We start from the raw sequence: 57671 nt of genomic DNA, 5'->3' as shown, positions 1-57671 counted from the left end.
AAGAAAAGGACGTTTGTCATGAAGATTTTGTGGATCACAAGCGTATATCCGAGCAGTATGAAACCCGGTGAGGGTGTGTTTCATGAGACACAAGTGCAAGAGCTGCAAAAACTCGGGCTTGATATCACTGTGATATGCCCACGGCCTTTTCATTCAGCGCCTGTCCGCATGCTGAAAAAGACATATCGAAAAAAGGATGCCAGACCGGAGTATGAGATTAGAAAGGGAATACCGGTTTACCGGCCTTTCTATCGGGCAGTTCCCGGACAGCTGAAGTGGGCGCAGCCTCATCGGAGAATCGCATCAGCCGTTTTAAAAACCATGAAACAATGTGACCTATATCCGGATCTGATCCATGCGCATTTTGCCATGCCATCGGGCGGGGCTGCGGCAGTCGTGTCAGAGTCCGCGCAAATTCCTTATGTCCTGACCTTGCATGGCAGTGATGTGAATGTCTATCCGCATTATAGCAAAGGAGCGTTTAAAGCCTTCAAGCGTGCCGTAGGTTCTGCATCAGTTGTTTTAGCAGTCAGCCACAAGCTTCAGGAAGAAGCCAAAAAGCTTTCGGGCTTTGACAGCTCGGTTTTGCCAATCGGCATACAGCTCAGCCGTTTTCAGGAGAATGAGGAGACGAAAGAGGAAATCAGAAAAAGACTCGGACTCCCGCTCGATCAGCGTCTGGCTGTCTATGTCGGCCGGCTGGTCAGAGAGAAAGGCATTTTTGAACTGTCTGAAGCGATCGAATCGCTGCAGGACTCTCCTAAGGCAGTCTTTGTCGGGGATGGTCCCGCAAAATCGATGCTGACACAGAAGGGGCATATTGTCACAGGCCAAGTCCCGAATCATCAGGTAAGAGACTATTTACTTGCGGCAGATCTATTCGTACTTCCTTCTTACAGTGAGGGGATGCCGACTGTTGTGATTGAGGCCCTGGCGCTAAGGGTTCCTGTTATTTGTACGGATGTTGGCGGAGTGTCGTCTTTATTCGGAAAGCACCAACATCTGCTGATTAAACCGAAATCCGCTCAAGCCTTGGCAGAAGCGATCACTCGGTACGAACATGAGCAAATATGGAAGCCGGAAGTAGCAGATGACTTGTATGAAACCGTGCAGGCTCAATTTGACGCAGGAAAAAACGCCAAGGCCTTGCATTATCAGTATCAGACGGTCACGAAAACGTCCGTTTAATCGTAAGAAACTGCGACCAATATAAATAGGAAGATCATTTTACAGGAGAGGGATGAGCGCTGTGAAAAAAATAGCTGTAATTGGAACAGGTTATGTAGGACTCGTATCAGGCACTTGCTTTGCGGAGATCGGCAATAAAGTTGTTTGCTGTGATATCGATGAATCAAAAATCAGAAGTCTGAAAAATGGGGTAATCCCAATCTATGAACCAGGGCTTGCAGACTTAGTTGAAAAAAATGTGCTAGATCAGCGCCTGACCTTTACGAACGATATCCCGTCCGCCATTCGGGCCTCAGATATTATTTATATTGCAGTCGGAACGCCTATGTCCAAAACAGGTGAAGCTGATTTAACGTACGTCAAAGCGGCGGCGAAAACAATCGGTGAGCATCTTAACGGCTACAAAGTGATCGTAAATAAAAGCACAGTCCCGGTTGGAACAGGGAAACTGGTGCAATCTATCGTTCAAAAAGCCTCAAAGGGGAGATACTCATTTGATGTTGTATCTAACCCTGAATTCCTTCGGGAAGGGTCAGCGATTCATGACACGATGAATATGGAGCGTGCCGTGATTGGTTCAACAAGTCATAAAGCCGCTGCCATCATTGAGGAACTTCATCAGCCATTCCATGCTCCTGTCATTAAAACAAACCTAGAAAGTGCAGAAATGATTAAGTACGCCGCGAATGCATTTCTGGCGACAAAGATTTCCTTTATCAACGATATTGCAAACATTTGTGAGCGAGTCGGCGCAGACGTCTCAAAAGTTGCTGATGGTGTTGGTCTTGACAGCCGTATCGGCAGAAAGTTCCTTAAAGCGGGTATTGGATTCGGCGGTTCATGTTTTCCAAAGGATACAACCGCGTTGCTTCAAATCGCAAAATCCGCAGGCTATCCATTCAAGCTCATCGAAGCTGTCATTGAAACAAACGAAAAGCAGCGTGTTCATATTGTAGATAAACTTTTGACTGTTATGGGAAGCGTCAAAGGGAGAACCATTTCAGTTCTGGGATTAGCCTTCAAACCGAATACGAACGATGTGAGATCCGCTCCAGCGCTTGATATTATCCCAATGCTGCAGCAGCTGGGCGCCCATGTAAAAGCATACGATCCGATTGCTATTCCTGAAGCTTCAGCGATCCTTGGCGAACAGGTCGAGTATTACACAGATGTGTATGCTGCGATTGAAGACACTGATGCATGCCTGATTTTAACGGATTGGCCGGAAGTGAAAGAAATGGAGCTTGTAAAAGTGAAAAGTCTCTTAAAACAGTCAGTCATCATCGACGGCAGAAATTTATTTTCACTTGAAGAGATGCAGGCAGCCGGATACATTTATCACTCTATCGGCCGTCCCGCTGTTCGGGGAACGGAACCCTCTGACAAGTATTTTCCGGGCTTGCCGCTTGAAGAATTGGCTAAAGACTTTGGAAGCGTCAATTTATAAAAAGAAAAAGTGTTACTTGGTTGAAGCTGCCGGCTGCTAGGCTCGGCCGCCGGCTCCTGAAACATCAGGAAAGGGGTTAAACATGTGAGTATCAAACGATCAGCGGTCCATACGCTAGCGTTACTGGCCGCTGCTATATTTGGAGTCGTCCTATTGCTGGGAGCCATCCATAAAGATATAGGTTTCATGCAGATGGCTGCTGTGCTTGCGGTGTTGGCAATTGGCCTGTTTTTACTGACGCTTGCAACCGCATTTACAACAAAAGAACGGCTCTTTATGGCTGTAATCTATATTTTGATCGCCTGCACTTTTTTAAATAATGCATTTTTCGCTATTCATCTTGGATTTTTCAGTTTGTTCCTTTACCGGCTTCTGCTCATTGCAGCGGGTTGCCTTCATATTTTCGGCATGGTTCGGAATCGAACCCATATTGAAAGATGGCATGGGCTGCAAGTAAAAGGGATATTGCTCTTTTTCGCCTTTTGGTTTATATATGGCCTTGTTTCTCTGCTGTGGGCCAAGTCGGTAACAGTTGGCCTCAAGTATTTAGCCTTATTGGCAATGGGAATCTTCTTCATTTATCTTATTGTCATGTACGTGCAAAAAATGGAGCGGCTGATGATTATTTATGCCATTTGGCTGGTGATGACGGTATTTCTGATGATCATTGGTTTTTACAATCATATCACCCACCATCATCTTGCGAGTTCCACATTGTACAGCGGACCGGAGTATAAGCAGCATTATCCGACATCGGTCTTTTTTAATCAAAATGACTTTGCGACCTTTTTATCCATCAGCTTCTTTTTTTACATCACGATGATGAAAAACATTAAGAATGGATACATCAAGGCAATTGGCCTTGTGCTCTCGCTCTGTGCGTTGTATTTAATTTTTGCCACTGGTTCAAGAGCCAGCCTTCTGGGGATTTTTGCAGGTATTGCTGTCTACATCTTCATTGTATTGCCGCCTGTTTTAAAGAAAATGGCTATATGGCTGTCGGCGGCGGGAATTGCTCTTTTCGCAGTTCTTTTCGCCAGCAAAATCTATTCAAAGTTTTGGGAGCTGTTTCTGGCCCCGCAGACGCTGCATTCATTTCATGACAGGCTTCCATCAAATGTGGCTCGGGCAAATCTGCTGAAAAACGCTTGGCATTTTTTCCTTGATTCATACGGATTCGGAGTCGGAGCAGGAAATGTATCCTATTATCTTGAGCATTATGCTGTATATGATACTGACAATGTGGCAGAGGTGCATAACTGGCTTGTTGAAATTCTTGCTAATTTTGGCTTGTTCATCATGCTGGGATATTTGTCCGTTTATGCCTACCTCATATGGGTGCTTTACAAGTTTTATGAAAGAAAATTAGAAAATCAGTCAAAACTGATCACAGAAGGACTTATTACCGCTATGGTCAGTTTCCTGGTATCAAGTATCAGCCCAAGCTCTGTTTCAAATTTATTTTTCCATTGGGTGTTTATGGCGCTCGTCATCGCCGCCGTGAATGTGTTAAGGCGATCCAGACAAATGCCTGAGCCGATGTACAGATAAACAGACTACAAAAAGCAGGGAGACTTATATGAACGATATATTGATAAGAATAGCCCGTCGCATAAAAAAAAATATCATTTGGATCATAGCGGTGCCAATTATATTAGGTGCGGCGGGGTATATCCTGCCGTCACAGATCGCTGATCAAAAGAGCTATACAGCAGAAGATACTTTGGCTGTGGGGAGCTATGATCATCCAGTTTATAACAGCACAGAAGAGATTCCGCTTCTGCTTAAGAGCGACTCTTTTTTGAAGGAGGCGCTTCCTGATGAAAAGGATGAAGATGTAGCAGAGATCAAAGAGAAGCTTACAATCAAAACGGAATCCAAATCGTTACTGACTTTAAGCTATAGTGACGAGGATAAGGATAGAACGGAATCTGTCTTAAACGCCATATCCTCCACCTTCCTCAAAAACGATCAAAAGCTGTATGCAGAAAGAGAAGCCGTCATCCGCAGCAGCATAGACGCGCTTGAAGGCGAGTCGGTGAGCGAGGATTCCAAAGTGGATAAAGAGAGATTTTTGTATGAGCTTAAAAACACACAGCTTAACCTGAAAGCGGCAAGTGTTACTGATTCCGAAACCGTAAGTGAGACAGCAGGCGGCGGAATGTCTCCGAAAAAGAAAGCAGTTCTCGGCGTTATGATTGGCCTTACGATTGCCTTTATGTTCGTTGTCATTCCTGAATTTTTCAGGGAATCCTTTTAAAATCATACGATGGAGATGTGATCATGACCAATTGGAAACCTCTCGTATCTGTCATTACACCTTCCTATAATGCGCGTGACTATATTGAAGACACGGTTCATTCGGTATTAGATCAGAGCCATCCTCATTGGGAAATGATTATCGTGGATGATTGCTCAACGGATGGGACCCGCGACATTTTACAGCAGTATGAAAAAATAGACGAAAGAATTCATGTGGTGTATCTGGAAGAGAACTCCGGAGCTGCGGTTGCTCGCAACAAAGCGTTGGAACGCGCTCAAGGGCGCTACGTAGCATTTTTGGACAGTGATGACAAATGGAAAAAAGACAAACTGGAAAAGCAGCTTGAGTTTATGATGGAGCGCTCCTGTGCGTTTTCTTTCACGGGCTACAGCTTAATGGCGCAGGACGGGACCCCACTCGATAAATTTATTCATGCGCCGGAAAGCCTGACGTACGATGACGCCCTGAAAAATACAATTATCGGCTGCTTGACGGTGATGATTGACAGGGAGCAAACGGGACAGATCCAAATGCCGAATATCAGAACGAGACAGGACTTAGCCACATGGCTGTCTCTTTTAAAAAAAGGATTTACAGCCTATGGAATGAATGAATGCCTGGCTGAATATCGGCTTGTCAATAACTCAATTTCCAGCAACAAATGGAAGGCTGCGAAAAAAACGTGGTTTGTCTACAGGGAGATCGAACGGCTTCATTTTATGAAAGCAACATGGTGTTTTGTTCAATATGCAAAAAACGCGGTGAAAAAAAGATTATAGCCGCAAACAGAGAGAAAAGGTGATGAAGGTGGAAACAAAAGAAGCAATCATTCATGTCATCGTTGCCACTGCTGAATGGGGAAAAGACCAATTGAGATACAGAAGGCACCGGCTGGCAGAATTTTTAGCTGCTCAGGAGGAAACGAAGGAAGTTATTTGGGTATGTCCGGCTCCGCGTGCCCAAGGGAAAGAGTTTCAGGAAGTCCATTCTGGCATCAGGCAATTCGCTGTCAAAGACCTGCTGCAGAAAAAAATGTTTCGTTTCGGACGATATACAGATGTTTTTTACAGACATAAGCTCTCCCCATTACTCGATGAGCTTACACCTGCTTCTGCAAACGGTGAACGCTGCTGTTTATGGTACACGTTTCCCGGATTCCCGCTGCTGTCTTCGCTGTATCCTTGGGATCAGGTCATTTATGACTGCAGTGACTTATGGGCGGCGCCGATCAGCGGCCGATCAAATCTGCTGTCTGAATTCCGGCGAAAAGTCATTAAATCGGCAGAGCTGAGAATTATACAACGAGCAGATTCAATAACCTGTTCATCAGATTATCTTCACAAGGAAGTAGACAAAAAACTGACTGCAGGACGAGAAAAGGTTCATACTGTGGAAAACGGTGTGGAGTATGAGCTGTTTTCTGCAAATAAACAAGCTCCCGATCGCAGTATACTGCAGGGGAGAGAAGGAACAGTGTTAGGTTTTATCGGCGGAATTAAACCGAAGCTCGATTTTAAAATGATTGAAGAAGCCGCCCTGCAAAAGCCTGATTGGACATTTTTATGGGTTGGCCCGGATGCCACCAATGGTGACGTTTCGTTTCAAGAGCTGCTGAGGCTTCCAAATGTCATATGGACCGGCCCGGCAGATCCGAAAGAAGTTCCGCATTTTATGGAGCTTATCGACATTGGCATCATGCCATATAAACAATCACCGTATAATCAAGCTGTGTTTCCGCTGAAACTATTTGAATTTTTAGCGGCAGGGAAACCTGTCGTAGGCACTAATCTTCCGTCAACCTCAAAAATGCAAAAGCCGTATGTATACGAATATGTAGAAGGTGATCATCCAATCGATTTTATAGCAGCTTGTGAAAAAGTTCTCGGACAAAACGGAGACGAAACCTATAAAGAAATGCGCCGAAACATCGCTCGCACACAAGATTGGAATTGCTTATTTAGACAAATTATGAAATATACAGGGATTCAAAAACATGCGTAGTCCTATAAATTGGGATGCGCGTTTTTTGATTATACGTGTTTCTTTTTGATGAAGCTTGTTATAATAACTAAGGAGAAGGTATAATGGAAGGAACGGTTCTCTATATAAATAAAGACTTCATTTAATTCCAAAGGAGACTTCTTTATGCTTGACGAACGCATGATTCGCATTGTTGTTGCGTTTATTGTCTCGCTGCTGACAGTTTTAATCATAACCCCAATCGTAAAAAGGATTGCGATTAAAATAGGTGCAGTTGACCAGCCCAGCAATCGAAAAGTACATGACAAAATCATGCCCCGCATGGGCGGGCTGGCCATATTTATCGGGGTGGTTGCAGGCGTGCTTGCATCCGGTATTTACACAGAAACAAGGATGACGGCAATTACAGTCGGAGCATTCATCATTATTGTGTTAGGTATTCTTGACGATAAATATCAATTAAGTGCAAAGGTTAAGTTTTTGATTCAATTAGGTGTAGCCATTATGATTGTAAGCACTGGCTTAAAAATGGACTTTTTCTCAGTACCTTTTTTAACAGAACGGTTTGAGTTAGGATGGATGGCTTATCCGCTGACGGTATTATGGATTGTCGGCATCACGAACGCAATTAACCTGATTGATGGATTGGATGGCCTTGCTGCCGGTCTTTCTGTTATCGGCCTGTCAACGATCGCTGTCATGGCGCTATCCGGCGGAAAAGTGCTCATTCTGTCACTCTCATTAGTCGTTATTGCCAGCACGCTGGGGTTTTTGTTTTACAACTTCCATCCGGCAAAAATCTTTATGGGAGATACGGGATCACTTTTTTTAGGGTATAGTATCTCGATTCTTTCATTATTAGGCCTGTATAAAAGTGTCACATTGTTCAGTATCGTTATCCCGATTATCATATTAGGCGTCCCGATTTTTGATACAACTTTTGCTATCATCAGGAGAATATTAAACAAACAGCCGATTTCAGCGCCTGATAAGTCGCATATTCACCATAGACTGATGGCCTTTGGCCTTTCACATCGGATGTCGGTCTTAGTTATTTATTTAATTGGATTTATTTTCAGTATCAGTGCGATTGTACTTAAAAGTGCCACAATTTGGCTTTCTTTGTTTATTATCTTCATTTTAATTATTTTTATGCAAATCATAGCAGAAGTGACAGGACTCGTGAATGAAAAATTTAAGCCGTTTACAAAGTTTTATAAACGGCTGGTGAAAAGGAATTAAAAATTCCGGCTTATGTGCCGGAGTTTTTTTCTGCGCAAAAATGCCCGATCCTCTAAAAGGACCGGGCATTTTTTAATAGGATGAATCAGTTGTTGAATTCGTTGTACTGTTGTTTGAGCTTGTGCTGCTGTCATTCGAATAGCTGTTTCCGCTCGTCGTCCCGTCAGTTGTTGTGCCAGTGCTGCCAGAACTGCTTGAGCTGTCAGTCCCGTCTGTTGCATTTCCGGTACCGGAAATGCCAGTGCTTGTATCAGGAGTATAATCTAAATGCTCTTGAAGCGTTTTTCTGACTTTCTCGAGATTTGTAGCATCAGGTTCAAAGTAATATGTGTTGTTAGGCCCTAAATACAAATCAGAACCTGTAATGCTCAATGTGTCGATTTTTTTGCTGGTAAAGCCGCTGTAAATCTGCTGAAGCGCTAAACCTTCAGTAATGCGAATATTGGTTTCAACATTTTCGCTGGCTTTTTCTGCGATTTTATCAATTTTAGCAATGTTGCTTGCACTTGACATGCGGTCAATCAGCGCGTTTAAGATTTGTTTTTGTCTGTCATTACGGCCAAAGTCTCCGCGTTTATCCTGTTTTCTCATCCGGGCATATGCTAATGCTTCTTCGCCGTTCAAATGCATCTCGCCTTTTTTGAAGTAAATCCGTTTGCTTTCGTCTACATCACTTTTTTCATCGAAATCGAAAGGCACGTCAACATCAATACCGCCGACTTCATTAATCACATCTTTAAATCCGTCAAAATCAACTGTGACATATTTATCAATCGGGATTTGCAAGAAGTTTTCAACAGTTTCAACTGTCTCATCTTTACCGCCTTTGCTGTAAGCGGCATTGATCTTCGTCTTGCTTCCCGTTGTGTCACCAGCTAATTGCACACGTGTGTCACGCGGAATGCTCAGCATTTTCATGGTTTTATTTTTGGGATCCAGGGTAACAACAATAAGAGAGTCTGATCTCCCTTTTTGTCCTTTAGTCGCGTAATCCTCTATTCCCATAAATAAAATAGAAAATGGTTTTTTCTTCATGTCTACAACTTCGTTGCGAAGATTTGATTTATTCCCGCGGGATAGGGCATCGTACGATTCATCCGCAGCGTTAATGGTTTTATAAAGTTTATACCCGCCAAGCCCTACAACTACCAATAGTGCAAGGGCGAACAATAACATTATTCTTTTTAAAATTTTCCTGCGTTTGCTCTTTTTCTTTTTTCGCACACGCACTCTAACGCGTTCAGCCATTATTCAGTCTCCTTTATGTGATTGACGGCTTTTTCAAGATACGTCAACTCTCCCTCTTTAATATCACTCTTTCCATTTGTCAGTTCTGTCATCCATTCAGAAAAAGCATTTGTTTCCTTTTCTTCCACGTATGTTTCGAATTCAACATTTTCTGAATAATGGATTTCCTTTAACAGAAATTGTGACTCCCTTAATTCATTTTCAATCTTGCCAAGCCATGTGTAATCTGCAGAAGTATGCATGATTCGCATAAGCTTCCGTTCTACAACACCTATATGATTTAATCCTTCAGACACTGATTTCCCATAAGCGCGAATTAATCCGCCAGCACCAAGCTTAATGCCTCCGAAGTAGCGTGTAACGACGGCGCAAGTATCCTTCAGCCTGCGTTTTTTTAAAACCTCGAGCATCGGCACTCCCGCTGTACCGCTTGGTTCCCCGTCATCATTGGCTTTTTGGATATGATCATTCTCGCCAATAACATAAGCCGAGCAATTATGAGTCGCATTCCAGTGCTGTTTCTTTATTTTCTGTATAAATTCCTGTGCCTCTTGTTCGGTAGAAACACGGCTTAAATGACAGATAAAACGCGATTTTTCTATAACAATCTCGTGTTCTCCTGCTTCTTTCACAGTAAAATAGCTGTGCAGCATGCTAGCTGACCCTCCTGCTAAGCATAAAAGACTGCCTATACAATTTCGTACAGTCTTTAGAATTTTTGTGCGTATTTTGGTATCATAAAGAGTAGAGAGTATATAAAAATGTTTTTTTCTAGAATATACGCATTCTTTCATTATAATTCGACATAATTTGCAGATCAATTACATTTATAATAAAAATATATGACAACGCCGTGACGGAGGGAAATTATGAATAAAACAAAGATGGATTCCAAAGTGCTGGATTCTATTTTGATGAAGATGCTGAAAACCGTTGACGGGAGCAAGGACGAAGTTTTTCAAATCGGGGAGCAGTCACGCCAGCAGTATGAACAGCTGGTCGAAGAACTGAAACAAATTAAACAGCAGGTGTATGAAGTGATTGAGCTTGGCGATAAACTTGAAGTGCAAACTCGCCATGCGAGAAACCGTTTATCCGAGGTCAGCCGTAATTTTCATAGATTCAGTGAAGAGGAAATCCGCAATGCTTATGAAAAAGCCCATAAGCTGCAGGTAGAATTGACGATGATCCAGCAGCGTGAGAAGCAATTGCGCGAACGGCGGGACGATTTGGAGCGCAGATTGCTAGGGCTTCAGGAAATCATTGAGCGGTCAGAATCATTAGTAAGCCAAATTACAGTTGTGCTCAACTACTTGAATCAGGATTTGCGCGAAGTTGGACTGCTTCTTGCTGATGCTCAGGCAAAACAGGATTTCGGCTTAAGAATCATTGAGGCGCAGGAAGAAGAGCGAAAAAGAGTCTCAAGAGAAATCCATGACGGACCCGCTCAAATGCTGGCGAATGTTATGATGAGATCGGAATTAATCGAGCGGATTTTCCGTGACCGGGGCGCAGAGGACGGATTCCAAGAAATTAAAAATCTACGCCAAAATGTTCGGAATGCCCTTTACGAAGTGAGAAGGATTATATATGATTTAAGACCGATGGCCCTTGATGACCTAGGCCTGATTCCAACTTTAAGAAAATATCTATATACAACCGAGGAATATAACGGGAAGGTCAAAATACATTTTCAGTGCATTGGAGAAACAGAGGATCAGAGGCTAGCGCCTCAGTTTGAGGTTGCGCTCTTCAGGCTCGCACAGGAAGCTGTGTCTAATGCGCTAAAGCATTCTGAATCTGAAGAAATTACAGTCAAAGTTGAGATCACAAAGGATTTTGTGATTTTAATGATAAAAGATAACGGTAAAGGGTTCGACCTGAAGGAAGCGAAAGAGAAGAAAAACAAATCATTCGGCTTGCTGGGCATGAAAGAAAGAGTAGATTTATTGGAAGGAACGATGACAATAGATTCGAAAATAGGTCTTGGGACATTTATTATGATTAAGGTTCCGTTATCTCTTTGACTATGATTTGTAAAATAGAGCCAAAAGGCATATTGACCGAATGCTAGAGTATATAGAACAATAATACAAGGAGGCGTGGCTTGTGACTAAAGTAAACATTGTTATTATCGACGACCATCAGTTATTTCGTGAAGGTGTTAAACGGATATTGGATTTTGAACCTACCTTTGAAGTGGTAGCCGAAGGTGATGACGGGGACGAAGCGGCTCGTATTGTTGAGCACTATCATCCTGATGTTGTGATCATGGATATCAATATGCCAAACGTAAATGGTGTGGAAGCTACAAAACAGCTTGTAGAGCTGTATCCTGAATCTAAAGTAATTATTCTATCAATTCACGATGACGAAAATTATGTAACACATGCCCTGAAAACAGGTGCAAGAGGTTATCTGCTGAAAGAGATGGATGCTGATACATTAATTGAAGCGGTTAAAGTAGTGGCTGAGGGCGGATCTTACCTCCATCCGAAGGTTACTCACAACCTCGTTAACGAATTCCGCCGCCTTGCAACAAGCGGAGTTTCTGCACACCCTCAACATGAGGTTTACCCTGAAATCCGCAGACCATTACATATTTTAACTAGGCGGGAATGTGAAGTGCTGCAGATGCTTGCAGACGGAAAAAGCAACCGCGGTATTGGTGAATCATTGTTTATCAGTGAGAAAACCGTTAAAAACCATGTCAGCAATATTTTACAAAAAATGAATGTAAACGACCGGACGCAAGCCGTTGTGGTCGCCATTAAAAATGGCTGGGTAGAAATGAGATAGTATAATAGGAGACTTGCCTTTTACTAGGCAGGTCTTTTTTTAGGCTGCCGTTTCCCTTACAATAGAGTTATAAAGCAATAAGGCAGGTATCGAAGCTATGAATATTGCAGTCGTAACAGACAGCACGGCATATATTCCGAAAGAAATGCGTGAACAACATCAGATACATATGATCCCTCTCCAGGTTGTTTTTAGGGAGGAGACTTACCGTGAAGAAATTGAGTTGGACTGGAAAAGCTTTTATGAAGAAGTGAAAAAACATAATGAGCTCCCGACGACTTCTCAGCCGCCAATCGGCGAGCTGGTTGCGTTGTATGAAGAGCTTGGCAAGTCTTATGATGCGGTTATCAGTATCCATCTTTCCAGCGGGATCAGCGGAACATTCAGCAGTGCAGCAGCGGCTGATTCGATGGTCGACAATATTGATGTGTATCCATTTGACTCAGAGATCAGCTGCTTGGCTCAAGGCTTTTATGCCCTTAAAGCTGCTGAATTAATCAAAAACGGAGCATCATCGCCGGAAGATATTATAAAAGAACTGGAAGAAATGAAAAAAACAGTTCGAGCTTATTTTATGGTAGATGACTTAGCCCATCTTCAGCGCGGCGGGCGATTAAGCAGCGCCCAAGCCTTCATTGGTAGTCTTCTAAAGGTAAAGCCTATCCTTCATTTTGACAATAAGGTAATTGTGCCTTTTGAGAAGATTCGCACACGTAAAAAAGCAATTTCGCGAATTTATGAGCTTTTAGACGAAGATGCGAGTAAAGGGTTGCCTATGCGAGCTGCTGTTATCCACGCTAATCGAGAGGAAGAAGCAGCGAAAATCATTGAAGAGCTTTCTGCAAAATATCCTCATGTTGAATTTTATAACAGCTATTTTGGCGCGGTAATCGGCACTCATTTGGGTGAAGGTGCGTTAGGAATTTGCTGGTGTTTTAAATAAGGCCAAATCTCCGTTTTTAGAGCGGAGATTTTTTTATATTCTTATTTTAATAGTTGGACAGAAAATATTCATTCAGGCATACTGTTTCGAAAGGAGGCGTGCTATGTGAATGTGCCAGTTGAAAAAAACAGTTCCTTTTCAAAAGAATTGCAGCAGACGCTTCGAAGCCGTCATTTGCTCAGGACTGAGCTCTCATTTTCCGATGAGATGATTGAATGGCATATCAAGAATGGATATATCACTGCTGAAAATTCTATATCCATAAATAAACGGAGATATAGATGTAATAGGTGCGGACAAACTGATCAGCGGTATTTTTCTTTTTATCACTCATCTGGAAAGAATAAGCTGTATTGCCGTTCCTGTGTCATGATGGGCAGAGTGAGTGAGGAGGTTCCTTTATATTCATGGAAAGAGGAAAATGAATCAAACTGGAAGTCTATTAAGCTGACATGGGATGGCAAGCTTTCAAGCGGACAGCAAAAAGCCGCCAATGTTTTAATTGAAGCAATATCAAAAAAAGAAGAGCTCCTCATCTGGGCGGTTTGCGGCGCTGGCAAAACAGAAATGCTGTTTCCTGGTATAGAATCAGCGTTAAATCAAGGACTGCGTGTATGTATTGCAACACCTCGCACCGATGTTGTATTAGAGCTTGCTCCAAGACTCAAGGCTGCCTTTCAGGGTGCTGACATTTCAGCGCTTTACGGAGGAAGCGATGACAAAGGGCGGCTATCTCCGCTTATGATTTCCACTACGCATCAGCTTTTGCGATATAAAGATGCAATCGATGTTATGATCATTGATGAAGTTGACGCTTTTCCATATTCTGCTGATCAAACCCTTCAATTCGCTGTTCAAAAAGCAAGAAAGAAAAACAGCACCCTCGTTTATTTAAGTGCAACACCTCCTAAAGAATTAAAAAGAAAAGCACTGAACGGACAGTTACATTCAGTTCGCATCCCCGCAAGACACCACCGGAAACCTTTACCCGAACCGCGCTTTGTATGGTGTGGAAACTGGAAGAAGAAATTAAACCGAAATAAAATTCCGCCAGCGGTGAAAAGATGGATAGAGTTTCATGTAAAAGAAGGGAGGCCTGTTTTTTTATTCGTTCCTTCCGTTTCTATTCTGGAAAAGGCTGCTGCGTGCTTTAAAGGTGTTCATTGCCGAACCGCATCTGTGCACGCGGAAGACAAGCATAGAAAGGAGAAAGTGCAGCAATTCAGAGATGGTCAGCTCGATCTATTAATCACAACAACAATACTGGAAAGAGGCGTCACAGTCCCCAAGGTGCAAACGGGTGTACTAGGAGCGGAATCGTCTATCTTTACGGAAAGCGCACTTGTTCAAATTGCAGGAAGAACCGGCCGGCATAAAGAATATGCGGACGGCGATGTCATTTTCTTTCACTTCGGCAAAACAAAGAGTATGCTCGATGCAAGAAAGCATATAAAAGAAATGAATGAATTGGCAGCAAAAGTTGAATGTACAGACTAGCCATTATTTGAAAACGTGGTACAGTATACTCATATAACCGATGATGAGGAGCTGTAAAAATGCTTGTCAATTCAAAAGAAATCGTAATGAAAGAACTGCTCGACCGATATATGGACCAGCTTCATATGGCCTGTACTTGCCAAGTATGCCAAAACGATGTATTGGCACTTTCTTTAAACAAAGTGAGTCCATCCTACGTTACTGATCTTAAAAAGATCGCATATACGAAAGCTGAGCTGGTAGATAAACAAAAAAACACAGCAATGCTTGTCATTTTGGCTGAATCTGCTGCAGTAGTTTCAGAGAGTCCAAGCGATTTATGTCAAACGAAGCAGGAGGAGGCATTCATAAACTGATCTGTTTATTATGTGATTCGCAATTTTCTCAAGATGTTACATGGAGAGCCCTTTTTTTACTAAAGCCTGATGAAAAGGTTTGTTATTCTTGCAGAAGCAAATTAAAGAAAATCACAGGACATATCTGCCCCCTGTGCGGCAGACCTCAATCTGTTCATGCCGTATGCAGGGATTGCGAGGTGTGGAGAACAAGGAGCAGAGACAGTTTGCTATTGCGTCAAAACCGTTCAGTTTACACATATAATGATATGATGAAAGAAACGCTCTCCCGTTTTAAATTTAGAGGAGATGCAGAAATCATAAATGTATTTAAAAGTGATTTTTCTTCAACCTTTTCTAAGGTTTACCCCGATAAGCATTTTGTTCTTGTACCTATTCCGCTGAGCAAGGAACGGGAAGAAGAGCGCGGATTTAACCAGGCACAGCTCTTGGCAGAATGTTTAGACCGGCCTTCCCACCATCCCCTCATTCGCCTGAATAATGAGAAACAGTCAAAGAAAAAGAAAACAGAACGCCTGCTGTCAGAGCGCATTTTTGATACAAAAAATAATTCAGCAGAAGGTATGAATATCATTTTAATAGACGATCTTTATACAACAGGCGCCACCTTGCACTTCGCAGCCCGCTGCTTATTAGAAAAAGGAAAAGCCGCTTCAGTGTCATCTTTTACCTTGATCAGAAGCTAAATGATTCTGTTTTTATGCCGATATAATCACTAGAAATTGACACAGGCATATTATCTAATAAGGAGAAAAAAGATGGGAGAACTGGCTAATTGTCCGAAATGCAATGCTTTATTTTTAAAAACAAAGCTGCAAACTGTATGTCAGGCGTGTATTAAGGAAGAAGAAAAATCATTTGAGACTGTCTATAAATTTTTAAGAAAACAGGAAAACCGGCAATCAACTTTGAGCCGGATAACTGAGGAAACAGGTGTGGAAGAAGAGCTGATATTGAAATTCATCAGGCAGAAGCGAATTCAGATCACTCATCTTCCTAATTTGGCATACCCTTGTGAAAGGTGCGGGACATCGATTAGAGAAGGCAAGTTCTGCAAGGCTTGCCAGTCCGATATTAAGGATCAAATGGATCATTTGAACCACGAGGATGCTCTGAAAATCGAGAAAGAAAATAGTGAAAAAGACACATACTATGCCTATAATACCAAAAACAGCTGATTCCCTAAACTAACTGAAAACGCAGTCGATAAAAGGGTTAAGATTGTTTAAAGACTGCAACGGAAAGCGAGAGGAATCCTATGAAAATCAATCAATTTGGAACACAATCCGTTAATCCATATCAAAAAAATTATGATAAGCAAGCGGTGCAAAAAACTGCTGCACAGCCTCAAGATAAAATTGAAATTTCATCACAGGCTAAAGAAATGCAACATGCATCCGACGCAGTCACTGGTTCACGACAGGAAAAAATTGCGCAGCTTAAAGCGCAAATTGAAAATGGGTCATACAAAGTAGACGCAAATCATATCGCGAAAAATATGATTAATTTTTATAAAAAGCAATAAAAAAGGAGAAAGCCCATGTCAGCGAAGGCAATTATTGAACATTTGAAGCGACTTTGCGTTCTGCATGAGCACCTGCTCACGCTGTCTGAAGAAAAGACGGAAGCGCTCAAAGCCGGCAAAACAAAAGAGCTTTCTAACATTTTGACAAAAGAGCAAAAATATATTCAAGCAATCACGCAGACAGAAGATGACCGGATCAAAACAACTTCGGCCTTTCTCGGATATAGCGAAAATAATACTATTTCCGCATGTATCGCCAAAACCTCAGGCAGTGAAAAGGAAGAGCTGGAACAACTATACGAATCTCTTTCTCAAGTTCTCGGACGTCTGAAAAAGGTAAATGAGATGAATAGGCAGCTGACAAGAGACGCGCTGCAATTCATCTCTATTTCGTACGATATGCTGGTTCCTAAGGAAAATAACTTCAATTACAGCAAATCAATTAAAGCTGAGCTGCCGAAAAGCAGCCAAATGAAATTGTTTGATTCAAAAGCTTAGCAGAAAGGAATTCAGAAAATGACATCTACCTTTATGGGGCTTGAAACTGCAAGGCGGGCGTTAAGCGCTCAGCAGGCAGCTTTAAGCACTACTGCAAATAACGTGGCAAATGCCAATACTGATGGTTATACAAGGCAGCGGGTCTCATTGGAGGCAACGGACTATTTCCCTGCTGTATCTAAAAACGCAGAAAAAACAGCGGGACAAATGGGTACGGGCGTTCAAGGAAAATCAGTTGAGAGAATAAGAGATATCTTTCTTGACTACCAATACCGTCTTCAAAACAACAGTGCCGGATACTATGACACGAAGGCCAAAGCGCTGTCCCAAATGGAAGGCGTTTTAAATGAAACGGATGACAGCGGCTTGAACAGTGTGCTCAATTCGTTTTGGAATTCCCTGCAGGAATTATCGAATAATACAAATGAAGAAAGTGCACGTTCTGTTGTTGCTCGAAAAGGACAAGCTGTAGCTGAAACGTTTAATTATATTTCTGAATCACTTACAAATGTCCAATCGAATTTAAAAGCAGAGCTAAATACAACTGTGTTGGATGTCAATTCTCTGCTTTCTCAGTTAAACAGTTTAAATAAGCAAATTGCACAAGTAGAGCCGGTCGGGCTTCTTCCGAATGGCTTATATGACCAGCGAGATTTGCTGATCGATAAATTATCCTCAATGGTTGATATCAAAGTCAGCTACAACAAATCAGGCGGGAATGCACTTGCATCTGCTGAAGGAACTGTATCAATTGAAATCCTTGATAAAAATAAACAGTCGCTAGGAACTGTTTTGGACGGTAAAAATTACGAGGTTTCAGAACTTGCAGCCAACTATGATAATGAAACTGGGTTAGTATCAAGTATTTCAATCGGGGATACAGCTGTGCAGGCGGAGTCCTTTAGCAGCAAGGGATCCCTTTTAGGATTTATAGAGTCTTATGGGTATATAACAGCAGATGGCCAAGAAAAGGGAGTATACCCGGAAATGCTTTCTGATCTTGACAATATGGCGCTTGAATTCGCGAAAGCTTTCAATGAAGTGCACAGAAATGGTGTGACCAAGAGCGGTGAACAAGGCGGAGACTTTTTTGATTTTACTGGCGGTGAAACTGAACCTGCCAAGGGCGCGGCGGGCAAGATCAAAGTGGCTGACAGCATAATAGATTCAAAAGGCGCAAACATTGCTTTCTCACTGACTGGTGCAGCCAACGATAACGCAAATGCTACAAAATTAGCAAATGTTTTAACCGGTAAAATAACCATTAACGGTAAAGAAACTAGTGTTTTAGATTATTATGCGGGTCTGATTGGCGAGCTAGGGATCGAAGCTCAAGAGGCTAATCGACTGGCGTCTAATACAGAAACACAGCTAAATGATGCTGACATAAACCGTCAGCAAATGAGCGCAGTTTCTTTAGACGAAGAAATGACGAATATGATTCAATTTCAACACGCATACAATGCAGCTGCAAGAATGGTGACTTTACAAGATGAATTACTTGATAAAGTGATCAACGGCATGGGTGTTGGAGGAAGGTAGGTAGAGTCACATGAGAGTAACACAAGGCATGATACAGCAAAACTCACTGAGATATATCGGTTCGAGCTACTCGAAGCTGGATAAACTCCAGTCGCAGATTTCTTCAGGGAAAAAAATCTCAAAAGCTTCCGACGATCCTGTAGTAGCAATGAAAAGCTTAAAGTATAATACGCAACTGTCTCAAGTGCAGCAGTACAAAAGCAATGCTTCTCAAGCCTTTACCTGGCTCGAAAACACAGAAACAAACATTACAGAAGGAATTGACATCCTGTCAAAGGTCAGAGAATTAGCGGTTGAAGCTCAAAATGATACAAACGGCGAGTCGGAGCGGCAAGCGATTGGCGTAGAGGTAAAGCAGTTAAAGGAACAGCTTTTAAATATTGCGAATACACAAGTGAACGGCAGATATATCTTTAATGGCACAAATTCAGATAAGCCTCCGGTTACAGATAACGGAGACGGAACTTATACAATTTCTGATACAGCTGATGTCGTAGTCAATATATCAAATAATATGTCATTGAAAGTGAATTCAGATCCAAAGTCAGCTTTTGGAGGCACTTCTGAAAGCGGGCAGAATGTATTTGAAATGCTTGATTCTTTTGAGAAAGCACTAAATTCTGGTTCGCTAGATGGCATGGACAGTGTTTTAGATGATATTGATCATTTTTCTGACGGCATGAGCGCTGAACGATCTGATCTTGGAGCGAGATATAATCGTCTTGAACTGGTTAATACAAGACTGTCAGCGCAAGAAGAAACAGCTACCAAAGTGTTATCAGACAATGAAGATGTAGAACTGGAAGAAGTAATAACTGAATTTATTGCGCAGCAAAGTGTGCACAGGGCTACTCTGGCCGTTAATGCGCAAATTGTTCAGCCTACATTGATTGACTTTTTAAAGTAAGCGGCTCTTAGGAGTTCGCTTTTTTTATAGTTCAGGAGGTAGAGTGATGCAGATTCCCAGATTGATTATGCATAGTGTTCAAGGAAAAATTGGTTTAACAACGACGCCTGCCAGCTTAAAAATGGAGCAGCCTCAAGCTGATCTAGAGATCGAACAGCCGAGTGCGGAAATGGAAATATCGGTGACACCTGGAAAACTCACGATTGACCAGACACAAGCATGGGAAGAATTAGACAGAAAGCATGTTTTCAAGAGAATTGAAGAAGCCGCACAACAAGGGCATGAGGATGTAATGGAGGGAATAGCGCGTACTGCAGAAGAAGGCGACGAGCTTATGAGGATTGAAAATAAGGGGAACCCAATCGCTTCACAAGCAAGGAGGAACTCTGAAATGCACCAAATTCAATTAGGCGAAAATTATGCTCCTTCTCTATCTAGGGTGAAAATACAATATACTCCGTCACAGCTTGATGTTCAGATTACGCCGCGAAAGCCTGTTATTCAGGCTGAGCCGCATAAGCCAATTGTTGAATATACGCCAGGAAATGTTAAGGTTGACATGCTCCAATACCCTGATTTAAATATAGATGTAGAATACCCGAAAGAATCACCCGAAAAGTAAAAAGAAAAGGATCGTGAACAATGATCATTCATACGAAGTACCATGGCCAAATGAACATAAAAGAAGAACAAATCATTCTTTTTGAAAGCGGGATTCCAGGCTTTTTAGAAGAAAAACAATTTGTCATACTTCCGCTTTCAGAAGACTCTCCATTCGTGGCACTGCAGTCCGTCACTTCAGAAAATCTTGCGTTTATCGTCGTAAGTCCGTTTATCTTTTTTAAGAATTATGAATTTGATCTTGATGAATCAACTGCTGAACTTTTGGATATCGATAATATTCAAGACGTAGAAGTCATGACAATATTGACTATGGCAGAGCCATTTGAAAAGTCTACTGCGAATTTATTGGCTCCCATTATTGTGAATCGCAAGAACATGATGGCTAAGCAAGTCGTTTTACACGACTCCTCATATACGACAAAGCATCCGATTGGAGGAGAATCATGCTAGTTTTATCGCGGAAAATAAGCGAAGCGATTCAAATAGGTGCTGATATTGAAGTAAAAGTGATTGCGGTTGAGGGGGATCAAGTGAAGCTTGGAATTGACGCCCCAAAGCATATTGATATTCACAGGAAAGAAATTTATTTGACCATTCAGGAAGAAAATAACCGTGCAGCAGCGTTATCCAGCGATGTGATCTCCGCATTATCCTCACAAAAAAAGTGAGGATTTTTTAATTTTTGTATTAACAAAATCAGAGACAATCCGATATTAATGATGTAGCCGGGAGAGGGCAAAAATGGCTCCGCCGATTACAAAATTGAGGCACAAGGACGTGCCTAAACAACATATTCAGGGAGGAAATAAAAATGAGAATTAACCACAATATTGCAGCGCTTAACACACTGAACCGTTTGTCTTCAAACAACGGTGCAGCACAAAAGAATATGGAGAAACTTTCTTCAGGTCTTCGTATCAACCGTGCGGGAGATGACGCAGCAGGTCTTGCGATCTCTGAAAAAATGAGAGGACAAATCAGAGGTCTTGATATGGCTTCTAAAAACTCTCAAGACGGAATCTCTCTTATCCAAACAGCTGAGGGTGCATTGACTGAAACTCACTCAATTCTTCAACGTGTTCGTGAGTTAACTGTTCAAGCGGGTAACACTGGTACTCAAGATGCAACGACAGACCTTCAAGCCATTCAAGATGAAATTGATAACCTTCTTGATGAGGTAGATGGAATTTCTCAACGTACAGCTTTTAACGGTAAAAACCTTCTTGATGGTACGCAGACAAATGGATTCACTTTCCAAATCGGTGCCAACAAAGGTCAACAATTAACAGTTAACATTGGGGATATGAGTACTGCGGCTACAGGTCTTGACATGTTAAAAGCAGATTACAAAGTAACAACAGCTACGGCAGCTAACACAGATGCGCTTTTAACTAAAGTAGATTCTGCAATTAACAAAGTATCTTCTGAGCGTGGTAAACTTGGTGCGGTACAAAACCGTCTTGAGCACACAATCAATAACTTGAGCGCTTCTGGTGAAAACCTGACTGCTGCTGAGTCTCGTATCCGTGACGTTGACATGGCTAAAGAGATGAGCGAGTTCACAAAGAACAACATTCTTTCTCAGGCTTCTCAAGCGATGCTTGCTCAAGCAAACCAACAGCCGCAAAACGTACTTCAATTGTTACGTTAATTTTAAAAAAGACCTTGGCAACGCCAAGGTCTTTTATTTAATATTTCTAGCTCCGAATACTTCCCCCTTGCTGTCACTAACTCATGATATAATAACCGGATTCTCTACTAACTTTTTATAAATGTATTTCCAAACAAGAAATCTAAAACAGAAGATTTTTTTCCAAAAATATGTGTAATCTTATCTCCATTTAGTCGATATAAACGATAGATTGGGGCATAGGGGATGATCAATTGAACATTGAAAGGCTCACTACGTTACAACCTGTTTGGGATCGTTATGATACTCAAATACATAATCAGAAAGATAATGATAACGAGGTTCCTGTTCATCAAGTTTCAGATACCAATCTTGCTGAAATGGTGGGGGAAATGAACAAGCTTTTGGAACCTTCGCAAGTTCATCTGAAGTTCGAGCTTCATGACAAGTTAAATGAATACTATGTAAAGGTAATAGAGGACTCTACAAATGAAGTGATCCGCGAAATTCCACCAAAACGGTGGCTTGATTTTTATGCGGCTATGACTGAATTTCTTGGGTTATTTGTAGATGAAAAAAAGTAGAATAGGAGTGGTTTGAGATGGTCACAAGAATAACAGGTCTGGCGTCAGGAATGGATATAGATGATATTGTATCAAAGCTGATGCAGACAGAAAGAGCCCCGCTTGATAAGCTGAAGCAAAAAAAGCAGACTCTTGAATGGCAGCGTGACAGCTATCGTGAAGTCAATACAAAAATAAAAGAATTGCAAGATTATATGTCTAAAAATACGTTGACATATCCTAGCACGTATCAGAGCAAAACTGTGACAAGCTCTAATGAGTCTGTGTTAACTGCTACAGGAAGCGCAAGTGCACCAAACTCTTCTTCTACTGTTGAAGTGGCGAGCTTGGCAACCGCAGCAACGTATAAGGCAAACAATTATACGGGATACACTCAAGGCGATTACAATTTGGCATTTAACGTTGTAGCGCCTGGCGAAACAACGGCAAAAGCAGTGAACATTAGTGTGACGAGCGCCGATACGATTGATAATGTGATTTCTAAACTTAACAGCTCAGATCTAGGAGTATCAGCTTTTAAAGATAAAATTTGGAATGGTACAGAGTACGTAGAAACAATTGCGTTTTCTTCTAAAGCAACAGGTGCAGGGGGCAGCATACAGGCAGCAGACTCTGCTACAGCTGACTTTATGTCCGGCCAGCTTGGTTTTTCTTTGGATGCTGATAATAAGCTCACTGCTTACAAAGAAGGCACAAATGCCAAAGTAACAATCAACGGCTTTGAAATGGAGAAGCTGACAAACAATTTCACGGTGAATGGTGTTACTTACTCGATTAAAAATACAACTGCAGCCACAGGCCCTGTTACCACATCTGTTTCTACTGATGTTGACGGGATTTATAACCAAATCAAAGAGTTTGTAGATAAATACAATGAAATGGTTGACAGCCTGAATGAAAAGCTGAAAGAAGAAAAATACCGAGACTATACGCCGCTCACGAGTGAACAAAAAGAAGCGATGTCCGATAAAGAGGTAGAGCTCTGGGAGGAGAAGGCGAAAAGCGGATTGCTTAGAAATGATTCCAGCATCAGCACCGGCACGAACCAAATGCGGACTGACTTTTATACTCAAGTTAATGCGGATGGGAAAACCTATCAATTGACAGAATTCGGCATAACAACCTCAAGTGCTTACCAAATGCGGGGGCATTTAGAGATTAATGAAGACAAACTGAAAGCCAAAATACAAGAAGATCCGCAAAGCGTTGCCGCTTTATTTACAAGTGGGTCGAACAGCAGCGCCTATAGTGATAAAGGGATTATGAAACGCATCGGTGACACCCTAAAAAGTACGGTGAAGAGCATTGAAGCAAAAGCCGGCAACTCGACAATGGGAACCAATGATTATTCAATCGGTAAAAATTTAAACACGATCAGCACAGATATTACCAAAATGCAGGACCGGTTGACCACAATAGAAAACCGCTATTATACAAAATTCAGTGCAATGGATTCTGCGATTCAAAAAATGAACGAACAAGCGTCCTATTTATCACAGCTTCTTGTACAATAAATGTAATTTGGAGGATGACACATGGCGATCCAAAATCCTTATACAGCCTATCAGCAAAATTCAGTGAATACGGCTACACCCGGTGAACTGACGCTTATGCTGTATAATGGCTGTTTGAAATTTATAAGACTTGCCTCTCAGGCCATCGAGAATGATGATATGGAACGTAAAAATGAGAATCTGATTAAAGCGCAAAATATTATTCAGGAATTAAATTTTACACTTAACCGTAACATAGAGCTTTCCGCTTCCATGGGTGCGATGTACGATTATATGTATCGAAGATTGGTACAGGCAAATATCAAAAATGATACGGGCATGCTGGCTGAGGTTGAAGGCTATGTAACAGATTTTCGCGATGCTTGGAAACAGGCCATTCAAAGTGAGCGGAAGGACCGGCACGGATCAGGCGGGATCGCATGAATAACATAGATCAACTATACACTGAGACGAAGAGTATGTTGTCACACATACAAAATACGCCGGAAAGCGATGAGCTTTTAAAACAAATTGAAGACTTTGTGGCTAAACGGTCTGAACTGATTCAGGAGATATCTCTGCCGCTTTCAGAAGAAGAGCGAAAGCAGATGAAGCTTGTGCTGACATGGGATCAGCTTATTGTGAAGGAAATGGAACGACTGAAGCAGTCAATCGCAGCAGAACTTCAGCAGATGAAAAGAAAACGTGTGATGCATACGACGTATTTAAATCCTTATAACAACATTACGATTGACGGCACATATTATGACAAGCGTAAATAGGTGAGTGCCTTGAAGAGCATTGAAGATTATACGCTTTTATCAGCTTATTATCATCTTCTTTTTACCATTGAAGAAGGGTTGTGTTATTTGATAGAGGCTGAAGAGAATTTATCAAAAACAGAAGGGGATCGGATCTACCAAGATCTGATCCAAGCCTTTTTTTATTTGGATTCAACACATTCAACACTTCTCTTCATTATGGATTCACGGTGTGCTGAAATTTGTGTGAAAGCATTTGACCAAATTTTTGCGGAGTTTGATCAATTGGTCTCTTTCTCTTTTCCCTCTCATGAGTTCTGTGAGTATTTAAAGGAATATTTTCTGATTCATTATAGAAAATGGATGCTGTCTATTCATCAATGTATGGAACCCTTTTTAATCAATTAGGCGTGTTTGAGGTATTTGTTTCGTTCAATCAGCATATACATATACCTCCGAACCGCCAATAACAGAGCAAATACAAACAAAATTCGACAAAGTTCACTGAATTTTCACAAAAGATTTATGTTTCAGCAGGAATTGTAAAGGGTAAAAGAGAAATAGATACATATCCTTAATAAAAGGGAGGCGTTCTTTGATGAACTATAACATCAGAGGAGAAAATATTGAAGTGACACCCGCGTTAAAGGATCATGTCGAGAGGAAGATCGGCAAGCTGGAGCGCTATTTTGACCATAGCGTGGATGCCGATGTGAACGTCAACTTGAAGTTTTACAATGACAAGGAGTCTAAGGTTGAGGTTACGATTCCGATGACAGATCTGGCGCTTCGGTCCGAGGTGCATAACGAGGATATGTACAACGCAATTGATCTCGCAACAAACAAACTGGAACGTCAAATCCGTAAGCATAAAACGAAAGTAAACCGTAAATTCCGTGAGCAGGGCTCTCCAAAATATTTATTGGCAAACGGTCTTGGCTCTGATACAGATATTGCGGTTCAGGATGACATAGAAGAGGAGGAGAGCTTGGACATTGTCCGTCAGAAACGCTTTAATTTAAAGCCGATGGATAGTGAAGAAGCGATCTTGCAAATGAATATGCTTGGCCATAATTTCTTTGTTTTCACAAATGCGGAAACAAACCTTACAAATGTCGTGTACCGCAGAAATGACGGGAAATATGGCTTAATTGAACCGACTGAATAATGAAGAGAAGCCTTCCGTGATGTCCGCGGAAGGTTTTTGTTTTTCTTATTTGCAAATTCTTTGGAAATAACAAAAGGTATGATATGATAATGAGAGGTATACATGGACTAGTAAATTATTTATACATGCCTTTAAAATAGGCATGTGATGATAGAGGAGCGTTATAAATGCTTGGAATTTTAAATAAAATGTTTGATCCAACAAAACGTACGCTGAATAGATACGAAAAAATTGCTAACGATATTGATGCGATTCGCGGAGACTATGAAAATCTCTCTGACGACGCGTTGAAACATAAAACAATTGAATTTAAAGAGCGCCTTGAAAAAGGGGCGACAACGGATGATCTTCTTGTTGAAGCTTTCGCTGTTGTTCGAGAAGCTTCACGCCGCGTAACAGGCATGTTTCCGTTTAAAGTCCAGCTCATGGGGGGCGTGGCGCTTCATGACGGAAATATCGCGGAAATGAAAACAGGGGAAGGGAAAACATTAACGTCTACTCTGCCTGTTTATTTAAATGCGTTAACAGGTAAAGGCGTACACGTCGTGACTGTCAACGAATACTTGGCAAGCCGTGACGCTGAGCAAATGGGGAAAATTTTTGAGTTTCTCGGTTTGACTGTCGGTTTGAATTTAAACTCAATGTCAAAAGACGAAAAACGGGAAGCTTATGCCGCTGATATTACTTACTCCACAAACAATGAGCTTGGCTTCGACTATTTGCGTGACAATATGGTTCTTTATAAAGAGCAGATGGTTCAGCGCCCGCTTCATTTTGCGGTAATTGATGAAGTTGACTCTATTTTAATTGATGAAGCGAGAACACCGCTTATCATTTCTGGACAAGCTGCAAAATCCACTAAGCTGTACGTACAGGCAAATGCTTTTGTCCGTACGTTAAAAGCGGAGAAGGATTACACGTACGATATCAAAACAAAAGCTGTACAGCTTACTGAAGAAGGAATGACGAAGGCGGAAAAAGCGTTCGGCATCGATAACCTCTTTGATGTGAAGCATGTCGCGCTCAACCACCATATCAACCAGGCCTTAAAAGCTCACGTTGCGATGCAAAAGGACGTTGACTATGTAGTGGAAGACGGACAGGTTGTTATTGTTGATTCCTTCACGGGACGTCTGATGAAAGGCCGCCGCTACAGTGAGGGGCTTCACCAAGCGATTGAAGCAAAGGAAGGGCTTGAGATTCAAAACGAAAGCATGACCTTGGCGACGATTACGTTCCAAAACTACTTCCGAATGTACGAAAAACTTGCCGGTATGACGGGTACAGCTAAGACAGAGGAAGAAGAATTCCGCAACATCTACAACATGCAGGTTGTCACGATCCCTACCAACAGGCCTGTTGTCCGTGATGACCGCCCGGATTTAATTTACCGCACGATGGAAGGAAAGTTTAAGGCAGTTGCGGAGGATGTCGCACAGCGTTACATGACGGGACAGCCTGTTCTAGTCGGTACGGTTGCCGTTGAAACATCTGAATTGATTTCTAAGCTGCTTAAAAACAAAGGAATTCCGCATCAAGTGTTAAATGCCAAAAACCATGAACGTGAAGCGCAGATCATTGAAGAGGCCGGCCAAAAAGGCGCAGTTACGATTGCGACTAACATGGCGGGGCGCGGAACGGACATTAAGCTTGGCGAAGGTGTAAAAGAGCTTGGCGGGCTCGCTGTAGTCGGAACAGAACGACATGAATCACGCCGGATTGACAATCAGCTTCGAGGTCGTTCCGGACGTCAGGGAGACCCGGGGATTACTCAATTTTATCTTTCTATGGAAGATGAATTGATGCGCAGATTCGGAGCTGAGCGGACAATGGCGATGCTTGACCGCTTCGGCATGGACGACTCTACTCCAATCCAAAGCAAAATGGTATCTCGCGCGGTTGAATCGTCTCAAAAACGCGTCGAAGGCAATAACTTCGATTCGCGTAAACAGCTTCTGCAATATGATGATGTTCTCCGCCAGCAGCGTGAGGTCATTTATAAGCAGCGCTTTGAAGTCATTGACTCTGAAAACCTGCGTGAAATCGTTGAAAATATGATCAAGTCTTCTCTCGAACGCGCAATTGCAGCCTATACGCCAAGAGAAGAGCTTCCTGAGGAGTGGAAGCTTGACGGTCTAGTTGATCTTATCAACACAACTTATCTTGATGAAGGTGCACTTGAGAAGAGCGATATCTTCGGCAAAGAACCGGATGAAATGCTTGAGCTCATTATGGATCGCATCATCACAAAATATAATGAGAAGGAAGAGCAATTCGGCAAAGAGCAAATGCGCGAATTCGAAAAAGTTATCGTTCTTCGTGCCGTTGATTCTAAATGGATGGATCATATTGATGCGATGGATCAGCTCCGCCAAGGGATTCACCTTCGTGCTTACGCGCAGACGAACCCGCTTCGTGAGTATCAAATGGAAGGTTTTGCGATGTTTGAGCATATGATTGAATCAATTGAGGACGAAGTCGCAAAATTTGTGATGAAAGCTGAGATTGAAAACAATCTGGAGCGTGAAGAGGTTGTACAAGGTCAAACAACAGCTCATCAGCCGCAAGAAGGCGACGATAACAAAAAAGCAAAGAAAGCACCGGTTCGCAAAGTGGTTGATATCGGACGAAATGCCCCATGCCACTGCGGAAGCGGGAAAAAATATAAAAATTGCTGCGGCCGTACTGAATAGTTCGCCCCGGCAAGTTTACTGACCGCGGCGCCTGCAGGCGCCTGCGGATCTTTTAATGAGGTGAATGAAATGGAATTATCAGAAATCAGAGCAGAGCTCGAAAATATGGCTTCTCGTTTAGCGGACTTTAGGGGGTCTCTTTGACCTCGAATCAAAGGAGGCCCGCATTGCTGAGCTAGATGAACAAATGGCTGATTCGGAATTCTGGAATGATCAGCAAAAAGCTCAAACGGTTATAAATGAAGCAAACGGTTTAAAGGATTATGTCAATTCGTATAAAAAATTGAATGAATCCCACGAAGAATTGCAAATGACTCATGATCTTTTGAAAGAAGAGCCGGACACTGATCTCCAGCTTGAGCTTGAAAAAGAACTAAAATCATTAACAAAAGAGTTCAATGAGTTTGAGCTTCAGCTTCTTCTCAGCGAGCCGTATGATAAAAATAACGCGATTTTAGAACTGCACCCTGGTGCTGGCGGTACAGAGTCACAGGACTGGGGCTCTATGCTTCTTAGAATGTATACAAGATGGGGAGAGCGCCGCGGCTTTAAAGTAGAAACTCTCGATTACCTTCCAGGTGATGAGGCGGGAATCAAATCAGTGACATTGCTCATCAAAGGACACAACGCTTACGGGTATCTCAAAGCAGAAAAAGGTGTTCATCGTCTTGTGCGGATCTCACCATTTGATTCATCAGGCCGCCGCCACACATCTTTCGTTTCATGTGAAGTCATGCCTGAATTTAACGATGAAATTGATATTGATATTCGTACGGAGGATATTAAAGTTGACACGTACCGTGCAAGCGGCGCGGGCGGACAGCACGTCAATACGACGGATTCAGCCGTTCGGATTACTCACTTGCCAACGAATGTGGTTGTGACGTGCCAAACGGAGCGCTCACAAATTAAAAACCGTGAAAGAGCCATGAAAATGCTGAAGGCCAAGCTGTATCAGCGCAGAATTGAAGAGCAGCAGGCAGAGCTGGATGAAATTCGCGGTGAACAAAAAGAAATCGGCTGGGGAAGCCAAATTCGTTCTTATGTATTCCACCCGTATTCCATGGTAAAAGACCATCGGACTAATACAGAAATGGGGAACGTTCAAGCTGTAATGGATGGTGACATTGATACATTTATTGATGCCTATCTGCGTTCTAAGCTTTCCTAAGCTGAAAAACACACCTGATGCATATGGGTGTGTTTTTTTATTCCTCATATCCTTGATTTCACTGCTGCTTTAGCATATTACCACTGTATTTGGGTGTTATTTACATCTAATCAGGGAAGGATTAAAATGCTATCGGAGAGCATTGGAAGAAACGGAGGATATTTTTATGGATGTACGGAATAAAACATTGTGGATTTTGCGGGATTATGTATACATATTGATAGGAGCAGCGATTACGGCCGTGTCCTTTAATGTATTTTTGCTTCCGAACAAGATTGCCGCCGGCGGTGTCAGCGGGATCAGTACGATTTTACAATCATATGGTTTTGAAGCAGCGTATGTACAGTGGATTATTAATATCCCTTTATTTATTGCTGGCGTCATTTTGCTCGGTGGGAAATTTGGGCTAAAGACGCTTGCAGGTTCTGTGTTTTTGCCGCTAGTAGTGTTTCTGACAAGGGATATTCAGCCTGCCACTCATCATGAACTCCTGGCGGCGATTTTTGGCGGTGTCGGGATAGGTATCGGAATTGGTATTGTGTACTTAGGGAAAGGATCGACGGGAGGAACAGCCTTGGCTGCACAGATCATTCATAAGTACTCCGGTCTGTCATTGGGGAAGTGTCTCGCCATCATTGACGGAATGATCGTTGTTACGGCTATGATTGTATTTAATATTGAGCAAGGCTTATATGCCATGCTTGGCGTCTATGTATCCAGCAAAACCATTGATGTTGTGCAAGTCGGCTTTAATCGCTCAAAAATGGCACTCATCATTACAAAGCAGGAGCAGGCTGTCAAGGAGGCTGTCTTACAGAAGATTGACAGAGGCGTGACAAAAATTTCTGCAGTCGGCGGATATACTGACGATGACCGTCCGATTTTAATGTGCGTGGTTGGGCAAACTGAATTCACCAAATTGAAACAAATCGTCAAACAGATTGATGAGTCAGCTTTTGTAATTGTAGCAGACGCGAGCGAGGTGCTGGGCGAGGGTTTCAAACGCGCTTAAACGAGGTTATAATATGGAAGAGATCGTAAAGGAGTTGTGCTTCTCAACATGAAATCAAAGTTATCGATACTAATGATTGGATTTGCGCTTTCTGTTCTGTTGGCTGCCTGCGGATCAAACGATGCAAAAGAAGAGAAGACAGACACTGGCAGCAAGACGGAAGCCACTGCATCTGAAGGGGAAGAATTATATCAGCAAAGCTGCGTAGGCTGCCACGGCAAGGATTTAGAAGGCGTGTCAGGGCCTAATCTCCAAGAGGTCGGAGGCAAATACGATGAACACAAAATTGAAAGCATTATTAAAAACGGCCGCGGCAATATGCCAAAGGGGCTTGTAGATGATAACGAAGCCGCTGTTATTGCCAAATGGCTGTCAGAAAAAAAGTAAGATAAAAACATCCTTGCCGAGTGCTGGCAAGGATGTTTTTATGCCTTGACAATATGAATGAAAAGAAACTGTAATAGTATTATGTCTAAATTTGACGTATAATGAAGTGTATTGAAAAAGGGAACTTTCAGATTTTTCATCTTTTTACAAATGAATGGGTCATAAATTGTCGAATGCATTCGAAGAGTATGACCGTGTGATAGATAAAATGATATAAAAAGATTAGGTGATTTCATGATAGAGATGAAGGAAGTATATAAAGCCTATCCGAACGGCGTAAAAGCGCTCAATGGGATTTCTGTTACCATTCATCCCGGCGAGTTTGTGTATGTTGTTGGTCCGAGCGGAGCAGGTAAATCTACTTTTATTAAAATGATTTACAGAGAAGAAAAACCGACAAAAGGACAAATTTTAATCAATCATAAAGATCTCGCGACAATTAAAGAAAAAGAGATTCCTTTCGTGCGCCGCAAAATAGGCGTTGTCTTTCAGGATTTCAAGCTTCTTCCGAAACTTACTGTTTTTGAAAATGTGGCATTTGCCCTTGAAGTGATTGGAGAACAGCCGTCTGTCATTAAGAAACGGGTGCTTGAAGTGCTTGATCTCGTGCAGCTGAAGCATAAAGCGCGACAATTTCCTGACCAGCTTTCAGGCGGGGAGCAGCAGCGTGTATCTATTGCTAGATCAATTGTGAACAACCCTGATGTTGTCATTGCTGATGAACCGACAGGAAACCTTGATCCGGATACGTCTTGGGAAGTCATGAAGACGCTGGAGGAAATTAACAACCGCGGGACAACAGTCGTGATGGCGACACATAATAAAGAAATCGTAAACACCATGAAGAAACGTGTCATTGCAATCGAAGATGGTATCATTGTGCGTGATGAGTCAAGAGGGGAGTATGGTTCATATGATTAAAATTCTCGGGCGCCACTTGCGTGAGAGTTTTAAATCTCTCGGGAGAAACACATGGATGACATTTGCATCCATTAGTGCTGTAACCGTTACGCTGATTTTAGTCGGCGTGTTTTTAGTGATTATGCTGAATTTGAATAACATGGCCACGAATGCAGAAAAACAAGTCGAAATCAAAGTGCTGGTTGATCTGACTGCAGATCAGAAGGCACAGGACAAGCTTCAGAACGATATTAAGGAACTGAAGGGCATTCAGAGTGTCACTTTTTCATCTAAAGAAAAAGAGCTTGACCAGCTGGTTGATAGTTTTGGTGACAGCGGAAAATCCCTGACAATGAAGGATCAGGAAAACCCGCTTAATGATGCGTTTGTCGTCAAAACGACAGATCCGCATGATACGCCGAACGTGGCGAAAAAGATCGAAAAAATGGATCATGTTTATAAAGTCACTTATGGAAAAGAAGAGGTCAGCCGTTTGTTTAAAGTGGTCGGCGTTTCCCGCAACATCGGAATCGCGTTAATTATCGGCCTGGTATTTACGGCGATGTTCTTAATTTCCAACACCATTAAAATTACAATTTTCGCAAGAAGAAAAGAAATTGAAATCATGAAACTTGTCGGTGCGACAAACTGGTTTATCCGCTGGCCGTTTTTCCTTGAAGGATTGCTGCTAGGCGTATTCGGTTCTGTGATTCCGATTGCACTGGTGCTGAGCACTTACCAATACGTCATCGGATGGGTCGTTCCAAAGGTTCAAGGATCATTTGTCTCTCTTCTTCCTTATAATCCATTTGTATTCCAAGTTTCGCTAGTGCTGATTGCAATCGGCGCAGTAATTGGAGTATGGGGAAGTCTGACTTCCATCCGCAAGTTTCTGCGAGTATAAAGTGAAAAAGCCGTCCCGCTTTCGGGACGGCTTTTCATTTGCCTTCTTTTTCTTCTATGATTACATGAAATCTCCATCCTTTACATATACTATCTCTAGGTTTTGGTAAAGACAGTCTGGCATACAGGAGGAGTAAAGGATGAATCAAAAAATAATGGCTGTGATAGCAGCAGGGAGCATGCTGTTCGGAGGCGCCGGTGTATATGCGGGAATCAACCTGCTTGAGATGGATAAGCCCCAGACTGCAGCAGTTCCCGCGACGGCACAAGCTGACTCTGAACGGGATAAAGCTATGGACAAAATCGAAAAAGCGTATGAGTTAATTTCGAATGAGTACGTAGAAAAAGTAGATAGAGAAAAGCTGCTCGAGGGAGCCATCCAGGGAATGCTGTCTACGCTAAATGATCCTTATTCTGTTTACATGGACAAGCAGACAGCTAAGCAATTTTCTGATTCTCTTGATTCCTCATTTGAAGGCATCGGGGCTGAGGTTGGCATGGAAAACGGCAGAATTATTATTGTTTCCCCATTCAAGAAATCGCCAGCGGAAAAAGCCGGGTTGAAGCCTAATGATGAAATTATCAGCATCAATGGAGAATCGATGGCCGGCAAGGATTTAAACCACGCTGTGTTAAAAATAAGAGGAAAAAAAGGGTCCAGCGTTTCAATGAAGATTCAGCGGCCTGGAACGAAGAAGCAGCTGTCATTCCGGATCAAGAGAGCTGAGATTCCGCTCGAAACGGTTTTTGCATCAGAGAAAAAAGTACAGGGGCATTCTGTCGGATATATTGCCATCTCTACTTTTTCTGAGCACACCGCAGAGGATTTTGCAAAAGCGCTGAGGGAGCTTGAGAAAAAAGAAATAGAAGGACTTGTCATTGATGTACGCGGCAACCCGGGCGGATATCTTCAAAGTGTGGAAGAAATTCTTAAGCATTTTGTTACAAAGGATCAGCCGTATATTCAGATTGCTGAACGCAATGGGGATAAAAAACGTTATTTTTCAACATTGACCCATAAAAAAGCGTACCCTGTCAATGTGATTACGGATAAAGGAAGTGCCTCTGCATCAGAAATTCTTGCCGGCGCATTAAAGGAAGCTGGCCATTATGATGTTGTAGGCGATACGTCTTTTGGAAAGGGAACGGTTCAACAGGCTGTGCCAATGGGGGACGGCAGCAACATCAAATTAACGCTTTACAAGTGGCTGACGCCAAATGGAAACTGGATTCATAAGAAAGGAATTGAACCGACCATTGCGATTAAGCAGCCCGATTATTTTTCCGCCGGGCCTTTACAGCTGAAAGAGCCGCTTAAAGTGGACATGAACAATGAAGACGTCAAGCATGCGCAGGTATTGTTAAAAGGTCTCAGCTTTGATCCGGGACGTGAGGATGGCTATTTCAGCAAAGACATGAAAAAAGCGGTTATGGCTTTTCAGGATCAAAACAAGCTGAATAAAACCGGTGTGATCGACACTCGCACTGCAGAGACATTAAATCAGCAGATAGAAAAGAAAAAATCAGATGAAAAAAATGATTTGCAGCTTCAAACAGCATTGAAATCATTATTTGTCAATTAAAGGAGATGGTATTCCATCTCCTGTTTCTTTGTGCTTAAAGAGATTATGGATCATAAGTCACATAAAAAATGAGTTTTTGACAAGAAATTAAAAAAATTTTCACAAATAAACATTTATAAAGGACTGTTATTACCCGATATCAATATATGAGAGAGACTTTCTAACGAGTTAATATGCATTTAAAATGAAACTTTTGCAAGTTGCCTAGTCTTTGTTTACTTCATACAATATAAGAAGGTTCTAAAAAGAACAGTAATCAGGTTAATGGCAGCTGAACGACAGGTATTTAAAGAGTAACGTTAGCGAGAATGCTTGTTAGCACTCCAGTACTGCTGCTTATACTGGCCCGTGCTTATCTGTATAAAGAAAATGGGGGTTCACAATTGAAGAGGGCAAGTATTGTGCGTGAAAAAAAATATTATGAATTAGTGGAACAATTAAAAGACAGAACACAAGACGTAACATTTTCAGCTACAAAAGCACTAAGTCTTCTTATGCTGTTCAGCAGATATTTGGTCAATTACACCAATGTCGAATCAGTAAATGACATTAATGAGGAATGCGCCAAACATTATTTTAACTACTTAATGAAAAACCATAAGCGATTAGGAATTAATCTGACAGATATAAAAAGGTCGATGCATCTAATCAGCGGGTTATTGGATGTGGATGTAAACCACTATTTAAAGGATTTTTCACTATCGAATGTCACGCTGTGGATGACGCAAGAGAGATAAACTCTCCTGAGGATATCCAAGCCATTTAATATTTGATAGAATATGAGTAACATGTTTGGCTTGAGGCGGTGAGAGATAGTGTCTGTTCAATGGGGAATTGAACTGTTAAAAAGCGCGGGCTTGTTCTTCTTACACCCGCTTTTCTGGTTTTTTATCATCATAACCCTGGCTTTCGGCTATGTAAGAATCAAACGGGAACGAAAAACCTTTCATACAAGAATAGCAGATATTTATGATGATCTGAAATTTACATATACAAAGGGACTGATTCCAGGTCTTCTTTTGTCAGTTATTTTAGGTGGACTCGGAATATCGATTCCTCTCGGTTTACTTGCGATTATTGCCGTTATCACTGCAGCGGCAGCGTTCACTCTTCGCGCAAACTGGATGTCTGCTGCATATATCGTCAGTGTGAGTATGCTGATAGGTTTTGGACTGCAAATATATCAGGCGGAGCCCTTTCTAGAGAGATTTCCGCAAGGATTTGCAGTTGTTTGGCCGGCTGTGGCTGTGTTTCTAGGTTTGCTGATTATCACTGAAGGAGCGGTTGCTTATCGTTCTGCGCATGTGAGAACATCACCGGCACTTGTCGTAAGCAGCCGCGGTTTGCCGATCGGACAGCAGCTGGCAAACCGGGTTTGGCTTTTGCCGCTGTTCCTTCTCGTGCCCGGCAATGGTTTAGAATCGCACCTTAGCTGGTGGCCCGTGTTTACTGTTCCCGGCGGCTCATTTCATTTTCTATGGATTCCTTACTTTGTCGGATTTGGACAAAGGGTACAGGGATCGCTGCCTGAAACGAGTATAAGGATCACAGCGAAACGCGTTTGTATTCTCGGTCTTGCCGTCGCAGTTCTCGGTGCAGCGAGCTTACTGTGGACGCCGCTTGCGGGTGCAGCGGTCTGTACTGCTTTGTTAGGGCGCATTTTTCTGTCCATAAAGCAAAGAGTGAATGATAACGCGGCTCCGTTTTATTTCTCGAAAAGGGATCAGGGCTTAATGGTGCTTGGGATTATCCCCAATACGCCGGCTGAGGATCTGGAATTGAAAATCGGGGAAATCATAACGAAAGTCAATGGCATACCGGTTAAGAACGTTTCTGATTTCTATGAAGCGCTTCAGCATAACCGTGCATATGTAAAGCTTGAAATTATCGGTTTGAATGGAGAAATTCGTTTTGACCAGCGAGCTTCTTATGAAGGAGAACATCATGAATTGGGCATCCTCTTCGTAAAGGATGACCGTGAAGACGAAGCAGCCGCTTCTGGATCATAAAAGGCAGCTCGGCACCGCAGGAAGATGCGATGCCGGGCTGTTTTGTGTTACGCTGAGTTTTTTTCTATCCGTGCCGTTTCATCAGATTTGATGCCCAATGAAACAAAAACGCCGATGATGGATACAGCAAAGAGAATCATAAATAGGGTGTGATATCCCGAAATCAGACCAATTAAGGCTGATGAAATGATGCTTCCGAAATAACGAAAGGTCGAGAAAATCCCGGATGCCACTCCTGACATTCCGGGGTCTACTGTGGCAAGGGATGAAACCTGCATGCTGGTCAGGCCGACTCCGGAAGCGAGCCCGCCAAGGATAAGAGAGACCATGAGGAACAAGACAGAATGCGAGCTGCTTAACAGCAAAAATAATAGATTCGCACCAGCCATCATGGCAAATGAAAGAAAAATGATTTTTTTGGCTCCCCATTTGTGATGGAGCTGCGCGCCCACCCAGTTGCTGGCTGACATGAAGATCGAAAATACAGAAAGCGCCATCCCGCTGTTAGACGTATTAAGCCCAAATTGGTTCGTCATAAATAACGGCATAATCAATAAGACGGCATACATCATCAAATTGCTTAACAAGACTGATAGATTCGCATTTGTAAAGGTTGAGCTTTTAAACAGTGCAAAGTCAATGATGGGGTGCTGGGTACGTTTTTCTCTTCTGAAAAAAAGCGGAACAAAAAGAAGTATCAATACACTGTATACCGCATATCCCCATGGAGCCTCATTTTTCGTCAGCAGGATAATTGAAACGATGCTGCCTGCAAGCAAGAGAGAGCCGATGATATCCAGCGGCGCGTCAGATTTATTTTCTTTATATTGAGGAAACATCGTTAATGCCGTAAATAAAGCAATGGCGAGGAACGGGATGTTGACCCAAAAAATCGAATGCCAGCTGAAGCTGTCAATCAGTATAGAGCCGATAAAAGGCCCGAGTGCTGCACCAAGTCCCGCACCCAGTCCGAAAAATCCAAACACTTTCGGTAGGCGTTTTTCAGAAACAACATGCCGGATAATGGCAATGCTGTTTGGCGTAAGCAATGCCCCGCCGACAGCCTGCAATGCCCGAAAGACAATTAACAGGAGCAGACTCGGTGAAAGGGCGCAGCCTAGAGATGCGATTAGAAAAAGGCCGACTCCCCATAAGTACATTGTTTTATTGCCGTACATGTCACCGAGCTTTCCTGCAATCGGCTGTGTGACTGCCATCACGATTAAATAAACGGTAACCACCCAAGTGATGCTTGCGATGGACTCGTTATACGTATGGGAAATAGATGAGAGCGCGACCGCGATCATCGTTGAGTTAATGGGAACCAGAATGGCCCCCAATAATAGCGAGACGATCAGCGCCCATTCTTTTCTTGAGCTCATTGGGATCCTCCTTTTTATTATGCCAAGGAGTTAATCAGCAGAAATTCCTTTGACAAATAGAGCTGTGCTGTGCTCCAGCATTTTTTCCTGGGGCATTGATATGACCCGGTCTCCTAAGTGGAGACGGTGAATGAAATAACCGAAGATAATCGACATGAACACGTCGGCATGCTCCGCTTCATTTCCTGTCTGAATAACCCCTTTCTCACCCATTGTTTTGAGATAATCAACCAATAGCTGTTTCATAGATTGGGGATATTCAGTGACGTGGTTAATGACATCCTGAAACATGGCCGGTTCACGAAAGCTGATTTTAATGATATCTTTTCTATGTTCGAGCTCCTCCAAGAGACAGGTTCCGATATGAAGCAGGTCTTTATACAAATCCCCTTCTGTTTGTTCCAAAATGCTGCCTCTGTTTGAAGAATGCTGAGAAAGCAAAGCCTCAACTAGTCCTTGTTTGTTTTTAAAGTTCCTGAAAATCGTCGCTTCACTTACATTTGCTTTTTCTGCAATTTCTTTTGTAGTTGTTGCGCGATATCCTTTTTTGACGAGCAGCTGCATGGCAGCGTCAAGGATTCTCTTGTTTGTCGGTCTCAATACGTTTCACCTCACGAATATACTGGCAGGACAAGTATACACCCGCCCCGCTTGTATAAGAAAGAGGGGGACGCATCAGGACCGGCTGACAACTGTGATTTTGCCGCTGCTACCGTCAACAGTGATGATGTCACCGTCTCGCAGTCTTTCGGTTGCCGTGCGTGTGCCGAGAACGGCTGGAATGCCGTATTCACGGGCAATAATCGCAGCGTGAGACAAAATGCCGCCTGTGTCTGTAATTATCGCTTTGGCGTCTTGAAACAGGCTGGTCCATAGCGGTGTGGTCATCTTGCAAACGAGTACGTCCCCAGGCGCGAATTGAGAAAATTCATTGGCGTCCCGAATGATTTTCACCGGACCTGTTGCAATGCCGCTTGATGCCGCAATGCCAAAAATATGATTCTCTGTGTTTTTTTCATCCTCTATCACAGCGCCGACAATTTCTTCAGCTGCTTTGAGCTGTTCTTTTGTCGGGGTGCCGAGGTAGGCCGGGGCTTGGGCCAGCTCATACTCATGAAAAATCTGTCTGCGTTTTTCAGCCTTTTCTTGCAGGGATACAGGGTGAAGAAGCGCTTGTTCCACTTCGTCGTCATATAAGAACCAAAGGTCCTCACGATCTTGAATGACACCGTTTTCCGCCAGCAATTCACCTATCTTCAGCAGAAAGATTCTCGCCTTGGCATCCAGCATGGCGTCAATATAAAAGTGGTGATCATCTTTTATATTTGCAGAGTTCAGTGTCCATTGATAATACCGGTCAAATTCGGTGCGCAAACCGGGATCTTCTATGTTTTCCAAGAATTCATTGTATAATTTCTCTCGTTTTTCTTTCGTTTTCTGAAATTCATTGTCAAAATGATAGCCATTACGGACATAATTTTGAATATTGGCCAGAGCGAAATACGGATTTTCCACCCAGATTTGTTCAATCAGATCATGACTTTTAACAGATCTCCATCCGTATTCTTGCAAGAATTCATGGACGTTCTTCAGGAAGTGTCTTCCCGCATCTGTTTGTTCCAATTTCTCCTGGAGCTGTTCAGGCTTGTTGTTTTCAAAAATGGCCAGAAGGTTCGGGTTCTCCTGAACTTCCATAGAAAATAGCCATAAGCAACGGTCCGTTTCCAGTGATTTGTTCATTTTTCCTGTCAGCATCTCGTAAAAATGAGCGTTTTCGGACTCTCCTTGAATGTCCTGATACATCGCTTGCAGTTTGTTTGTTAAAAGGATTTGCGGGAAAACGATATTGAAGTGCTCTTCATAAGCCGTGAGATAAAAGGCCTTTAGTTTTTGAAAAGCATCCAGTGCGCTTTCTGCGTTATGCTCAGTTTGTGCGAGCTGGTCCAGTGTCCGGTAAAAAGGGAGGTATGTGTGATTGATGATGTCATACATATGCTCCGATAAAATCGGGAAAAGCTCTTTGCCGCAGTCTTCAGAAGGAGGCTGTTGCCCTCCTTGGTTTTTGGAATAAATATGTCCGCGATAAAGTTTTACTTCATCAACAACTACACCAATCGGAAACTTTTGCATGCTCTTCTTCAAGCCATATTCCAACGCAGGCACGATGAAGGATGAAAATAACGGACTCACCGGACCTTCAATATTAGACTCCATGTTAAGCCAGAAATCATTCATATCAGTGTCGGTAATCATGAAGCTGCGTTTTTCTTCTGCCGCCTTTTTGTCCTGATCAATGGTTGTAATCGGACGAGCTTGCAGAAGGTATATTTGATGATCAGCAATTCCAAATTCTATATCAACAGGATATCCGTACAGGTCTTCGGTTTTTTTTGTGATTTCAGCCAATTCAATCACTTGTTCATCTGTAAGGCAAAAACGGCTGCGCATGTCTTCACTCGTTTCTTTTTCAGTAATTCCTTCTGCCGCAGACTCCATGTAGATTTCCTTTGCACCTATTTCTTTTTGAATCTCAAACGAAGATTTTTTAACAATGAACGTGTCTGGGGTAACACTTCCTGAAACAACAGCTTCACCCAACCCGTAGCTGGCGCTGATTAAAAGCTCTCTATCATCATGGGTAACAGGATTGCGGCTGAAGATAACACCTGACATTTCTGAATCGATCAGCCCCTGAACGACTATACCCATTAACGGCTCTGCGATTTGATTGTTCATTTTTTTCTTATAGCTGCTGACCCGCCCAGAAAAAAATGAGGCCCAGCATTCTTTCACTTTAGCCAGAAATTCTTCCTCTGTTTTGATATTTAAGTAGGTTTCATATTGACCCGCGAATGAGGCGCCTTCTAAATCTTCCGAGGCAGACGAAGAACGCACGGCTACGGATCGATATGATTCTCTAAGCTTATAAAAGGAACTAGTCAGCTCATCTTTCAGCTCATCCGAAAATGTTCCGGAAATGATCCCGCCTTCGACGTTTTCACTAGTCTCTTGAAGCTGGTTGTCCTCCATAAAACGTGCGAGCGCATTCGTTTGAATAATAAACCCGTCCGGAACAGGAAGACCGTGTTTGGTCAATTTAATCAAATTCATTCCTTTTGCTCCAGCCAGCTGGCTGGACTCTTCTGCCTGGCGAAATAAAACAGAATACATATTTGAAACCCCTCTTTTCTTCATTCATTTTGTTTTTCTCTCTAGTCTTTTTATTGCGGAGCCTGTGTTTAAAAAATGATAGTAAACACTATCATTCAATTGTAGGTTTTCAGGAAAATGCTGTCAAACGCAGAAAGTCCTAAATAAAATGAATAGTTAAGTTGGTTATATTATCCTGAAAAATGCGGCCGTACTGGTACTGTATGCCTATTTTCTTTTATTCTCGGAATCTGGCGGCGGACTTGATGATGTAATAAAAAAAAGTGCCGCTGATTAGAACAGCGGCACCATGGAATAAGTTTTGACCGGCACCAAAATGCAAATATGGTGATTGATTTTGGCTGAAAAGGGGTATGGTGTAGTAGAGGGAGCGAATGCACGATTGTCCGATTCTTCATTTTTTACTATAATCAGATCAGATGAAGAATCCCTGAGGAGGGTTTTTGTTGATTACAAAAGCCGTTTTTGCATTGTTTTTCCCTTTTATGCTTGTTGTTCTATTTACTAGAGTCACCTTTAATCATTATGTGGCGATCGCTTTAACAGCTGCATTGCTGTTTGCCTCTTATTTAAAAGGCTATACAGAAACGTATTTTATTGTAGGATTGGATGTTGTGTCTCTTGTGGCTGGCGGACTGTATATGGCCAAAAAAGCTGCAGAGAAAAAAGAAGAATAAATCGGACATAATGAATATAAAGACTGAATACCTGCTTTTACGTTTTAAAAGCAGGTTTTTTATACACAAAAACAGCTGGAAATAAAAAACCACCGAACTTTAGTTCGTATTTTTAGTGATTTTGCTTTCCATTGTGTTACTATATCTATAGGAAGATTTCGTTAAAGAAACGGAGGCTTATTTTTGTGAAAGATCGCTTTGAGTTAGTCTCGAAATATCAGCCCCAGGGAGATCAGCCGAAAGCCATTGAAAAGCTTGTGAAAGGAATTCAGGAGGGCAAGAAGCATCAGACTCTGCTGGGTGCAACAGGAACTGGGAAAACATTTACGGTGTCTAATTTGATTAAAGAAGTCAATAAGCCGACTCTCGTGATTGCCCATAACAAAACCCTTGCTGGACAGCTTTACAGTGAGTTCAAGGAATTTTTTCCGAACAATGCTGTTGAGTATTTTGTCAGCTACTATGATTATTATCAGCCGGAGGCGTATGTGCCTCAAACGGATACATTTATAGAGAAAGACGCTAGTATTAATGATGAAATTGATAAACTGAGACACTCCGCCACATCAGCTTTGTTTGAGCGCAGAGATGTCATTATTATTGCGAGTGTGTCTTGTATATACGGCCTCGGTTCGCCTGAGGAATACCGGGAAATGGTCGTGTCACTGCGGACTGAAATGGAAATTGAGCGCAACGAGCTGCTCAGAAAACTTGTAGACATCCAATATGCCCGCAACGATATCGACTTTCAGCGCGGTACATTTCGTGTGCGCGGGGATGTAGTGGAAATCTTTCCGGCATCCCGTGATGAGCATTGTGTCAGAGTTGAATTTTTCGGTGACGAAATCGAACGGATTCGGGAAGTGGATGCGCTGACAGGAGAAATTCTCGGCGACCGAGATCATGTTGCGATTTTCCCGGCATCCCACTTCGTAACGCGGGCCGAGAAAATGGAGAAGGCGATTCAAAATATCGAGAAGGAGCTTGAGGAGCAGCTAAAGGTCATGCATGAAAACGGAAAGCTCCTTGAAGCGCAGCGTTTAGAGCAGCGGACAAGATATGATCTTGAAATGATGCGTGAAATGGGTTTCTGCTCCGGCATCGAGAACTATTCAAGACATTTGACGCTGCGGCCTCCAGGTTCAACGCCGTATACGCTTCTTGATTATTTCCCAGACGATTTTATGATCGTGGTGGATGAGTCGCATGTGACAATTCCTCAGGTGCGCGGCATGTTTAACGGAGACCAGGCGCGGAAACAGGTGCTCGTGGATCACGGCTTCCGGCTTCCATCAGCGCTTGATAACCGTCCGCTTCGTTTTGAGGAATTTGAAAAGCATATGCACAATATCGTGTATGTATCAGCAACACCAGGGCCGTACGAGATTGAACATACAGATGAAATGGTTGAACAGATCATTCGTCCGACGGGGCTTCTTGACCCGCTTATTGACGTCCGTCCAATCGAAGGTCAGATTGACGACTTGATCGGCGAAATTCAAGCTAGAATCGAGCGGAATGAACGGGTGCTTGTGACAACTTTGACGAAGAAGATGTCAGAGGATCTGACCGATTATTTAAAGGAAATCGGCATTAAAGTAAACTATCTGCATTCTGAGATCAAGACGCTTGAACGGATTGAAATTATCCGCGACCTGCGCCTTGGCAAGTACGATGTGCTTGTCGGCATCAACCTGCTGAGGGAAGGTTTGGACATTCCCGAAGTATCCCTTGTTGCGATTTTGGATGCGGATAAGGAAGGTTTCCTTCGTTCGGAGCGGTCGCTGATCCAGACCATCGGACGGGCAGCGAGAAATGCGGAAGGCCGCGTCATTATGTACGCCGATAAAATAACGAAGTCTATGGAAATTGCGATTAATGAAACAAAACGCCGCCGCGAGCAGCAGGAGCGGTTTAATGAAGAGCACGGCATTACGCCGAAAACGATAAATAAAGAAATTCGCGATGTCATTCGTGCCACAGTAGCAGCTGAGGATAAAGCGGAATACAAAACAAAAGCCGCGCCGAAGCTGTCGAAAATGACGAAGAAAGAACGCCAGAAAGTCGTTGAACAGATGGAGCATGAAATGAAGGAAGCCGCCAAGGCGCTTGACTTTGAGAGAGCCGCGGAGCTTCGCGATTTACTTTTAGAGCTAAAAGCGGAAGGATGATGAACAAATGGCTATGGATCGGATAGAGGTGAAGGGAGCCAGGGCGCATAACCTGAAAAATATAGATGTAACGATTCCGAGAGATCAGCTTGTCGTTGTCACGGGTTTGTCCGGGTCAGGTAAATCCTCCCTTGCCTTTGACACGATATATGCTGAAGGACAGAGACGGTATGTTGAGTCGCTGTCTGCTTATGCCCGCCAGTTTTTAGGGCAAATGGATAAGCCTGATGTGGATGCAATTGAGGGGCTCTCTCCCGCCATCAGCATTGATCAGAAAACAACAAGCCGCAATCCGAGGTCTACTGTCGGTACGGTAACTGAGATTTATGATTATCTGCGTCTTTTATATGCGAGAGTAGGGAAGCCTCATTGTCCGGAGCACGGAATTGAGATTACATCTCAGACTATCGAGCAAATGGTGGACAGAATTCTGGAATACCCGGAACGGACGAAGCTTCAGGTGCTGGCGCCGATTGTCTCGGGCCGAAAAGGCGCTCATGTCAAAGTGCTTGAACAGATTAGAAAACAAGGCTATGTCAGAGTCAGAATTGACGGCGAGATGGCTGAGCTTTCCGACGATATCGAATTAGAAAAGAATAAGAAGCATTCCATTGAGGTTGTCATTGACCGGATTGTCGTGAAAGAAGGAGTGGCAGCCCGGCTGTCAGATTCATTGGAAACGGCGCTCCGTTTAGGGGAAGGACGGGTTATGATCGATGTCATCGGTGAGGAAGAGCTGATGTTCAGCGAGCATCATGCCTGTCCGCACTGCGGATTTTCAATTGGTGAGCTTGAGCCGCGTCTGTTTTCGTTTAACAGTCCGTTCGGGGCGTGTCCGACGTGTGACGGTCTCGGAATGAAGCTTGAAGTGGATGCCGATCTTGTCATCCCCAACCAAGATTTGTCATTGAAGGAGAATGCGGTTGCCCCTTGGACACCGATCAGCTCACAATATTATCCTCAGCTGCTTGAGGCAGTCTGCACCCACTACGGGATTGATATGGATGTGCCGGTCAAAGATTTGCCGAAGCATCAACTGGATAAAGTGCTGTACGGCAGCGGAGATGACCTGATTTATTTCCGATATGAAAATGATTTTGGACAAATCCGCGAAGGTGAAATTCAATTTGAAGGCGTATTGCGCAACATTGAAAGACGCTATAAGGAGACAGGCTCCGATTTCATCCGTGAGCAAATGGAGCAGTATATGTCTCAGAAATCTTGTCCGACGTGCAAAGGCTATCGGTTAAAGAAAGAGGCGCTTGCCGTACTGATTGACGGCAGCCACATTGGGAAAATTACCGAGCTGTCTGTCGCCGACGCACTTGCCTTCTTTAAAGACCTTACCCTTTCTGAGAAGGATATGCAGATCGCCAATTTGATTTTGCGCGAAATTGTGGAGCGCTTAAGCTTTCTGGACAAAGTCGGTCTCGATTACCTGACATTGAGCAGGGCAGCGGGTACATTGTCCGGGGGAGAGGCGCAGCGCATCAGGCTGGCGACTCAAATTGGCTCGCGTTTATCCGGTGTGCTTTATATTTTAGATGAGCCGTCTATCGGTCTGCATCAGCGTGATAACGACCGCTTGATCAGCGCTCTGAAAAATATGAGAGACCTCGGGAACACGCTGATTGTTGTCGAACATGATGAGGACACGATGATGGCAGCAGATTATTTAATAGATATTGGACCGGGAGCCGGCATTCACGGCGGACAGGTGATATCTGCGGGTACGCCGGAAGAAGTGATGGAAGATCCAAACTCATTAACGGGCAGCTATTTATCAGGGAAAAAGTTTATCCCATTGCCTCCTGAAAGAAGAAAGCCGGACGGACGTTACATTGAAATTAAAGGTGCTTCAGAAAACAACCTGAAAAAAGTGAATGCCAAGTTCCCGCTTGGGACGTTTACAGCAGTTACAGGTGTTTCCGGTTCAGGAAAGAGTACACTCGTTAATGAAATTTTGCATAAGGCGCTGGCGCAAAAGCTTCATAAAGCGAAAGCGAAGCCCGGAAGCCATAAAGAGATTAAAGGTTTGGATCATTTAGATAAAGTCATTGATATTGACCAGGCGCCAATCGGAAGAACGCCGAGATCCAACCCTGCGACATACACCGGTGTATTTGATGACATTCGTGATGTATTCGCGCAGACAAATGAAGCGAAGGTCCGCGGCTATAAAAAAGGCCGTTTCAGCTTCAACGTGAAGGGCGGACGATGTGAAGCCTGCCGCGGAGACGGGATTATTAAAATTGAAATGCACTTCCTTCCTGACGTATACGTTCCATGCGAGGTGTGTCACGGCAAACGCTATAACCGTGAAACGCTTGAAGTGACGTACAAAGGAAAAAGCATCTCTGATGTGCTTGATATGACGGTTGAAGATGCTCTTTCTTTCTTTGAAAATATCCCGAAAATCAAACGCAAGCTCCAAACCCTTTATGATGTTGGTTTAGGTTATATTACGCTCGGCCAGCCGGCGACGACCTTGTCAGGCGGAGAAGCGCAACGCGTGAAGCTCGCGTCAGAGCTGCACAAACGCTCGACCGGACGCACGCTCTACATTTTAGATGAGCCGACGACAGGTTTGCATGTCGACGATATCGCCAGGCTTCTTGTCGTGCTGCAACGGTTGGTAGACAACGGAGACACTGTACTGGTTATTGAGCATAACCTTGATATCATTAAGACGGCCGATTACATTGTGGATTTGGGCCCGGAAGGCGGAGCCGGGGGCGGAACCGTTGTCGCGTCAGGAACGCCTGAGGAAATCACTGAAGTGGAAGAATCGTATACAGGCCGTTATTTGAAGCCTGTTATCGAACGTGACAAAACACGCATGAAATCGCTCTTGAAAGCGAAAGAAACAGCTACATCTTAAAACCCTCTGTTAAGAGGGGACAGCTTGTCAGCAAGTCCATCCTTGGGCTTAGCAGGCAAGCTTTTTCTTTACGGCATAATAGGTTTAGATTCGTCTTTGGTAAAATTTCTTTGGGAAAACGCCTAAACATTTACAAATTGCTGTCGATATATGAATTGAAAGGCGGATGATGATTTCCAAATTAAGCAGACAAACCCTATTAAGGAGCTTAAAGGCATCCTTAAGCAATAACTGAATCTACATAGGTTAGAAGCTTTATTGGAATCTGATACGCCAGAAATCAAAGAAAAGGAAGTCTTTGATTTCAAAAACATATACACATGGAGGTATTTTTCACATGAGAATCAACCACAATATTGCAGCGCTTAACACACTAAACCGTTTGTCTTCAAACAACAGTGCGAGCTCAAAAAACATGGAGAAACTTTCTTCTGGTCTTCGCATCAACCGTGCGGGAGATGACGCAGCGGGTCTTGCGATTTCTGAAAAAATGAGAGGACAAATCAGAGGTCTTGAAATGGCTTCTAAAAACTCTCAAGATGGAATTTCTCTTATCCAAACAGCTGAGGGTGCATTGACTGAAACCCATGCAATCCTTCAACGTATGCGTGAACTTACTGTTCAAGCAGGAAACACAGGTACACAGCAAACTGAAGATTTAACTGCAATTAAAGATGAAATGGATGCTTTAACTGAAGAGATCGATGGAATTTCTCAACGTACTGAATTTAACGGAAAAAAACTTTTAGACGGTAGTGAAACAGCAGGATTTACATTCCAAATTGGTGCAAATGCTGGCCAAAATATTAATGTTACAATTGGTAACATGGATGCAACAACTTTAGGAGTAAAAGGTATCGATGTTTCAGCAGATGATTTTAGTTTTGACACTGAGATTGTTAAAATCGATAGTGCAATTACAAGTGTTTCAAACCAACGTGCTAAACTTGGTGCGGTACAAAACCGTCTAGAGCACACAATCAACAACCTTGGTGCTTCTTCTGAAAACTTAACAGCTGCTGAGTCTCGCATCCGTGACGTTGACATGGCGAAAGAAATGAGCGATTTCACAAAGAACAACATTCTTTCTCAAGCTTCTCAAGCGATGCTTGCTCAAGCAAACCAACAGCCGCAAAACGTGCTTCAATTGTTACGTTAATTTTGAACGGCTATCTCTTTCTGATAGTTACAGCTTGCCGACAGAGTCCATTAACTGGATGTGCCGGCAGGCTTTTTTTGTTACAATCATTTTGTGACAGCCAGGGAATCACTTGTTTTTTCAAAACAAAAAAGGCAAGATATTGTCATCTAACCTTTAGCTTTGTTTCAGTTATAATGAATGATATGTTTTCCGCAATTACAAAGTCTTCTTATACAGCTGCTTACTTACACTCATTAAATCTTGAACAATATGCGTGTTGCTGCTGTCGAGCAGCACTTTTATATATTGGATATCGTGAGAGATCGGGAAGGGTCCGTGAATCTGCTCAAGCTCGGCGATCATTTCACGATTCATTCTTTTTTGTTCATGAATCAGCTTTAACACTGATTCTTGTGTTACTGTATAGTCACTGGGATCTTTCTCCATTGCTTGTCCAGCCTCCTTGGTTGCCGTAAGCTTTTTACATATTGTAATCGGTATAGCCGGAAGATTCTACTTCTAAAACTTTTTAAAATCCAATTTCCGTAAATCGGAGCATGTCTAAAGAATGAATTTGAAACCTGAAGAGATTTTAAACGTATAAATAAGTGAAACGTCCCTGATCTTTTGTCATGGACAATTCACAATAGGAGTGTGGAATGAATTGAACCGTAATCAAGCTATTATTGCATCACTTTGTTATTTCAGTGTGTTCATTGCGCCAATCATTGTGCCGATTGTCGCATATTTTGTTGTAAATGAGAAAGAAACAAAACGCCATGCGATACGCTCTCTTATTTCTCACATTGTTCCGTTTGTCGGCTGGCTGTTCCTTTTTATTGCTTTACTTGGCGGAGCCGTTGCGATTGATGGAGACAGCTTGCTTCCTGTATTTGTAATCATCGGGGGAGCGGTTATTTATTTCTTAGTTGTCATTGGCATTATCATTTGGAATGTGATTCAGGGCATTAAGGTCCTGCGTGCAGCATAAGTAGACAATGGGGAGGAGATCGTAATGAAGCAAGAAAAGGAACGAATCCTTAAGCTTGTTGAGGAAGGAAAGCTTACAGCACAAGAAGCTTTGACACTGATTGAAAAGCTTGACAGCGACTACAAGGAAAAAGAAGAGAAAATCACAGCGCTCTCAGTTCACGTTCATGACGAGGAAGAGCCATTTACAACGGCAAAAAAAGAAAGCGGCAAACCGTCTTTAGGAGCCAAGCTGTTTGACTGGATTGATTCTGCTGTGAAAAAGGTCAAGGAAGTTGACCTTGATTTAAACTTTGGCCATGCGTATGATGTTCAGCACATTTTTCAATTTAAAGATACTGACTTTTCCAGTGTTGAGCTGCAAATTGCCAATGGCAGCGTAAATATCGTCCCTTGGGAAGATGACGATATCAGAGCGGAATGCCAGGCGAAGGTATATCGCGCTGACAGCCAGGATGCGGCGAGACACGCATTTCTTCAGCATATTGAATGTGAAATCAAAGGTAATAAGTTTTTTATCCGTACTGAGAAAAAGACGATGAAAACGAATGTCACTTTGTATATTCCTCAGAAGGAGTATGATAAGATTCGGGTGAAGCTGTTTAACGGTCCAGTCAGAGGGGAACATTTACATGTAAAAGAGTTCTCAGCGAAAACGACAAACGGCGTGCTGTCGTTCTCGTATTTAACAGCCGAAAAAGCCATAGCTGAAACGGCCAACGGGCAAATTAAGCTCGCAAGCCACAGCTGCGGTACGATAGAAGCGGAAACCATTAACGGATTGATCGATCTCCGAGGGAAAAGCGAATCCATTGACGTTCAAAGCTTTAACGGAAATATTGCGATTAACGTAACAGAATCAGACTGCCGCTCCATTTATGCAAAAACAACGACTGGAAATGTAGAGCTTGCAATTCCGGACGATCTCGCAGTGAAGGCAGAGCTGAAAAGCAATCTTGGTACGCTGTCCCATGAATTAATGGATGTAGAGATGCTGAAGGAAAAAAATGATACGATTCAAAAAGAAATGATGTTCACTTCAAATCAGGCACATGATCAAAACATCACCGTCTTCTCAGAATCACTAACAGGCGCCATCAAACTAAAGTACTCACAGAGGTGATCGAATGAATAAGCTTTATCGCTCAGAAAAAAATAAGAAAATCGCCGGTGTTATCGGAGGTCTCGCGGAATATTTCAATTGGGACGCATCACTCCTCAGAGTCATAACTGTCATCTTAGCCATTATGACAAGTGTCTTGCCGGTTTTGCTCATTTATATCATTTGGATTTTTATCGTCCCGTCAGAAAGGGATATGAAATGACATGGTAAAATGGGCAGTCAGCATTTTAGTCAATGCATTGTTATTAATCGTCATTGATGGATATATTGACTCCATCCATATCAGCAGCATTGGGGCAGCGATTATCGCCAGCCTCATTTTATCGATCTTAAACGTGCTGATTAAACCGCTTTTAATTATATTTACACTGCCGGTCACCATGGTGACGCTTGGACTCTTCTTGTTTGTGATTAACGCCATCACGCTTATGATGACCGCGTCCATTATGGGTGACAGCTTTCAAATCGACGGCTTCGGCACAGCGATATGGGCATCCGTTATCCTGTCGGTCTTCCATTTGCTGATTCAAAAAGGCATTTTAGAGCCGCTTAGAAAAAAATAAAAAAAGCTGCCCGCAAAGGCAGCTTTTTTACATGTGGTGCTTTTTTTGTTTCGTGCGCTTCTGCGGCGAAAACATTGGCGGAAGAAGGCAAAAGCTCAATGCGGCAAATCCAAGGCCTAGGAGGCTAAAGGACATGGCAGACGGCATCATTGTGAGCAAGTAGGCAGATACCATCGGACCTGCTGCCATGCCTGTATATCGGATAAAGTTAAACATTCCGATTGCACTCCCTCTGTTGTGCTCAAATTCATTAGTAATCATTGTAGAGTACAAGGGAGGAATAACCCCCATCGAGATGCCAAACAGTGCCAGCGTCAGAGCCATGAGAACGAGAGAAACGGAATGTGTAACAGCAAATAAAATGATGCTGCAGGCGGCAATCACATTGCTTCCGATAAACAAGGTGTGCAGCCCGATTTTTGCCTGTATTCTTTTAAACAGAAACGTACCTGCAATCGTGCTCAGCGCCAGCGGCAAATATAACAGTCCTGCTATACCCACATCTATATGGTAATGCTCTGTCAGCAATATTGGGAGGTAGACAATTACTGCAAAATAAATGAAAAAGAGAACAAAACTTAAAGTCAAAATGACGTTCCCTGTTCGATTTGTAAATATTGATTTATAATGAGCGAACACATTGCCTTTGGCTTGCTGCATAGATTCAGTTGGAGAATCTTTAGGAAAGGTGATGCTGTTTGTCACCAGCAAAACGATAGAGATGGCCGCAAGTATCCAAAAAATCCCTTCGTATCCGGCTGCTCCGCCTATGAATCCTCCTAGAACTGGAGCAATAGCCGGTGCGACAGACAGGAGCATTTGATACGTTCCCATTGCACTCCCGCGTTCATTTCCTGTAAACAGCTGTCCGATCGTTGTGGCAGCAATAAGAGGCAGTGCTGCGGAACCGGCTGCCTGTATCATTCTGAATATCAGAAACAAGGTAAAGTCAGTAGTCACCGCACAGCCGATGCTGGCTGCTGCCGTTGCCAGAATACCGGTAATCAAGACGATCCGAGCGCCTTTAAAATCAATGATCGCTCCTAATATAATTTGCATTATTGCTGTCACAATCATAAAAACAGAGACTGACAGGTTCACCATAGCTGTGGAAACATGGAATGATTCTTTAATGATCGGAAGAATAGGTGAATAAATGTTCTGGCTTAAAGATGCAAAAAATGCACTGAAGCAAACAGTGTATAAGATCAATACTGCCTTTGATTTTGTATGAGCCAAAGTGTACACCGCCTTTTTGTTTACTTTACAGGTTTGTCCGGAGTCCCATCGGTTTGTTCTGCTTCAAGTGTTGACGTCAACTGCTCTAGAAACTTCAATACAGCCTTTTGTTCTTCTTGTGAAAATGAATCAAGGAATTGGTAAAAAGCCAGCTCCTTTTTTTTATGCAGTTTCTCATGTAAGTCGAAAATCCGTCTGCCTTTACGGGTTAATTTAAAATAAACTTCTTTTTTGTTATCTGTCAGCTGATAGCTGTTAATGAATTCTTCCTTGATCAGTTTTGTGCTGATTTTCGTTACATTCGCTTTCGATAAGTTCATTTTTCTGGCAATTCCGGCATTATTAATGGGTTCATGTTGGCCGATACAGTCAATGACATGTATGCTTGTCATGTTTTTAGGGATATCAATCACATCCTCTTCTGCGGCTTCCTTAAAAAATTGCTGAAGTGAAGTATTCGCTTTTTGTTCATTAAGGTGCAGCAGTCTCACGTATATGTCGTATATCATCTGTTTTGTCAAATCAGACATAGGCTACCTTCTTTCTTAGGAATAATAGTTTACGATGAAACAATAAAACAAATAGTTTACTGGTGAACAATTTTATTTTATCTTTTCTTGTTTTCATTGTCAATTGTTGGTGTTTAGACTATTTGTTGATATGTCATGCTGAATATGCGTGTAAAAAGTGTGTGGAAAATGTGATGTTTACATTTATTTTCAAATATTTGGGCACAGATCATATTGACGTTTGGAAGGAAAAGGGATAAAATGACTAATGTTTACTAGTAAACATTTATCATGATATGGGTATTGAAAATGATTATTAAAATCTTAAAAAACATTTGGAAACTTTAAGTGATGCCTGCCATTCGTCTTGTTCAGTTGATCTAGCTATTCCATCTTGTATTTGAGGGTGATGACTTAAAGCGGGATAAGTTTTAGGGGTGAATGAGATGACCGGAATGGTAACGGAAAGAAGGTCTGTGCATTTTATTGCTGAGGCATTAACAGAAAACTGCAGAGAAATATTTGAACGGCGCAGGCATGTTTTGGTGGGGATCAGCCCATTTAACAGCAGGTTTTCAGAGGATTATATTTACAGATTAATTGGATGGGCGAAAGCTCAATTTAAAAGCGTTTCAGTTTTACTTGCAGGGCATGAGGCGGCTAATCTTCTAGAAGCGCTTGGAACTCCGAGAGGAAAGGCTGAACGAAAAGTAAGGAAAGAGGTATCACGAAACAGGAGATTTGCAGAAAGAGCCCTTGTGGCTCATGGCGGGGATCCGAAGGCGATTCATACATTTTCTGATTTTATGGATAACAAAGCCTACCAGCTGTTGAGACAAGAAGTTGAACATGCTTTTTTTGAGCAGCCTCATTTTCGACATGCTTGTTTGGACATGTCTCGTGAAGCGATAATCGGGCGTGCACGGGGCGTCAGTTTGATGATGGAAGAAGTCAGTGAGGATATGCTGAATTTGGCTGTGGAATATGTCATAGCTGAGCTGCCGTTTTTTATCGGAGCTCCGGATATTTTAGAGGTGGAAGAGACGCTCCTTGCTTATCATCGTCCGTGGAAGCTCGGTGAGAAGATCAGTAACCATGAATTTTCTATTTGTATGCGGCCGAATCAAGGGTATCTCATTGTACAGGAAATGGCGCAGATGCTTTCTGAGAAACGGATCACATCTGAAGGATGATAGGGGGAGTAAAACATGAGCCAATCGATTAAATTGTTTAGTGTGCTTTCTGATCAATTTCAAAACAATCCATATGCTTATTTTTCACAACTGCGGGAGGAAGATCCGGTTCATTATGAAGAGTCGATAGACAGTTATTTTATCAGCCGCTATCATGATGTCCGCTATATCCTTCAGCATCCGGATATTTTCACGACGAAATCACTTGTTGAGCGTGCCGAACCAGTAATGCGAGGCCCTGTGCTGGCCCAAATGCATGGAAAAGAACACTCTGCCAAAAGAAGAATTGTAGTGAGAAGCTTCATCGGTGACGCACTGGATCATCTGTCTCCATTGATTAAACAAAATGCAGAAAACTTGTTAGCGCCTTATCTTGAAAGAGGGAAAATTGATCTCGTCAATGATTTTGGAAAGACGTTTGCGGTGTGCGTCACGATGGACATGCTCGGGCTGGATAAAAGAGACCATGAAAAAATCTCTGAGTGGCACAGCGGAGTTGCCGATTTTATCACGAGTATCTCTCAATCTCCTGAAGCGCGGGCACATTCGTTATGGTGCAGCGAACAGCTTTCCCAATACTTGATGCCGGTCATTAAAGAACGTCGCGTCAATCCGGGATCAGATTTAATTTCCATCCTATGTACTTCTGAATATGAAGGCATGGCGATGTCGGACAAGGATATACTCGCACTGATTCTTAATGTGCTGTTAGCCGCAACGGAACCGGCTGATAAGACGCTGGCACTGATGATCTACCATTTGCTCAACAATCCTGAGCAGATGAATGATGTTTTGGCTGACCGTTCGTTAGTTCCGAGAGCCATTGCGGAGACATTGCGTTATAAACCGCCGGTTCAGCTGATTCCGCGGCAGCTGTCCCAAGATACAGTGGTCGGCGGTATGGAAATCAAAAAAGATACGATTGTTTTTTGTATGATCGGTGCGGCTAACCGGGACCCTGAAGCATTTGAACAGCCTGACGTGTTTAATATTCATCGGGAAGATATTGGCATCAAGAGCGCTTTTAGCGGCGCCGCCCGGCATCTCGCTTTCGGATCCGGCATTCATAACTGTGTAGGAGCAGCTTTTGCCAAAAACGAAATCGAAATTGTAGCTAATATTGTGCTGGATAAGATGCGGAATATCAGATTAGAGGAAGATTTTTGTTATGCTGAGTCCGGTCTGTATACACGCGGGCCTGTTTCACTTCTCGTTGCGTTTGACGGGGCATAATAGAATTCCAAAGGTCTCTCCCATGCGGGTGAGACTCTTTTTACATATATTTGATCCACAAGTTGAAAAACGCAGTCACTGTTTTTAAATCATCAATTGAAAATTCATTGAAAAGCTGTTTATATTGCTCCTTTGCTTTCTCATGAAGCTGTTCATGTAATGCCGCCAATTTTCTGCCGCTATCAGTTAGCGTATAAAAAATTTCTTTTTTGTTGCCAGGCTTTTTTGTCACTGTAATGATATTGTGTTTCAACAAAGCATGAACCGCTTTTGAAACAGCGGCTTTTGAGATGTGTAAACGGGATGCTAAGAAGCTGTTGTTCACATTTTGGCTGGTATGTATGCAGGAAACAATGTGAAGCTGGGTCAAAGTCCAGTCTTTTTTGAGGTGATCGTGATGTTGTGAGGATATGCCAATGGATGGTATCTGCACCTTTTGCCAGACGCGTTTATCCCTTTTTAATGCGAATTGTTGTATAGCTTGAAATAATTCATCATGAATGCTGTTGTCCATCAATTTGCCTCTCTGATTTAATTGTTAACTGGTTAACTATCCTTAGTTTAATGGGTAATAGTGGAATTTTCAAGAGACAGACGTTTTTTGTTCTTTATGCACAAAAATGAACTCATAAGCTTCCCTGTTCAGACGCAAAATACATGAAAAGGGAGGTGCTTTGATGAGGAAATACACGGTTATTGCTTCTATATTATTGTCTTTTCTTTCCGTTTTGTCTGGCGGCCATCATGAATCGAAAGCTTTTCCTGTTGTTCAGCAGGAACCATTTCAGACGCCTCATTACATACCCTTGCTTGAAAATCCTCCTCAAATTGATGTGAAAGCTGAAATGAGAAGCAATCTAATGATTGAGGCTCAAGTTCGCGATAATTCGTATCAAGCATTTTCCGCCTTTCTTTTTTATAAACAAAGTAATGAGCTGGGCTACAAAATGGTGCCGATGGACCCGACCCCCGGAGCGGTCCGCAAGTTTTTGGCACAAATTCCGAAACGTTTGATTTGGAACAGCGAGCTTGAGTATTACATTGTGATGTCGAATGGGAAGCAGCGGGTGGAGTCGGAGATGAAGAAACTGAAGCTTGAAGGATACCAGGCTGACCTTGCCCATATTCCGGAGCTTCTGATCACAGAGCTGGCGGTTGATACGAAGAATATAGGACGTGCAGACGGTTATGAATTTATTGAGATTTTTAATACGACTGACAGAACGATTGATTTTAAAGACTACCATATCCGTTACCGCTACCCAAAAGAAGGGCCTGACTCCGATCTGATTTGGAGACCTGATGAAAGGATCTTGATACCATCCGGCGAAACGTTTGTCGTCTGGCTGAAGCCTGCCGGGCATCCAGAATTGACGTCAGAGGATTTCAATCGTTATTATCAGACACAACTAAAAGAAGGAAAAAATCTCGCGGTGATAGACGAGACAGAGGGTATGGCCAATACGAGGCCGCGGGCCGTTGTGATATCAACGAATACAGGAAAGGACATTTCGGTTGCGCATTATCGGAAACATGCGCTGCGCCGGCTGTCATCAGTGCTTTATAAGTATCCGCTGAACGGAACCGCAGAACTTCTGAACATTTCAATCGGGGAAAAGAATCCATCTCCCGGAACCGTATTACAGGCACAGGTGCCCGAGCAGAAACGGAAAATCAAGCTCGATAAAGAAAAGCCGGTCATTGAGGATTTAACTGACCGCAAGCCTGTCCGCCCTGCTGAAAGCATTGAGCTGCGGGCTGACATACGGGACCGAAGTCTAGTGAAAACAGCGGCCTTTTACTACCGGACGGATGAGAACAAACCGTTTAAGCGAATTCTTGCTGAAAAAGACCGCAACGATAATCTCTACCATTATATTGTGTATTCGCCTGAATTGATCGGGAAGGATCAGCTAGAGTATTATGTGGCGGCCGGGGACGGGATCAATGAAGCGAGAACGCCGGTCAAAATGATTGATATTAAACAAACAAGCAAGTCGCACGGTCTGCGGATGAATATTGAAAACAGAGACACGCTGTCGGGAACTCAATTTCTCAAAGCCACGACAGAAGGGCGAGCTGACCGCATTAAGCTATGGATTGACGGGAAAAAACAAGTGACAGAGCCCGCGATGGAAAAAGAAGTATATTTTGCATTCGATACGAGGAAAACGAACCTTTATTTTAAAAACGCGGTAACGATGGAAGGCAAAGTGCTAAAGGTGTTCGATGATACAACAAATAAATACCGCACCTATTCTGTTCCATTGCCAGAGACACTGCTTCGGAAAGGGAAGCAGCTGCAGCGTATTACGATACGATCGGGTTCGAAGGTGTCCCCGTTTGATACGGCTGAAAACCGTGATGACTTCTTAGTCAAAAACGCCCGATTGGTGTTATCGGATGGAACGGTGATCAGGGATCAGAGGGTGTCCCCTGAGAAGGAACTCTTTATTGGCGATAATCAGCGCTCGAATAAAAGCTGGCAATTTCAGTTCAATCTGCCTGACGGACTGTTTACATCACAGCTGCTGGAGTGGGATACATCAAAGCTTTCTGAAGGCGCTCACCATATTCAAGCAAGCGACGGCAAGGAAAATGTCAGCCTGGTTGTACGGGTAGATAATTCAGGACCTCACATTGAGCCGAATATCACCGAGGGGCAAACGTATAAAGGAAACCTTATCCTGCAGGCGGATATGTATGATAAATGGAGCAAAATTGAGGAAGCGAAGGCGTCGTTAGATGGAGAAAGCATTACACTCCCATATCATACGTCATCTTCTGACCTTTTGCCGGGAAAACATTCTCTAAAAGTGACAGCAACGGATCTCGCGGGCAATAAAACAGTGATTGAGAGGACGTTTAAAACCGAACGAGAGCATCCGGACCAGCCGGAGGTTATAGACAGCGAAGCCGACACGCATAAGGCTAAGCTTTCTGTACGGGTGAAAGATCCGACGAATGACGCCATGGATGTTGGTTTTTATAGGGGATTTCAATATACAGCGCGAAATCATGTAAAAATATTTAAGCACGCGTCAC

General features: G+C 42.8%; 58 protein-coding genes (2 of these 58 only partly in view). 49 read left to right on the top strand and 9 right to left on the bottom strand.

What is annotated here, in order from left to right; all coding sequences use genetic code 11:
* The 8 genes from NST79_RS18535 to NST79_RS18500 form a co-directional block, all read left to right on the top strand.
* Positions 1 to 22, top strand: the final stretch of a protein-coding gene (locus NST79_RS18535; protein ID WP_151262540.1) for an MOP flippase family protein. It extends 1430 nt beyond the left edge of the window; only the last 22 of its 1452 coding nucleotides appear in the window; its start codon lies off the left edge, out of view; the stop codon is at positions 20 to 22.
* Positions 19 to 1188, top strand: coding sequence for a glycosyltransferase family 4 protein (locus NST79_RS18530; protein ID WP_029725995.1), 1170 nt, complete (start codon positions 19 to 21; stop codon positions 1186 to 1188). Before NST79_RS18535 ends, NST79_RS18530 begins: the two co-directional genes overlap by 4 nt.
* A gap of 61 nt (positions 1189 to 1249) precedes the next feature.
* A complete protein-coding gene (tuaD, locus tag NST79_RS18525; protein ID WP_212059524.1) occupies positions 1250 to 2635 on the top strand; it encodes a UDP-glucose 6-dehydrogenase TuaD in 1386 nt (461 codons plus the stop codon).
* 84 nt (positions 2636 to 2719) lie between these two features.
* The gene (gene tuaE, locus NST79_RS18520; RefSeq protein ID WP_212059522.1) at positions 2720 to 4186 is read left to right on the top strand and encodes an O-antigen ligase family protein; all 1467 of its coding nucleotides are present in this window, start codon (positions 2720 to 2722) and stop codon (positions 4184 to 4186) included.
* 28 nt (positions 4187 to 4214) lie between these two features.
* Positions 4215 to 4895, top strand: coding sequence for a Wzz/FepE/Etk N-terminal domain-containing protein (locus tag NST79_RS18515; protein WP_017695313.1), 681 nt, complete (start codon positions 4215 to 4217; stop codon positions 4893 to 4895).
* A 23-nt stretch (positions 4896 to 4918) separates the two neighbouring features.
* Complete coding sequence (locus NST79_RS18510; RefSeq protein WP_003242619.1) at positions 4919 to 5677, top strand: glycosyltransferase family 2 protein; 759 nt, start codon at positions 4919 to 4921, stop codon at positions 5675 to 5677.
* A 28-nt stretch (positions 5678 to 5705) separates the two neighbouring features.
* Complete coding sequence (locus NST79_RS18505; RefSeq protein WP_080475153.1) at positions 5706 to 6899, top strand: glycosyltransferase family 1 protein; 1194 nt, start codon at positions 5706 to 5708, stop codon at positions 6897 to 6899.
* 144 nt (positions 6900 to 7043) lie between these two features.
* Positions 7044 to 8120, top strand: a complete 1077-nt coding sequence (locus NST79_RS18500) for an MraY family glycosyltransferase (RefSeq protein WP_003227975.1) — start codon at positions 7044 to 7046, stop codon at positions 8118 to 8120.
* A 72-nt stretch (positions 8121 to 8192) separates the two neighbouring features.
* Here NST79_RS18500 and tagV read toward each other — a convergent pair whose 3' ends face one another.
* Together tagV and NST79_RS18490 are read right to left on the bottom strand one after the other, a co-directional pair.
* Entirely contained in the window at positions 8193 to 9368 is a 1176-nt protein-coding gene (tagV, locus tag NST79_RS18495; RefSeq protein WP_015714802.1) for a polyisoprenyl-teichoic acid--peptidoglycan teichoic acid transferase TagV, read from the bottom strand.
* Positions 9368 to 10021, bottom strand: a complete 654-nt coding sequence (locus NST79_RS18490) for a YigZ family protein (protein WP_003227979.1) — start codon at positions 10019 to 10021, stop codon at positions 9368 to 9370. The genes tagV and NST79_RS18490 overlap by 1 nt, the downstream gene beginning before the upstream one ends.
* Positions 10022 to 10237: 216 nt before the next feature.
* Between NST79_RS18490 and degS the strand changes: the two genes are divergently transcribed.
* From degS to minJ, 30 genes are all read left to right on the top strand, one after another.
* The gene (gene degS / locus NST79_RS18485; protein WP_003227983.1) at positions 10238 to 11395 is read left to right on the top strand and encodes a two-component sensor histidine kinase DegS; all 1158 of its coding nucleotides are present in this window, start codon (positions 10238 to 10240) and stop codon (positions 11393 to 11395) included.
* An 82-nt stretch (positions 11396 to 11477) separates the two neighbouring features.
* Complete coding sequence (gene degU / locus NST79_RS18480; RefSeq protein ID WP_003219701.1) at positions 11478 to 12167, top strand: two-component system response regulator DegU; 690 nt, start codon at positions 11478 to 11480, stop codon at positions 12165 to 12167.
* Between the two features lie 97 nt (positions 12168 to 12264).
* On the top strand, positions 12265 to 13110 hold the full coding sequence (locus NST79_RS18475) for a DegV family protein (RefSeq protein WP_003244125.1): 846 nt from the start codon (positions 12265 to 12267) through the stop codon (positions 13108 to 13110).
* 105 nt (positions 13111 to 13215) lie between these two features.
* Positions 13216 to 14607, top strand: coding sequence for an ATP-dependent helicase ComFA (gene comFA, locus NST79_RS18470; protein ID WP_212059114.1), 1392 nt, complete (start codon positions 13216 to 13218; stop codon positions 14605 to 14607).
* A gap of 59 nt (positions 14608 to 14666) precedes the next feature.
* Positions 14667 to 14963 (top strand): late competence protein ComFB, encoded by a 297-nt coding sequence (gene comFB / locus NST79_RS18465; protein ID WP_015483764.1) that lies wholly within the window; start codon positions 14667 to 14669, stop codon positions 14961 to 14963.
* Complete coding sequence (gene comFC / locus NST79_RS18460; RefSeq protein WP_212059112.1) at positions 14927 to 15649, top strand: ComF family protein; 723 nt, start codon at positions 14927 to 14929, stop codon at positions 15647 to 15649. Before comFB ends, comFC begins: the two co-directional genes overlap by 37 nt.
* Positions 15650 to 15721: 72 nt before the next feature.
* Positions 15722 to 16141, top strand: coding sequence for a TIGR03826 family flagellar region protein (locus NST79_RS18455; protein ID WP_212059110.1), 420 nt, complete (start codon positions 15722 to 15724; stop codon positions 16139 to 16141).
* Between the two features lie 80 nt (positions 16142 to 16221).
* Positions 16222 to 16488 carry a flagellar biosynthesis anti-sigma factor FlgM gene (gene flgM, locus NST79_RS18450; protein ID WP_014478128.1) on the top strand — a complete coding sequence of 89 codons (267 nt, stop codon included), beginning with the start codon at positions 16222 to 16224 and terminating at the stop codon, positions 16486 to 16488.
* Positions 16489 to 16503: 15 nt separating this feature from the next.
* Positions 16504 to 16986 carry a flagellar protein FlgN gene (flgN, locus tag NST79_RS18445; protein ID WP_014478127.1) on the top strand — a complete coding sequence of 161 codons (483 nt, stop codon included), beginning with the start codon at positions 16504 to 16506 and terminating at the stop codon, positions 16984 to 16986.
* Positions 16987 to 17004: 18 nt separating this feature from the next.
* Entirely contained in the window at positions 17005 to 18528 is a 1524-nt protein-coding gene (flgK, locus tag NST79_RS18440; RefSeq protein WP_003228001.1) for a flagellar hook-associated protein FlgK, read from the top strand.
* A gap of 10 nt (positions 18529 to 18538) precedes the next feature.
* On the top strand, positions 18539 to 19435 hold the full coding sequence (gene flgL / locus NST79_RS18435; protein WP_015714797.1) for a flagellar hook-associated protein FlgL: 897 nt from the start codon (positions 18539 to 18541) through the stop codon (positions 19433 to 19435).
* A 46-nt stretch (positions 19436 to 19481) separates the two neighbouring features.
* Positions 19482 to 20057 (top strand): DUF6470 family protein, encoded by a 576-nt coding sequence (locus tag NST79_RS18430; protein ID WP_015384781.1) that lies wholly within the window; start codon positions 19482 to 19484, stop codon positions 20055 to 20057.
* A 20-nt stretch (positions 20058 to 20077) separates the two neighbouring features.
* Positions 20078 to 20509: a flagellar assembly protein FliW gene (gene fliW, locus NST79_RS18425; protein ID WP_003228007.1), complete on the top strand. Its 432-nt coding sequence runs from the start codon at positions 20078 to 20080 to the stop codon at positions 20507 to 20509.
* A complete protein-coding gene (gene csrA / locus NST79_RS18420) occupies positions 20503 to 20727 on the top strand; it encodes a carbon storage regulator CsrA (RefSeq protein ID WP_033884178.1) in 225 nt (74 codons plus the stop codon). Before fliW ends, csrA begins: the two co-directional genes overlap by 7 nt.
* A 143-nt stretch (positions 20728 to 20870) precedes the next feature.
* Positions 20871 to 21710, top strand: a complete 840-nt coding sequence (gene hag / locus NST79_RS18415; protein ID WP_033884628.1) for a flagellin Hag — start codon at positions 20871 to 20873, stop codon at positions 21708 to 21710.
* A 233-nt stretch (positions 21711 to 21943) separates the two neighbouring features.
* Positions 21944 to 22273 (top strand): flagellar protein FlaG, encoded by a 330-nt coding sequence (flaG, locus tag NST79_RS18410; protein ID WP_015714794.1) that lies wholly within the window; start codon positions 21944 to 21946, stop codon positions 22271 to 22273.
* A gap of 17 nt (positions 22274 to 22290) precedes the next feature.
* Positions 22291 to 23787 (top strand): flagellar hook-associated protein 2, encoded by a 1497-nt coding sequence (locus NST79_RS18405; RefSeq protein ID WP_033884626.1) that lies wholly within the window; start codon positions 22291 to 22293, stop codon positions 23785 to 23787.
* A gap of 21 nt (positions 23788 to 23808) precedes the next feature.
* Positions 23809 to 24210: a flagellar export chaperone FliS gene (gene fliS, locus NST79_RS18400; protein ID WP_014481041.1), complete on the top strand. Its 402-nt coding sequence runs from the start codon at positions 23809 to 23811 to the stop codon at positions 24208 to 24210.
* Positions 24207 to 24548: a flagella biosynthesis regulatory protein FliT gene (gene fliT / locus NST79_RS18395; RefSeq protein ID WP_014481040.1), complete on the top strand. Its 342-nt coding sequence runs from the start codon at positions 24207 to 24209 to the stop codon at positions 24546 to 24548. The genes fliS and fliT overlap by 4 nt, the downstream gene beginning before the upstream one ends.
* A 9-nt stretch (positions 24549 to 24557) precedes the next feature.
* Positions 24558 to 24935, top strand: a complete 378-nt coding sequence (locus NST79_RS18390) for a hypothetical protein (protein ID WP_029318318.1) — start codon at positions 24558 to 24560, stop codon at positions 24933 to 24935.
* Positions 24936 to 25125: 190 nt separating this feature from the next.
* Positions 25126 to 25695 carry a ribosome hibernation promotion factor gene (gene hpf / locus NST79_RS18385; protein WP_003228031.1) on the top strand — a complete coding sequence of 190 codons (570 nt, stop codon included), beginning with the start codon at positions 25126 to 25128 and terminating at the stop codon, positions 25693 to 25695.
* A gap of 167 nt (positions 25696 to 25862) precedes the next feature.
* Positions 25863 to 28388, top strand: a complete 2526-nt coding sequence (secA, locus tag NST79_RS18380) for a preprotein translocase subunit SecA (protein WP_003228033.1) — start codon at positions 25863 to 25865, stop codon at positions 28386 to 28388.
* A 69-nt stretch (positions 28389 to 28457) separates the two neighbouring features.
* Positions 28458 to 29559, top strand: a protein-coding gene (prfB, locus tag NST79_RS18375) for a peptide chain release factor 2 (RefSeq protein ID WP_212059107.1) whose coding sequence is annotated in 2 segments (ribosomal slippage) — positions 28458 to 28529 and positions 28531 to 29559 — 1101 coding nt in all. Because the reading frame shifts where the segments join, the coding sequence is not laid out codon by codon here.
* Between the two features lie 166 nt (positions 29560 to 29725).
* Complete coding sequence (locus tag NST79_RS18370) at positions 29726 to 30571, top strand: YitT family protein (RefSeq protein WP_003242677.1); 846 nt, start codon at positions 29726 to 29728, stop codon at positions 30569 to 30571.
* Positions 30572 to 30619: 48 nt separating this feature from the next.
* On the top strand, positions 30620 to 30958 hold the full coding sequence (gene cccB, locus NST79_RS18365) for a cytochrome c551 (protein WP_003242725.1): 339 nt from the start codon (positions 30620 to 30622) through the stop codon (positions 30956 to 30958).
* 234 nt (positions 30959 to 31192) lie between these two features.
* Positions 31193 to 31879, top strand: a complete 687-nt coding sequence (gene ftsE, locus NST79_RS18360; RefSeq protein ID WP_003228039.1) for a cell division ATP-binding protein FtsE — start codon at positions 31193 to 31195, stop codon at positions 31877 to 31879.
* Positions 31872 to 32762, top strand: coding sequence for a permease-like cell division protein FtsX (ftsX, locus tag NST79_RS18355; protein WP_015251119.1), 891 nt, complete (start codon positions 31872 to 31874; stop codon positions 32760 to 32762). The genes ftsE and ftsX overlap by 8 nt, the downstream gene beginning before the upstream one ends.
* Positions 32763 to 32901: 139 nt before the next feature.
* Positions 32902 to 34344, top strand: a complete 1443-nt coding sequence (gene ctpB, locus NST79_RS18350) for a S41 family peptidase (RefSeq protein ID WP_212059106.1) — start codon at positions 32902 to 32904, stop codon at positions 34342 to 34344.
* Between the two features lie 383 nt (positions 34345 to 34727).
* Positions 34728 to 35081, top strand: a complete 354-nt coding sequence (gene swrA, locus NST79_RS18345; RefSeq protein WP_015251121.1) for a swarming motility protein SwrAA — start codon at positions 34728 to 34730, stop codon at positions 35079 to 35081.
* A 78-nt stretch (positions 35082 to 35159) separates the two neighbouring features.
* Positions 35160 to 36353 carry a cell division topological determinant MinJ gene (gene minJ / locus NST79_RS18340; protein WP_003228042.1) on the top strand — a complete coding sequence of 398 codons (1194 nt, stop codon included), beginning with the start codon at positions 35160 to 35162 and terminating at the stop codon, positions 36351 to 36353.
* A gap of 47 nt (positions 36354 to 36400) precedes the next feature.
* Here the strand turns inward: minJ and NST79_RS18335 are convergent, their stop codons facing one another.
* The 3 genes from NST79_RS18335 to NST79_RS18325 all read right to left on the bottom strand — a co-directional run bounded on the left by NST79_RS18335 (position 36401) and on the right by NST79_RS18325 (position 40906).
* Complete coding sequence (locus tag NST79_RS18335) at positions 36401 to 37735, bottom strand: MFS transporter (protein WP_144482866.1); 1335 nt, start codon at positions 37733 to 37735, stop codon at positions 36401 to 36403.
* A gap of 30 nt (positions 37736 to 37765) precedes the next feature.
* Positions 37766 to 38335, bottom strand: a complete 570-nt coding sequence (locus tag NST79_RS18330) for a TetR/AcrR family transcriptional regulator (protein ID WP_003244088.1) — start codon at positions 38333 to 38335, stop codon at positions 37766 to 37768.
* 75 nt (positions 38336 to 38410) lie between these two features.
* Positions 38411 to 40906, bottom strand: a complete 2496-nt coding sequence (locus tag NST79_RS18325) for a PEP/pyruvate-binding domain-containing protein (RefSeq protein WP_212059100.1) — start codon at positions 40904 to 40906, stop codon at positions 38411 to 38413.
* A gap of 446 nt (positions 40907 to 41352) precedes the next feature.
* On the opposite strand from NST79_RS18325, the gene NST79_RS18320 reads away from it, so the two are divergent.
* The 4 genes from NST79_RS18320 (at position 41353) to hag (NST79_RS18305) (ending at position 47794) form a co-directional block, all read left to right on the top strand.
* Entirely contained in the window at positions 41353 to 41583 is a 231-nt protein-coding gene (locus tag NST79_RS18320) for a CsbA family protein (protein WP_003228053.1), read from the top strand.
* Between the two features lie 185 nt (positions 41584 to 41768).
* Positions 41769 to 43754 (top strand): excinuclease ABC subunit UvrB, encoded by a 1986-nt coding sequence (uvrB, locus tag NST79_RS18315; protein ID WP_003243787.1) that lies wholly within the window; start codon positions 41769 to 41771, stop codon positions 43752 to 43754.
* A gap of 7 nt (positions 43755 to 43761) precedes the next feature.
* Positions 43762 to 46635: an excinuclease ABC subunit UvrA gene (gene uvrA, locus NST79_RS18310; RefSeq protein ID WP_212059092.1), complete on the top strand. Its 2874-nt coding sequence runs from the start codon at positions 43762 to 43764 to the stop codon at positions 46633 to 46635.
* Between the two features lie 337 nt (positions 46636 to 46972).
* The gene (gene hag, locus NST79_RS18305; RefSeq protein WP_029318328.1) at positions 46973 to 47794 is read left to right on the top strand and encodes a flagellin Hag; all 822 of its coding nucleotides are present in this window, start codon (positions 46973 to 46975) and stop codon (positions 47792 to 47794) included.
* 198 nt (positions 47795 to 47992) lie between these two features.
* Here the strand turns inward: hag (NST79_RS18305) and NST79_RS18300 are convergent, their stop codons facing one another.
* Complete coding sequence (locus NST79_RS18300; RefSeq protein WP_003235419.1) at positions 47993 to 48223, bottom strand: hypothetical protein; 231 nt, start codon at positions 48221 to 48223, stop codon at positions 47993 to 47995.
* Positions 48224 to 48440: 217 nt separating this feature from the next.
* Here NST79_RS18300 and yvlA point away from each other — a divergent pair, with 217 nt between their 5' ends.
* The 4 genes from yvlA to NST79_RS18280 are packed head-to-tail and all read left to right on the top strand — an operon-like array spanning position 48441 to position 50452.
* On the top strand, positions 48441 to 48767 hold the full coding sequence (gene yvlA / locus NST79_RS18295) for a protein YvlA (protein WP_003244375.1): 327 nt from the start codon (positions 48441 to 48443) through the stop codon (positions 48765 to 48767).
* 24 nt (positions 48768 to 48791) lie between these two features.
* Positions 48792 to 49889, top strand: coding sequence for a DUF4097 family beta strand repeat-containing protein (locus NST79_RS18290; RefSeq protein WP_003228061.1), 1098 nt, complete (start codon positions 48792 to 48794; stop codon positions 49887 to 49889).
* Between the two features lie 4 nt (positions 49890 to 49893).
* Positions 49894 to 50091 (top strand): PspC domain-containing protein, encoded by a 198-nt coding sequence (locus NST79_RS18285; protein ID WP_003228065.1) that lies wholly within the window; start codon positions 49894 to 49896, stop codon positions 50089 to 50091.
* A gap of 1 nt (position 50092) precedes the next feature.
* Positions 50093 to 50452, top strand: coding sequence for a phage holin family protein (locus NST79_RS18280; protein WP_003228066.1), 360 nt, complete (start codon positions 50093 to 50095; stop codon positions 50450 to 50452).
* Positions 50453 to 50479: 27 nt separating this feature from the next.
* Here NST79_RS18280 and NST79_RS18275 read toward each other — a convergent pair whose 3' ends face one another.
* Both NST79_RS18275 and pchR read right to left on the bottom strand, forming a co-directional pair.
* A complete protein-coding gene (locus tag NST79_RS18275) occupies positions 50480 to 51691 on the bottom strand; it encodes an MFS transporter (RefSeq protein ID WP_003228068.1) in 1212 nt (403 codons plus the stop codon).
* 20 nt (positions 51692 to 51711) lie between these two features.
* Positions 51712 to 52221 (bottom strand): pulcherriminic acid biosynthesis transcriptional regulator PchR, encoded by a 510-nt coding sequence (gene pchR / locus NST79_RS18270; protein ID WP_029318331.1) that lies wholly within the window; start codon positions 52219 to 52221, stop codon positions 51712 to 51714.
* Between the two features lie 425 nt (positions 52222 to 52646).
* Here pchR and pchC point away from each other — a divergent pair, with 425 nt between their 5' ends.
* Together pchC and cypX are read left to right on the top strand one after the other, a co-directional pair.
* Positions 52647 to 53393 carry a cyclo(L-leucyl-L-leucyl) synthase gene (gene pchC, locus NST79_RS18265; RefSeq protein WP_033884614.1) on the top strand — a complete coding sequence of 249 codons (747 nt, stop codon included), beginning with the start codon at positions 52647 to 52649 and terminating at the stop codon, positions 53391 to 53393.
* Between the two features lie 15 nt (positions 53394 to 53408).
* Complete coding sequence (cypX, locus tag NST79_RS18260) at positions 53409 to 54626, top strand: cytochrome P450, cyclodipeptide synthase-associated (RefSeq protein ID WP_212059090.1); 1218 nt, start codon at positions 53409 to 53411, stop codon at positions 54624 to 54626.
* 40 nt (positions 54627 to 54666) lie between these two features.
* On the opposite strand, the gene NST79_RS18255 is transcribed toward cypX, so the two are convergent.
* Positions 54667 to 55140, bottom strand: a complete 474-nt coding sequence (locus tag NST79_RS18255; protein WP_003228083.1) for a MarR family transcriptional regulator — start codon at positions 55138 to 55140, stop codon at positions 54667 to 54669.
* Positions 55141 to 55303: 163 nt separating this feature from the next.
* On the opposite strand from NST79_RS18255, the gene NST79_RS18250 reads away from it, so the two are divergent.
* A protein-coding gene (locus NST79_RS18250; protein WP_212059089.1) for a metallophosphoesterase crosses the window boundary here: on the top strand, positions 55304 to 57671 show its 5' portion. The gene runs 1502 nt beyond the window's last position; the window shows 2368 of its 3870 coding nt (coding positions 1-2368); it begins with the start codon at positions 55304 to 55306; its stop codon lies beyond the right edge, outside the window.

The sequence above is a fragment of the Bacillus sp. PS196 genome (assembly GCF_037963555.1).
In the GTDB taxonomy this organism is placed as follows: domain Bacteria; phylum Bacillota; class Bacilli; order Bacillales; family Bacillaceae; genus Bacillus; species Bacillus subtilis.
Note: the sequence above shows the minus strand (reverse complement) of the source record. Positions and strands in the feature narration are given on the sequence as shown.

Coding starts and splice junctions, on each gene's coding strand:
- NST79_RS18455 (WP_212059110.1), top strand. CDS start 15,722: ATGGGAGAACTGGCTAATTGTCCGAAATGCAATGCTTTATTTTTAAAA.
- NST79_RS18290 (WP_003228061.1), top strand. CDS start 48,792: ATGAAGCAAGAAAAGGAACGAATCCTTAAGCTTGTTGAGGAAGGAAAG.
- NST79_RS18325 (WP_212059100.1), bottom strand. CDS start 40,906: ATGTATTCTGTTTTATTTCGCCAGGCAGAAGAGTCCAGCCAGCTGGCT.
- cypX (WP_212059090.1), top strand. CDS start 53,409: ATGAGCCAATCGATTAAATTGTTTAGTGTGCTTTCTGATCAATTTCAA.
- hpf (WP_003228031.1), top strand. CDS start 25,126: ATGAACTATAACATCAGAGGAGAAAATATTGAAGTGACACCCGCGTTA.
- comFC (WP_212059112.1), top strand. CDS start 14,927: ATGTCAAACGAAGCAGGAGGAGGCATTCATAAACTGATCTGTTTATTA.
- pchC (WP_033884614.1), top strand. CDS start 52,647: ATGACCGGAATGGTAACGGAAAGAAGGTCTGTGCATTTTATTGCTGAG.
- NST79_RS18510 (WP_003242619.1), top strand. CDS start 4,919: ATGACCAATTGGAAACCTCTCGTATCTGTCATTACACCTTCCTATAAT.
- flgL (WP_015714797.1), top strand. CDS start 18,539: ATGAGAGTAACACAAGGCATGATACAGCAAAACTCACTGAGATATATC.
- secA (WP_003228033.1), top strand. CDS start 25,863: ATGCTTGGAATTTTAAATAAAATGTTTGATCCAACAAAACGTACGCTG.
- degS (WP_003227983.1), top strand. CDS start 10,238: ATGAATAAAACAAAGATGGATTCCAAAGTGCTGGATTCTATTTTGATG.
- ftsE (WP_003228039.1), top strand. CDS start 31,193: ATGATAGAGATGAAGGAAGTATATAAAGCCTATCCGAACGGCGTAAAA.
- NST79_RS18475 (WP_003244125.1), top strand. CDS start 12,265: ATGAATATTGCAGTCGTAACAGACAGCACGGCATATATTCCGAAAGAA.
- NST79_RS18405 (WP_033884626.1), top strand. CDS start 22,291: ATGGTCACAAGAATAACAGGTCTGGCGTCAGGAATGGATATAGATGAT.
- ftsX (WP_015251119.1), top strand. CDS start 31,872: ATGATTAAAATTCTCGGGCGCCACTTGCGTGAGAGTTTTAAATCTCTC.
- NST79_RS18280 (WP_003228066.1), top strand. CDS start 50,093: ATGGTAAAATGGGCAGTCAGCATTTTAGTCAATGCATTGTTATTAATC.
- NST79_RS18255 (WP_003228083.1), bottom strand. CDS start 55,140: ATGGACAACAGCATTCATGATGAATTATTTCAAGCTATACAACAATTC.
- csrA (WP_033884178.1), top strand. CDS start 20,503: ATGCTAGTTTTATCGCGGAAAATAAGCGAAGCGATTCAAATAGGTGCT.
- NST79_RS18515 (WP_017695313.1), top strand. CDS start 4,215: ATGAACGATATATTGATAAGAATAGCCCGTCGCATAAAAAAAAATATC.
- NST79_RS18370 (WP_003242677.1), top strand. CDS start 29,726: ATGGATGTACGGAATAAAACATTGTGGATTTTGCGGGATTATGTATAC.
- NST79_RS18300 (WP_003235419.1), bottom strand. CDS start 48,223: ATGGAGAAAGATCCCAGTGACTATACAGTAACACAAGAATCAGTGTTA.
- flgK (WP_003228001.1), top strand. CDS start 17,005: ATGACATCTACCTTTATGGGGCTTGAAACTGCAAGGCGGGCGTTAAGC.
- uvrA (WP_212059092.1), top strand. CDS start 43,762: ATGGCTATGGATCGGATAGAGGTGAAGGGAGCCAGGGCGCATAACCTG.
- fliT (WP_014481040.1), top strand. CDS start 24,207: ATGAATAACATAGATCAACTATACACTGAGACGAAGAGTATGTTGTCA.
- tagV (WP_015714802.1), bottom strand. CDS start 9,368: ATGGCTGAACGCGTTAGAGTGCGTGTGCGAAAAAAGAAAAAGAGCAAA.
- NST79_RS18490 (WP_003227979.1), bottom strand. CDS start 10,021: ATGCTGCACAGCTATTTTACTGTGAAAGAAGCAGGAGAACACGAGATT.
- NST79_RS18430 (WP_015384781.1), top strand. CDS start 19,482: ATGCAGATTCCCAGATTGATTATGCATAGTGTTCAAGGAAAAATTGGT.
- cccB (WP_003242725.1), top strand. CDS start 30,620: ATGAAATCAAAGTTATCGATACTAATGATTGGATTTGCGCTTTCTGTT.
- NST79_RS18530 (WP_029725995.1), top strand. CDS start 19: ATGAAGATTTTGTGGATCACAAGCGTATATCCGAGCAGTATGAAACCC.
- hag (WP_033884628.1), top strand. CDS start 20,871: ATGAGAATTAACCACAATATTGCAGCGCTTAACACACTGAACCGTTTG.
- flgM (WP_014478128.1), top strand. CDS start 16,222: ATGAAAATCAATCAATTTGGAACACAATCCGTTAATCCATATCAAAAA.
- comFB (WP_015483764.1), top strand. CDS start 14,667: ATGCTTGTCAATTCAAAAGAAATCGTAATGAAAGAACTGCTCGACCGA.
- pchR (WP_029318331.1), bottom strand. CDS start 52,221: ATGTCTGATTTGACAAAACAGATGATATACGACATATACGTGAGACTG.
- ctpB (WP_212059106.1), top strand. CDS start 32,902: ATGAATCAAAAAATAATGGCTGTGATAGCAGCAGGGAGCATGCTGTTC.
- NST79_RS18500 (WP_003227975.1), top strand. CDS start 7,044: ATGCTTGACGAACGCATGATTCGCATTGTTGTTGCGTTTATTGTCTCG.
- NST79_RS18285 (WP_003228065.1), top strand. CDS start 49,894: ATGAATAAGCTTTATCGCTCAGAAAAAAATAAGAAAATCGCCGGTGTT.
- hag (WP_029318328.1), top strand. CDS start 46,973: ATGAGAATCAACCACAATATTGCAGCGCTTAACACACTAAACCGTTTG.
- NST79_RS18335 (WP_144482866.1), bottom strand. CDS start 37,735: ATGAGCTCAAGAAAAGAATGGGCGCTGATCGTCTCGCTATTATTGGGG.
- flgN (WP_014478127.1), top strand. CDS start 16,504: ATGTCAGCGAAGGCAATTATTGAACATTTGAAGCGACTTTGCGTTCTG.
- fliS (WP_014481041.1), top strand. CDS start 23,809: ATGGCGATCCAAAATCCTTATACAGCCTATCAGCAAAATTCAGTGAAT.
- fliW (WP_003228007.1), top strand. CDS start 20,078: ATGATCATTCATACGAAGTACCATGGCCAAATGAACATAAAAGAAGAA.